Origin of the sequence: Streptomyces rubellus, from assembly GCF_036323805.1 — a bacterium.
Taxonomy (GTDB): Bacteria; Actinomycetota; Actinomycetes; order Streptomycetales; family Streptomycetaceae; genus Streptomyces.
Map to the genome: position 1 here is coordinate 56,795 of NZ_JAZDCX010000003.1, position 56,601 is coordinate 113,395.

General features: G+C 73.4%; 50 protein-coding genes, 1 pseudogene and 1 riboswitch (2 of these 52 only partly in view). Of the genes and pseudogenes, 22 read left to right on the plus strand and 29 right to left on the minus strand.

All coding sequences use genetic code 11. The features are described from left to right. The 6 genes from gatA to V1L54_RS04360 form a co-directional block, all read right to left on the minus strand. Positions 1–1,175 carry the 5' portion of an Asp-tRNA(Asn)/Glu-tRNA(Gln) amidotransferase subunit GatA gene (gene gatA / locus V1L54_RS04335; RefSeq protein WP_330116502.1) on the minus strand. It extends 328 nt beyond the left edge of the window, so the window shows 1,175 of its 1,503 coding nt (coding positions 1–1,175); its start codon is at positions 1,173–1,175; the stop codon falls past the left edge of the window. Between the two features lie 2 nt (positions 1,176–1,177). Then, positions 1,178–1,474: an Asp-tRNA(Asn)/Glu-tRNA(Gln) amidotransferase subunit GatC gene (gene gatC, locus V1L54_RS04340; RefSeq protein WP_330116503.1), complete on the minus strand. Its 297-nt coding sequence runs from the start codon at positions 1,472–1,474 to the stop codon at positions 1,178–1,180. Positions 1,475–2,049: 575 nt separating this feature from the next. Further along, positions 2,050–4,242 (minus strand): putative bifunctional diguanylate cyclase/phosphodiesterase, encoded by a 2,193-nt coding sequence (locus tag V1L54_RS04345; protein ID WP_330116504.1) that lies wholly within the window; start codon positions 4,240–4,242, stop codon positions 2,050–2,052. Positions 4,243–4,401: 159 nt separating this feature from the next. Next, positions 4,402–6,654, minus strand: coding sequence for an NAD-dependent DNA ligase LigA (ligA, locus tag V1L54_RS04350; protein ID WP_330116505.1), 2,253 nt, complete (start codon positions 6,652–6,654; stop codon positions 4,402–4,404). A gap of 15 nt (positions 6,655–6,669) precedes the next feature. Beyond that, positions 6,670–7,662, minus strand: coding sequence for a methionine synthase (locus V1L54_RS04355; protein ID WP_330116729.1), 993 nt, complete (start codon positions 7,660–7,662; stop codon positions 6,670–6,672). A 44-nt stretch (positions 7,663–7,706) separates the two neighbouring features. Next, positions 7,707–8,396, minus strand: a complete 690-nt coding sequence (locus V1L54_RS04360; protein ID WP_330116506.1) for an SDR family oxidoreductase — start codon at positions 8,394–8,396, stop codon at positions 7,707–7,709. A gap of 209 nt (positions 8,397–8,605) precedes the next feature. Here V1L54_RS04360 and V1L54_RS04365 point away from each other — a divergent pair, with 209 nt between their 5' ends. Next, positions 8,606–10,501: an NAD-binding protein gene (locus V1L54_RS04365; RefSeq protein ID WP_330116730.1), complete on the plus strand. Its 1,896-nt coding sequence runs from the start codon at positions 8,606–8,608 to the stop codon at positions 10,499–10,501. Positions 10,502–10,531: 30 nt separating this feature from the next. Here the strand turns inward: V1L54_RS04365 and V1L54_RS04370 are convergent, their stop codons facing one another. Continuing rightward, the gene (locus tag V1L54_RS04370) at positions 10,532–11,002 is read right to left on the minus strand and encodes a nuclear transport factor 2 family protein (RefSeq protein WP_330116507.1); all 471 of its coding nucleotides are present in this window, start codon (positions 11,000–11,002) and stop codon (positions 10,532–10,534) included. Positions 11,003–11,075: 73 nt separating this feature from the next. Further along, positions 11,076–11,906 (minus strand): class I SAM-dependent DNA methyltransferase, encoded by an 831-nt coding sequence (locus tag V1L54_RS04375; protein ID WP_330116508.1) that lies wholly within the window; start codon positions 11,904–11,906, stop codon positions 11,076–11,078. Positions 11,907–12,153: 247 nt separating this feature from the next. On the opposite strand from V1L54_RS04375, the gene V1L54_RS04380 reads away from it, so the two are divergent. Then, positions 12,154–12,954, plus strand: a complete 801-nt coding sequence (locus V1L54_RS04380; protein WP_330116509.1) for an SDR family NAD(P)-dependent oxidoreductase — start codon at positions 12,154–12,156, stop codon at positions 12,952–12,954. Between the two features lie 62 nt (positions 12,955–13,016). Then, positions 13,017–13,280 carry a hypothetical protein gene (locus tag V1L54_RS04385; protein WP_330116510.1) on the plus strand — a complete coding sequence of 88 codons (264 nt, stop codon included), beginning with the start codon at positions 13,017–13,019 and terminating at the stop codon, positions 13,278–13,280. Between the two features lie 48 nt (positions 13,281–13,328). On the opposite strand, the gene V1L54_RS04390 is transcribed toward V1L54_RS04385, so the two are convergent. Then, positions 13,329–14,465: an epoxide hydrolase family protein gene (locus V1L54_RS04390; RefSeq protein ID WP_330116511.1), complete on the minus strand. Its 1,137-nt coding sequence runs from the start codon at positions 14,463–14,465 to the stop codon at positions 13,329–13,331. Between the two features lie 260 nt (positions 14,466–14,725). Here V1L54_RS04390 and V1L54_RS04395 point away from each other — a divergent pair, with 260 nt between their 5' ends. Together V1L54_RS04395 and V1L54_RS04400 are read left to right on the plus strand one after the other, a co-directional pair. Then, complete coding sequence (locus tag V1L54_RS04395) at positions 14,726–15,268, plus strand: MOSC domain-containing protein (protein ID WP_330116512.1); 543 nt, start codon at positions 14,726–14,728, stop codon at positions 15,266–15,268. 174 nt (positions 15,269–15,442) lie between these two features. Further along, positions 15,443–16,312: an SDR family oxidoreductase gene (locus V1L54_RS04400; RefSeq protein WP_330116731.1), complete on the plus strand. Its 870-nt coding sequence runs from the start codon at positions 15,443–15,445 to the stop codon at positions 16,310–16,312. A gap of 114 nt (positions 16,313–16,426) precedes the next feature. Here the strand turns inward: V1L54_RS04400 and V1L54_RS04405 are convergent, their stop codons facing one another. Then, positions 16,427–16,894, minus strand: a complete 468-nt coding sequence (locus V1L54_RS04405) for an ATP-binding protein (protein WP_330116513.1) — start codon at positions 16,892–16,894, stop codon at positions 16,427–16,429. Between the two features lie 339 nt (positions 16,895–17,233). Between V1L54_RS04405 and V1L54_RS04410 the strand changes: the two genes are divergently transcribed. Beyond that, positions 17,234–18,085: a helix-turn-helix domain-containing protein gene (locus V1L54_RS04410; protein ID WP_330116514.1), complete on the plus strand. Its 852-nt coding sequence runs from the start codon at positions 17,234–17,236 to the stop codon at positions 18,083–18,085. Beyond that, complete coding sequence (locus V1L54_RS04415; protein WP_330116515.1) at positions 18,082–18,297, plus strand: DUF397 domain-containing protein; 216 nt, start codon at positions 18,082–18,084, stop codon at positions 18,295–18,297. The genes V1L54_RS04410 and V1L54_RS04415 overlap by 4 nt, the downstream gene beginning before the upstream one ends. Positions 18,298–18,360: 63 nt before the next feature. On the opposite strand, the gene mnmA is transcribed toward V1L54_RS04415, so the two are convergent. Continuing rightward, the gene (mnmA, locus tag V1L54_RS04420) at positions 18,361–19,518 is read right to left on the minus strand and encodes a tRNA 2-thiouridine(34) synthase MnmA (protein WP_330116516.1); all 1,158 of its coding nucleotides are present in this window, start codon (positions 19,516–19,518) and stop codon (positions 18,361–18,363) included. A gap of 124 nt (positions 19,519–19,642) precedes the next feature. On the opposite strand from mnmA, the gene V1L54_RS04425 reads away from it, so the two are divergent. Both V1L54_RS04425 and V1L54_RS04430 read left to right on the plus strand, forming a co-directional pair. Continuing rightward, complete coding sequence (locus tag V1L54_RS04425; RefSeq protein ID WP_443076476.1) at positions 19,643–20,416, plus strand: N-acetylmuramoyl-L-alanine amidase; 774 nt, start codon at positions 19,643–19,645, stop codon at positions 20,414–20,416. Positions 20,417–20,520: 104 nt separating this feature from the next. Further along, positions 20,521–20,967, plus strand: coding sequence for a hypothetical protein (locus tag V1L54_RS04430; RefSeq protein WP_330116517.1), 447 nt, complete (start codon positions 20,521–20,523; stop codon positions 20,965–20,967). A 30-nt stretch (positions 20,968–20,997) separates the two neighbouring features. Here the strand turns inward: V1L54_RS04430 and V1L54_RS04435 are convergent, their stop codons facing one another. The 13 genes and pseudogenes from V1L54_RS04435 to V1L54_RS04495 all read right to left on the minus strand — a co-directional run bounded on the left by V1L54_RS04435 (position 20,998) and on the right by V1L54_RS04495 (position 36,445). Beyond that, positions 20,998–23,298 (minus strand): ATP-binding cassette domain-containing protein, encoded by a 2,301-nt coding sequence (locus V1L54_RS04435; RefSeq protein ID WP_330116518.1) that lies wholly within the window; start codon positions 23,296–23,298, stop codon positions 20,998–21,000. 195 nt (positions 23,299–23,493) lie between these two features. Further along, positions 23,494–24,663: a cysteine desulfurase family protein gene (locus V1L54_RS04440; RefSeq protein WP_330116519.1), complete on the minus strand. Its 1,170-nt coding sequence runs from the start codon at positions 24,661–24,663 to the stop codon at positions 23,494–23,496. A gap of 283 nt (positions 24,664–24,946) precedes the next feature. Next, positions 24,947–25,429: a Dps family protein gene (locus V1L54_RS04445; RefSeq protein ID WP_330116520.1), complete on the minus strand. Its 483-nt coding sequence runs from the start codon at positions 25,427–25,429 to the stop codon at positions 24,947–24,949. Between the two features lie 564 nt (positions 25,430–25,993). After that, positions 25,994–26,827, minus strand: coding sequence for a thioesterase family protein (locus tag V1L54_RS04450; protein ID WP_330116521.1), 834 nt, complete (start codon positions 26,825–26,827; stop codon positions 25,994–25,996). A 57-nt stretch (positions 26,828–26,884) separates the two neighbouring features. Next, on the minus strand, positions 26,885–27,553 hold the full coding sequence (locus tag V1L54_RS04455; RefSeq protein ID WP_330116522.1) for a trimeric intracellular cation channel family protein: 669 nt from the start codon (positions 27,551–27,553) through the stop codon (positions 26,885–26,887). Between the two features lie 89 nt (positions 27,554–27,642). Then, positions 27,643–28,710: an ABC transporter ATP-binding protein gene (locus tag V1L54_RS04460; RefSeq protein ID WP_330116523.1), complete on the minus strand. Its 1,068-nt coding sequence runs from the start codon at positions 28,708–28,710 to the stop codon at positions 27,643–27,645. 206 nt (positions 28,711–28,916) lie between these two features. Continuing rightward, positions 28,917–29,885: pseudogene (locus V1L54_RS04465) on the minus strand (ABC transporter ATP-binding protein); the annotation flags it as partial. A gap of 4 nt (positions 29,886–29,889) precedes the next feature. Next, positions 29,890–30,843, minus strand: coding sequence for an ABC transporter permease (locus tag V1L54_RS04470; protein WP_330116524.1), 954 nt, complete (start codon positions 30,841–30,843; stop codon positions 29,890–29,892). Then, positions 30,843–31,847, minus strand: a complete 1,005-nt coding sequence (locus tag V1L54_RS04475) for an ABC transporter permease (protein ID WP_330116525.1) — start codon at positions 31,845–31,847, stop codon at positions 30,843–30,845. The genes V1L54_RS04470 and V1L54_RS04475 overlap by 1 nt, the downstream gene beginning before the upstream one ends. Positions 31,848–31,986: 139 nt before the next feature. Continuing rightward, positions 31,987–33,651 carry an ABC transporter substrate-binding protein gene (locus V1L54_RS04480; protein ID WP_330116526.1) on the minus strand — a complete coding sequence of 555 codons (1,665 nt, stop codon included), beginning with the start codon at positions 33,649–33,651 and terminating at the stop codon, positions 31,987–31,989. 295 nt (positions 33,652–33,946) lie between these two features. After that, entirely contained in the window at positions 33,947–34,717 is a 771-nt protein-coding gene (locus V1L54_RS04485) for an enhanced serine sensitivity protein SseB C-terminal domain-containing protein (RefSeq protein ID WP_330116527.1), read from the minus strand. A 197-nt stretch (positions 34,718–34,914) separates the two neighbouring features. Next, positions 34,915–35,694 (minus strand): enhanced serine sensitivity protein SseB, encoded by a 780-nt coding sequence (locus V1L54_RS04490; protein WP_330116528.1) that lies wholly within the window; start codon positions 35,692–35,694, stop codon positions 34,915–34,917. 61 nt (positions 35,695–35,755) lie between these two features. Next, positions 35,756–36,445 carry an AAA family ATPase gene (locus V1L54_RS04495; protein ID WP_443076477.1) on the minus strand — a complete coding sequence of 230 codons (690 nt, stop codon included), beginning with the start codon at positions 36,443–36,445 and terminating at the stop codon, positions 35,756–35,758. Between the two features lie 150 nt (positions 36,446–36,595). Next, positions 36,596–36,707: riboswitch (glycine riboswitch) on the plus strand. Between the two features lie 238 nt (positions 36,708–36,945). Between V1L54_RS04495 and gcvT the strand changes: the two genes are divergently transcribed. From gcvT to V1L54_RS04555, 12 genes are all read left to right on the plus strand, one after another. Beyond that, complete coding sequence (gene gcvT, locus V1L54_RS04500; RefSeq protein WP_330116530.1) at positions 36,946–38,091, plus strand: glycine cleavage system aminomethyltransferase GcvT; 1,146 nt, start codon at positions 36,946–36,948, stop codon at positions 38,089–38,091. 91 nt (positions 38,092–38,182) lie between these two features. Next, entirely contained in the window at positions 38,183–38,560 is a 378-nt protein-coding gene (gene gcvH, locus V1L54_RS04505; protein ID WP_100203131.1) for a glycine cleavage system protein GcvH, read from the plus strand. A gap of 43 nt (positions 38,561–38,603) precedes the next feature. Continuing rightward, entirely contained in the window at positions 38,604–39,872 is a 1,269-nt protein-coding gene (glyA, locus tag V1L54_RS04510) for a serine hydroxymethyltransferase (protein ID WP_330116531.1), read from the plus strand. Positions 39,873–40,009: 137 nt separating this feature from the next. Next, positions 40,010–41,431 carry an L-serine ammonia-lyase gene (locus V1L54_RS04515; RefSeq protein WP_330116532.1) on the plus strand — a complete coding sequence of 474 codons (1,422 nt, stop codon included), beginning with the start codon at positions 40,010–40,012 and terminating at the stop codon, positions 41,429–41,431. A 383-nt stretch (positions 41,432–41,814) separates the two neighbouring features. Then, positions 41,815–42,279: a YybH family protein gene (locus V1L54_RS04520; RefSeq protein ID WP_330116533.1), complete on the plus strand. Its 465-nt coding sequence runs from the start codon at positions 41,815–41,817 to the stop codon at positions 42,277–42,279. Continuing rightward, positions 42,276–43,235 carry an alpha/beta hydrolase gene (locus V1L54_RS04525; RefSeq protein WP_330116534.1) on the plus strand — a complete coding sequence of 320 codons (960 nt, stop codon included), beginning with the start codon at positions 42,276–42,278 and terminating at the stop codon, positions 43,233–43,235. The genes V1L54_RS04520 and V1L54_RS04525 overlap by 4 nt, the downstream gene beginning before the upstream one ends. 38 nt (positions 43,236–43,273) lie before the next feature. Then, positions 43,274–44,074: a helix-turn-helix transcriptional regulator gene (locus tag V1L54_RS04530; RefSeq protein ID WP_330116535.1), complete on the plus strand. Its 801-nt coding sequence runs from the start codon at positions 43,274–43,276 to the stop codon at positions 44,072–44,074. A gap of 675 nt (positions 44,075–44,749) precedes the next feature. Next, positions 44,750–45,709 (plus strand): endo-1,4-beta-xylanase XynA, encoded by a 960-nt coding sequence (xynA, locus tag V1L54_RS04535; RefSeq protein WP_443076494.1) that lies wholly within the window; start codon positions 44,750–44,752, stop codon positions 45,707–45,709. A 148-nt stretch (positions 45,710–45,857) separates the two neighbouring features. Further along, positions 45,858–46,805 (plus strand): helix-turn-helix transcriptional regulator, encoded by a 948-nt coding sequence (locus V1L54_RS04540; protein WP_330116536.1) that lies wholly within the window; start codon positions 45,858–45,860, stop codon positions 46,803–46,805. Next, positions 46,802–47,569, plus strand: a complete 768-nt coding sequence (locus tag V1L54_RS04545; RefSeq protein WP_330116537.1) for an SDR family NAD(P)-dependent oxidoreductase — start codon at positions 46,802–46,804, stop codon at positions 47,567–47,569. The genes V1L54_RS04540 and V1L54_RS04545 overlap by 4 nt, the downstream gene beginning before the upstream one ends. A 266-nt stretch (positions 47,570–47,835) precedes the next feature. Continuing rightward, positions 47,836–48,981, plus strand: a complete 1,146-nt coding sequence (locus V1L54_RS04550) for an NsdA family TPR-like regulatory protein (protein WP_330116538.1) — start codon at positions 47,836–47,838, stop codon at positions 48,979–48,981. Between the two features lie 148 nt (positions 48,982–49,129). Beyond that, a complete protein-coding gene (locus V1L54_RS04555) occupies positions 49,130–49,969 on the plus strand; it encodes an SAM-dependent methyltransferase (protein WP_330116734.1) in 840 nt (279 codons plus the stop codon). 18 nt (positions 49,970–49,987) lie between these two features. Here the strand turns inward: V1L54_RS04555 and V1L54_RS04560 are convergent, their stop codons facing one another. From V1L54_RS04560 to V1L54_RS04580, 5 genes are all read right to left on the minus strand, one after another. Beyond that, entirely contained in the window at positions 49,988–52,159 is a 2,172-nt protein-coding gene (locus V1L54_RS04560; protein ID WP_330116539.1) for a S9 family peptidase, read from the minus strand. Beyond that, complete coding sequence (locus V1L54_RS04565; RefSeq protein ID WP_330116540.1) at positions 52,132–53,916, minus strand: N-acetylglutaminylglutamine amidotransferase; 1,785 nt, start codon at positions 53,914–53,916, stop codon at positions 52,132–52,134. Before V1L54_RS04565 ends, V1L54_RS04560 begins: the two co-directional genes overlap by 28 nt. A gap of 347 nt (positions 53,917–54,263) precedes the next feature. Then, complete coding sequence (locus V1L54_RS04570; RefSeq protein WP_330116541.1) at positions 54,264–54,980, minus strand: GntR family transcriptional regulator; 717 nt, start codon at positions 54,978–54,980, stop codon at positions 54,264–54,266. Positions 54,981–55,316: 336 nt separating this feature from the next. Continuing rightward, the gene (locus tag V1L54_RS04575; protein WP_330116542.1) at positions 55,317–55,823 is read right to left on the minus strand and encodes a hypothetical protein; all 507 of its coding nucleotides are present in this window, start codon (positions 55,821–55,823) and stop codon (positions 55,317–55,319) included. A 53-nt stretch (positions 55,824–55,876) separates the two neighbouring features. Beyond that, complete coding sequence (locus V1L54_RS04580; protein WP_330116543.1) at positions 55,877–56,194, minus strand: DUF2795 domain-containing protein; 318 nt, start codon at positions 56,192–56,194, stop codon at positions 55,877–55,879. 168 nt (positions 56,195–56,362) lie between these two features. Between V1L54_RS04580 and V1L54_RS04585 the strand changes: the two genes are divergently transcribed. Continuing rightward, a protein-coding gene (locus V1L54_RS04585) for a vWA domain-containing protein (protein ID WP_330116544.1) crosses the window boundary here: on the plus strand, positions 56,363–56,601 show its 5' end (the start). It continues 529 nt past the right edge of the window; only the first 239 of its 768 coding nucleotides appear in the window; it begins with the start codon at positions 56,363–56,365; its stop codon lies off the right edge, out of view.

Genomic DNA, 56,601 nt, shown 5'->3' on the forward strand with positions numbered 1-56,601 from the left:
ATGAGGGTGCGCACCTTCTGGGCGGAGCCGTAGTAGGCGTCGTAGTAGCCGGAGGACAGCGCGTACGTGCCGAGCATGATGCGGCGCTTGACCTCGGGGCCGAAACCCGCCTCACGGGTGAGGGAGGTGACCTCCTCGGCGGAGCGGGAGCCGTCGTCGCCGACCCGCAGGCCGTAGCGCATGGCGTCGAACCGGGCCAGGTTGGAGGAGCACTCCGACGGCGCGATCAGGTAGTACGCCGCGAGCGCCTTGTCGAAGGAGGGGCAGGAGAGCTCCACGATCTCGGCGCCCAGCTCGCGCAGCAGCTCCACCGACTCGGTGAAGCGCCGCATCACGCCCGCCTGGTAGCCCTCGCCGCCGAACTCCTTCACCACGCCGACGCGCAGGCCCGCCACGTTCCCGTCGCGGGCGGCCTCGACGACCGCCGGGACCGGCGCGTCGATGGAGGTGGAGTCCAGCGGGTCGTGCCCGGCGATCACCTCGTGCAGCAGGGCGGCGTCCAGCACGGTGCGGGCGCAGGGCCCGCCCTGGTCGAGGGAGGAGGAGAAGGCGATCATGCCGTAGCGGGAGACCCCGCCGTAGGTCGGCTTGACGCCGACGGTGCCGGTGACGGCGGCGGGCTGGCGGATGGAGCCGCCGGTGTCGGTGCCGATGGCCAGCGGCGCCTGGTACGAGGCCAGCGCCGCGGAGGAGCCGCCGCCGGAGCCGCCGGGGATGCGGGTGAGGTCCCAGGGGTTGCCGGTCGGGCCGTAGGCGCTGTTCTCCGTGGAGGAGCCCATGGCGAACTCGTCCATGTTGGTCTTGCCCAGCACCACCACGTCCGCCTCCCGCAGCCGCCGGGTGACCGTGGCGTCGTACGGCGGGATCCAGCCCTCCAGGATCTTCGAGCCGCAGGTGGTCGGGACGCCCTCGGTGGTGAAGATGTCCTTCAGCGCGAGCGGGACGCCGGCCAGCGGGCCGAGCCTCTCGCCCCGGGCGCGCTTGGCGTCCACGGCGCGGGCGCGGGCCAGCGCGCCCTCGCGGTCCACGTGGAGGAAGGCGTGCACCTTCTCGTCCACGGCCTCGATCCGGGCGAGGTGGGCCTCGGCCACCTCCACGGCGCTGATCTCGCCGGAGGCGATCCGCGCGGCGGTCTCGGCGGCGGTGAGCCTGGTCGGATCACTCGTCTGGGTCATGGTCACTCCTCCCCCAGGATCTGCGGCACCTTGAAACGCTGCTGCTCCTGGGCCGGGGCGCCGGAGAGCGCCTGGTCGGGGGCCAGCGACGGACGGATCTCGTCCGGGCGCATGACGTTGGTCAGCGGCAGCGGGTGGGAGGTCGGCGGTACGTCCTCGTCGGCGACATCGGAGACGCGGGCGACCGCGCCGATGATCTGGTCGAGCTGTCCGGCGAAGTGGTCGAGCTCTTCGTCCTTCAGCTCCAGACGCGCCAGCCGGGCGAGGTGGGCGACCTCCTCGCGCGTGATGCCAGGCATGCAGCGATTCCTCGGGGTGAGTGGTGGATCCTTCGGGGTTTGGCGGACTCTTCCTTCGGTCCGCCCCAATCCTATGGCCTACGGCGTCCGCGGCGGCGGGCGCACGGCGCCGCGGACGCGCTGCGCGGGGCGGTCCGGGCCGGTCCGCCGAGTCCCGGCCCGGGGCCCGACGGCGACGGCGGGTGCCGGGCCCGCCGGGGACCGGAGCGCCGGCCCGGCCCGGGCGCTTCCGCGGCCGGCACCCGGCGCCCGGCGGGTTCACCTCGCCTGTCCGCCCCGCCTACCGGTCCCCGCGACGGACCTCACCCCGGCTTCGGGGTTCCGTCCCCGTGCCCGCCGCAACGCCCCGGAAGGAGCGGGACGGACTCCCGGCCGGAGGTCCCTCCGGGAGAGGCGCCGCCGTGCCGCGGCTTCGCCGCATGGGCGCGCAGGGGTGGCGCGCGCCGTGCGGTCACCCCGGTGCCGGGCGGCACACGCCCGCGGCGGCGCTCCGGCCGGGCCTCCGGGCCTGTCGGCTGCCTCCTGCCGCCGCCCGGCTCCCGGGACCGGTTCGGCGCGAGGCCGGCGGAACGGGGTCAGCGGGCGGGCTGGCCGTGGGAGCGCCGGGCTCCGGTGGTCTCGGGCCCCGGCAGGGCCGGGGCCGCCCCCTCCACCGGCGGCGGTGCCCCGTTGCGGGCCCGCAGCCAGGAGGTGGCCTCGGCCGGGGGCATCGCGGCGGACACCAGCCAGCCCTGCACCGCGTCGCAGCCCAGGTCGCGCAGCCGCTCCCAGGTCTCGTCGTCCTCCACGCCCTCGGCGACGACGCGCAGGCCGAGGGAGTGCGCGAGATCGACCGTGCAGCGCACGATCTCGGCGTCCTCGGGGTCCACGGCCAGTCTGGCGACGAAGGAGCGGTCGATCTTCAGCTCGCTCACCGGCAGCCGGCGCAGGTGGACCAACGAGGAGTAGCCGGTGCCGAAGTCGTCCAGCGACATCCGCACGCCGTGACCGGTGAGCGCGGCGAGGGTGCTGGCGGCCTGGTGCGGGTCCTCCAGCAGGACGTGCTCGGTGATCTCCAGCTGGAGCGCCCCGGCGGGGACGCCGTGCCGGGCCAGCCGGGCGGCGACCGAGCCGGCGAAGCCGGGGCTGTGGACGTCGCGGGGCGAGACGTTGACGGCGACCGGCACCGTCAGGCCCCGGGCCCGCCAGCGGGCGACCTGGCCGAGGGCGGTCTCCAGCACGTAGTCGGTCAGACGCGGCATCAGCCCGGAGCTCTCGGCGATGGCGATGAACTCGTCCGGGGGGACCTTGCCCCGCTCCGGGTGCACCCAGCGGACCAGGGCCTCCAGGCCGGCGACGGTGCCGTCGAAGTTCACCTTGGGCTGGTAGTGGAGCTCTATGTCGCCGGCTTCCAGGGCGCGGCGCAGATCGCCCAGGAGGCCCAGCCGGTCGGGGGTGTTGCCGTCGCGGGTCGCCTCGTAGACCTCGACGCCGCTGCGGTCGCGCTTGGCCTGGTACATGGCGACGTCGGCGCGGCGCAGCAGGCCCTCGGCCTCTCCGGCGTGGTCCGGGAAGACCGCGACCCCCGCGCTGGCCTCCAGCTCCAGGGTCAGCCCGTCCAGGTCCAGCGGCGAGCCGAGGGCGGAGACGAGGGTGCGGGCGATGCGCTGGGCGCTGGTGGGCGAGTCGGCGAGCGGCAGCAGGACGGCGAACTCGTCGCCGCCGAGCCGGGCCACCTCGGCGCCGCGGGGCAGGGCCGTCCGCAGCCGGTCCGCGATCTGGAGGAGCAGCCGGTCGCCCGCCAGATGCCCGAGCGTGTCGTTGACGGACCGGAAACGGTCGAGGTCTATCAGGACGAGGGCGGAGCGCGCCCCCAGCCGCTCGGCCTCGTCGAGGGCGGACCAGGTGCGTTCCAGCAGCCACTGGCGGTTGGCGAGTCCGGTCAGCGGGTCGCGGAGCTGCTCCTCGGCTCGGGCCCGGGCGATCCACAGGGCGGAGTCGAGCGAGATCAGCGGTACGGCGAAGAGCGGCAGCAGCAGCGGGGCGTGGGACGCGACCACGACGATCAGCGGGGAGATGCCGAGCAGGGCGACGGCCACCATGCCCTGCCGCTGCAGGGCGGTGCGGGCGACCGTCGGCAGGCCGCCCTGCCGCGGGGCCAGGCTGTACCAGAGCAGCACCCTGGTCACCACCAGGTAGGCGCAGGCGGCGAGCAGGACCCCGGGGAGCGCGCGCAGCCCCCACTCCGGCGGTCCCCAGGGACTCTCCACCGACGGATGGACCCCGAGGGCGGCGAGGCAGAGGGCGGCGGAGCCGATGCCGAGGATGTCCACCGCGCCGTGCCGCAGGGCCTGCCGCCAGCGGTGCCGCCGGGCCGCGCCGACCAGCACCACGACGGCGAGGCTGACCAGGGTGGCGGGCATCCACCCGTACAGCAGCAGGATGGCCAGGGTGAGGGCGGCGCCGGACCCGGTGCCGCCCCACCAGCGGTCCCGGCCGAGCGCCACCAGGTGCCCGACGATCAGACCGGTGAGGGTGGCGAAGGACCAGCCCGCCACACCGCCCGGGAAGAGCGCCTGGCCCTCGGACACCACCCGCAGGACGCCGGCGGCCAGCGCCACCCCGGCGACCGCGACGATGCCGCGGTCGAGGCCGGGCACCTCCAGGCCGATGACGCGCTGCAGCCGGGGCAGGCCGTCGGATCCGTCGCCCGGCAGGGCCTGCGGATGGTGCCCGTGGCTCCCGTGGCCGAGCCACTGCTGTCCCCGGTCCCGGGGTGTCTGCTGCATGCGCGTCCCTCTCACAGCCGTCGGTGCCCACGTCACGGCAGGCGCACCCCACCAACAGTAGGGGGCGGACGGCCGCCGGGGGCAGTGATCGATCGGGGTTGCCCGAATGCCGACCGGTCGATCGCGTCCGTCTGATAAGCGCTGCGGGGGCCCGTCTCATCACTCCTCAACGGCACTCTCCGGAAAAGAATTCGGCGGCTGTGACCCACCGTCCTGTTCATCGGCGGACTCGTCGGACCCCTCGGGTTCGGCGGGGACGACCGCGGCCTCCCGGGCGGCGTCCGGGCCCTGGTCGAGCAGGACGGTGAGGCCGTCGTCGTCCAGGATCGGCACCTTCAGCTGCACGGCCTTGTCATATTTAGACCCAGGGCTATCACCCGCCACAACAAAACCGGTCTTCTTGGAAACAGAACCGGTCACTTTTGCTCCGCGACTCTGCAGTGCCTCTTTCGCCGCGTCCCGCGTGTACGACCGGAGGGTGCCGGTGACGACGACGGTGACGCCCTCCAGCGGACGCGGCCCCTGTGCCCCGTCGCCCTCCTCCTCCATCCGGACCCCGGCGGCCCGCCACTTCTCGACGATCTCCCGGTGCCAGTCCTCGGCGAACCAGGCCTTGAGCGAGGCGGCGATGGTCGGGCCGACCCCCTCGGTGGCCGCCAGCTCCTCCTCGGACGCCCCGGCGATCCGGTCCAGGGAACGGAACTCCCGGGCCAGTGCCTCGGCCGCCACCGGACCGACATGACGGATCGACAGCCCGGCGATGATCCTGGCCAGCGGGCGCTCCTTGGCCGCCTGGATGTTCTCCAGCATGGCCAGGGTGTTCTTCCGCGGCTCGCCCTTGAGGTTGGCGAAGAGGGTGACGACCTTCTCCTCGCCCGTCTTCGGGTCCCGCTTGGGCAGGCCGCTGTCCGGATCCAGGACATGGGTCTTGATGGGCAGCAGCTGCTCCAGGGTGAGGTCGAACAGATCGCCCTCGTCCCGCAGCGGCGGGGTGGCCGGCTCCAGCGGCCGGGTCAGCGCCGTGGCCACCACGTACCCGAAGTGCTCGATGTCCAGGCACTTGCGGCCCGCCAGGTAGAACAGCCGCTCGCGCAGCTGTCCCGGGCAGGAGCGGGCGTTGGGGCAGCGCAGGTCGACGTCGCCCTCCTTGGCGGGCCTCAGCCCGGTGCCGCACTCGGGGCACTCGGCGGGCATCACGAACTCCCGCTCACTGCCGTCCCGCAGGTCCACCACCGGGCCCAGGATCTCGGGGATGACGTCGCCCGCCTTGCGCAGCGCCACGGTGTCCCCGATGAGCACGCCCTTGGCCCGCACCACGTCCTGGTTGTGGAGGGTGGCGAACTCCACCTCCGAGCCCGCCACCGTCACCGGCTCCACCACGGCGAACGGCGTGGCCCGCCCGGTGCGGCCGATGCTGACCTTGATGTCCAGGAGCCTGGTGTTGACCTCCTCCGGCGGGTACTTCCAGGCGATCGCCCAGCGCGGCGCCCGCGAGGTGGAGCCCAGCCGCCCCTGGAGGGGGATCTCGTCCAGCTTGACGACGACCCCGTCGATCTCGTGCTCCACCGAGTGCCGGCGCTCCCCGAAGTGCGCGATGAACTCCCGCACGCCCTCGACCGAGTCGACCACCCGGTTGTGCCGGGCCGTCGGCAGCCCCCACTCGCGCAGCAGCTCGTACGCCTGCGACAGCCGGTCGATCTCGAGGCCCTCCCGGGCGCCGATGCCGTGCACCACCATGTGCAGCGGGCGCTCCGCGGTGACCTTCGGGTCCTTCTGCCGCAGCGAACCGGCCGCCGCGTTGCGCGGGTTGGCGAAGGCCGGCTTGCCCGCCGCCACCAGCCGCGCGTTCAGCTCCTCGAAGCGCTCCATGGGGATGAAGACCTCGCCGCGGATCTCCACCAGCTGCGGGATCCGCCCGCCGGCCAGCCGCTCGGGGATCTGGGCGATGGTGCGGACGTTGGGCGTGATGTCCTCGCCGGTACGGCCGTCGCCCCTGGTGGCCGCCCTGGTCAGCCTGCCGTGCTCATAGGTGAGGTTGACCGCGAGCCCGTCCACCTTCAGCTCGCACAGGAAGTGGTACGGCACCCCGCTCAGCTCGCGCGCGACGCGGTCGGCCCAGGCGTCCAGCTCGGCGTCGTCGAAGGCGTTGTCCAGCGACAGCATCCGCTCGCGGTGCTCAACGGCGGTGAACTCCGTCTCGTAGGCCCCCGCGACCTTCTGCGTCGGCGAGTCGGGCGTGGCCAGCTCCGGGTACTCGGCCTCCAGCGCCTGCAACTCCCGCAGCAGGACGTCGAACTCGGCGTCGCTGATGACGGGTGTGGTCACGTAGTACCGGAAGCGGTGCTCCTCGATCTCCTGGGCCAGCTTCGCGTGCCTCTCGCGCGCCGCGCCGTCCGGGCTCTTCGACTCCACGAAACCAGCCTCCTGTTACTCAGGGTCGTCCTCGAGTGAGCGTGCCGCCCGGGCGCAGTGCGCGAGCGCGGCCCGGGCGTACGCCGGCGAGGCGCCCGCCAGACCGCAGGCGGGGGTGACCGCCACCGACTCCGCCAACAGCCCCGGGGACAGCCCCAACCTGCGCCACAGCGTCCTGACCCCCATGACGCTACCGGCCGGGTCTGACAGCCCGCCCGCCGGTGGATCAGTGCCCGGGACGACTCCGGCGAACAGCGCCGTACCGCCCTCGACCGCTTCCCCGACCGCCTCGTCGTCACGTTCCGTCAGCAACGAGAGATCGAAGGAGATCCCGGCGGCGCCCGCGCGCCGCAGCAGCGCGAACGGCACCCCGGGCGCGCAGGAGTGCACGATCACCGGACTGTCACCCGCCGCCCCTCCTGCCGTGGACCGGGCCGCCGCCACCACCTGCCGCAGGGCCTGCTCGACGACGGCCCGGTCCACGGCCCGGTGGGTGCGGTAGCCGCTGGCGGTGGGCACCCGCCCGGTCAGCACCGCGGTCAGCGAGGGCTCGTCGAGCTGGAGGACGACCGTCGCGCCCGGCACCCGCCGCCGTACCTCGGCGAGATGCCCGCGCACCCCTTCGGCCAGCGACTCGGCCAGATAGCGGCAGGCACCGGCGTCGCCGAGCATCGCCTCCCCGTTGCGCCGCTCCAGCGAGGCCGCCAGCGTCCACGGCCCGACGGCGGAGACCTTCAGCGCCCCGGAGTACCCCTGGGTGAACTCCTCCAGTGCGTCCAGGTCCTCGCGCAGCCAGGCGCGGGCCCGCCGGGTGTCGCGGCCGGGCGCGTCGCCGACCCGCCAGCCGCTGGGCTCCAGCCGTACGTACAGCTCCGCCAGCAGAGCGCCCGCCGTCCGCCCGGTCATGTCCGCGCCCGGCCCGCGCGCGGGCAGCTCCGGCAGGAACGGCAGCGCCTCCAGCGTCTGGGTGACGGCCTTCACCGTCTCCCGGACGTCCGTGCCCGGCATCGACCCGACGCCGGTGGCGGCGCCCGGTCCCCACACGTGCCCGCTCACGCCGACGGCCTCACCCTCAGGTCGGTGAGCTCCGCGTCCGCGGGCAGGTCCAGGGCCGTGAGCAGCGCGGTGGCCACCGACTCCGGGTCGATCCAGCGGCCCGGGTCGTACTCCTTCCCCTCCTGCCGGTGCACCTTCTCCTGCATCGGGGTGGCGGTGCGCCCCGGATAGACGGAGGTGACCCGCAGCCCGCTGTCCTTCTCCTCCTGGCGCAGCGAGTCCGCCAGCGCCTTGAGGCCGTGCTTGCTGGCGGCGTACGCGCTCCAGTCGGCGTTCGCGCTCAGGCCCGCGCCGGAGTTGACGAAGACGACCCGGCCGCGCGCCGCGCGGAGCTGGGGCAGCAGCAGCCGGGTCAGCTCGGCCGGGCCGACGAGGTTGACCGCCAGGGTGGCCTGCCAGACCTTCGGGGTCAGCTCCCCCACCGCGCCCAGGTCCACCACCCCGGCGGCGTGCACCAGGGAGTCCACCCGTTCGGGCGGCTCCTGGTGGGACAGCGCCCACGACAGGCGCTCGGGCTCGGCCAGATCGCCGACGAGAGTGCGGGCGCCGGGGAAGCGCTCGGCCAGCTCCCGGGCGCGTCCGGCGTTCCGTGCCAGCAGCCACAGCTCCTCGCCGCGTCCGGCCAGCCGCGCGGCGGTCGCGGCCCCGATGCCGGAGCCCGCCCCGGTGATCACATGCGTTCCCATGGGCCCTATCGTCCCATCCGCCCCGCGTCGCGGCGGACTGGTGTCGTCCGTCTCGCCCGCATGATCCAATGCGGCACATGGCCCCCTCCACGCCGCAGTTCCCGCCGCCCCCCTCCGGCCCCGTGCCGGCCGTGCCGCCGCAGGGCGGGCACCGGGACGGAGCAGGCGGTACCGACGGCCCGGACGGTCCCGGCGGCCGGCCCGGCCACATGATCGTCTGCGGCGACAACTCCCTGGCCCAGCGGCTGGCCCGGGAGCTCGCCACCGTCTACGGCCAGCGGGTCACCGTCGTCCTGCCCTCGCTGCGCGGCGGCGACCAGGGCCCGCAGATCGCCGCCCTGACCGGTGACACGCGGCTGGACGTGACGGCGGTGGAGGCACGGGTACCGGACGAGGCAGCGCTGCGCGAGGCGGGCATCGAGCGGGCCGCCGCGCTGGCGCTGACCTCCGGCGACGACCAGCTCAACATCCACGCCGCGCTGCGCGCCCGCCGGATCAACCCCGGGATCCGGCTGGTCATCCGGATGTTCAACCGCACCCTCGGCCGCTATCTGGAGGACCTGCTCGACCGCACGATCGCCGCCCGCGTCCCCGGGCTGGACCAGAGCGCCGTCGACGCCTCCACCACCGTGCTCTCCGACGCCGACACCGCCGCGCCCTCCCTGGTGGCGGCGGCGGTGGTCGGCAGCGACAAGATCATCCAGGCGGACGGGCTGCTGCTGCGGGCCAAGGACCGCACCATAGGCACCGCGGACCGGCGCAACCCGCTGTGCGTCCTCGCGCTCCAGCCCGACACCCCGGAATCCGACGAGGGCGACGTCTACACCGCCCCCGGCGACCGCGACGGCCCCGTACTGCTGCCCGACCCGCGCGATCTGGACGGGCTGCCGGACGACCGCGGCACCGTGGTGCTGGAGGCCATCACCCGCCGCCCCGACCAGCCGGGCGCCCCCGCCCGGGTGCCCCGGCTGCCGGTGGGCACCTTCTTCTCCGGGCGGCTGCGGGCCGCCCTGCTCTCCCTCACCGCCGTGGTGGTGCTGCTGGCCGCCGCCAACTGGTACGTCACCCGCGAGACCCCGCTGCACGCCGCCTACGTCACCCTGCTCGACGTCATGTCGATCAACGAGCCGGCGCTGGAGGGCACCACCTGGGAGCAGTTGCTGCAACTGCTGGGCGCCCTGGCCGGGACGGCGCTGCTGCCGCTGCTGTTCGCCGTGGTGCTGGAGAGCTACGGCACCTTCCGCCAGGCCGCCACCCTGCCGCCCCCGCCGCGCGGCATCGAGCGGCACGTGGTGCTGCTGGGGCTGGGCAAGGTCGGTACCCGGGTCCTGGACCGGCTGCTGGAGCTGGGCGTCCCGGTCGTCTGCATCGAGCGCGATCCCGAGGGCCGGGGCGTGGCCGTCGCCCGCGCCCGCCGGGTGCCGACCCTGATCGCGGACGTCACCGAGGACGGCGTGCTGGAGGAGGCGGGCATCGCGCGCAGCCGCGCCCTGCTGGCCCTCACCAGCGACAGCGGCACCAACCTGGAGGCCGTGCTCTACGCCCGGCAGGTCAACCCCGGTCTGCGGGTGGTGATGCGGCTGTTCGACGACGAGTTCGCCCTCTCGGTCTACCGCACGCTGCGCGACACCTACCCCGGCGCCCAGACCCGCAGCCGCAGCGTCTCGGCCCTGGCGGCCCCGGCCTTCGCCGGCGCCATGATGGGCCGCCAGGTGCTGGGCGCCATTCCGGTCGGGCGGCGGGTGCTGGTATTCGCCGCGGTGCCGGTGGCGGGCAACCGGCTGCTGGAGGGCCGCACCGTCGGCGAGGCGTTCCGGCCCGGCGCCTGGCGGATCCTGGCCCTGGACACCGCGCCGCCCGACCGCCGCCGCGCCGACCTGGGCGCCTTCCCCGGCGGCCGCGCCGGACAGGCCGGCCACCCCGGCCACGCCGACCAGTTGACGTACACCCTCACCGGCGACCTGTCCTGGCGGCTGCACGACGGCTACCTGATGACGGCCGGCGACCGCGTGGTCGTCGCCGCCACCCGGGAGGGCCTGGGCATCCTGCTGGCGGGCGCCGAGGAGCGGGGCGCGGACGCGGGCGCGGACACGCCCGTGGGATGAGGCGGGCCCGCGCGGTGCGGCCGGCCCGCCTCACGTCCGGCCGAGGCGCTCCGTCTCCCCGCCGAACGCCAGACGCAGCGTGCGGTGGGCGATGCGCCACTCGCCCCCCTCGCCGTGGAGGACGTCCTCGTAGTGCCCGATGTTGACCGGTGGCCGGGCCGGCACCAGGCCACCGGTGTGGCCGTCGACCCGGTAGGTCGCGAAGTACGTGACGGCCGTCGCCCGCGTCGCCGATCCGGCGGTGACCAGGAGATTGGCACACATCCGGCGCGAGAGCCGGCCGGCGGGCCGGGAGCCGAAGTAGGCGCGCAGCGCCTCGCGCCCCTGGACGCGGCGGCCGCCCGCCGGCCACTCCCACACCCCGTCCGGGGCGAACAGTTCCGCCACCGAGCCGGGCTCCCCCAGGTCGAGCCGGTGGACGAAGTCCACGACCACGCGCTCGCAGGCCCGTTCGGCCAGCAGGCGTTCCAGTGGGGCGGGACCGGAGGGAGGGGTGTCCATCCCCGGATCCTGGCAGCCCGGCACCGGGCACCACGAATGGTTTTCCGGCGCCGGGCGCCGGACCGGACCGTCGCTACGCGGCGCTCCCCTCCGTCTCCCGGTCCGGCGACCGGTCCTTTGACGGGTGGGTGACGCGGATCTTGGACTGGCCGTGCGGGCGCTTCTCCCAGTCGTCCATGAAGCGCGCCTCCAGGCCGTGCTTCTCGGCCAGCGCGGTCAGCGTCCCGGTGCGGTAGTAGAAGTCCTCGCGCAGCACATGGTGCTCGCGGCCCTCGGTGCGGTCGAAGGTGAAGTCGAAGAACCCGCCCGGTGCCAGCACCCGCCCCACGTTGGCCAGGCACTGGTCGATGACGTGCAGCGGCGAGTGCGAGAAGACGCTGTGCGCGTGGACGACGGTGAAGTACCGCTCGGGCAGGAAGTCGAAGGTCAGGTCGCCGGTGATCGTCAGGTGCGGCAGCTTGTCCTGGAGGCCGTAGCGCACGACGGTCCGCTTGGCCTCGATGAGGATGTCGGGCGAGATGTCGATGCCGTAGTAGTGGCCCGGCGCCAGGTGGTCGATGAACAGCCGCCCAGCCCGCAGGTTGCCGCAGCCGATCTCCAGCATCCGGTCGTCCGGCCTCAGCCCGTGTTCCAGGAGGTAGTCGAACTGCATCCGCCCGATCGCCTCCCACCGCTGGGGCGACGGCCTGCCGCCGACGGCCGCCTCGGGGCTGCGCGCGGCGTCGGAGGCCATCACGGCCCGGTAGTACGCGATGTGGTCGCGGTGCCGGGCCCGCAGCCAGGCGTCCCGGGCGGCCCGGCGCAGATGGGCGGGGACCTTCCCGGGGTGGTCGAGCGCGTACCGCACCTTGTGGGCCAGGGCCGCGCGGTTGCGGTGGAGCCGGGAGGAGGATGTGGGCGCCATGGGTACCTCCGCGTCATTCGGGTGACTTGTCGGTGGCGCCAGTATTCCGCGCCCCGTCCGCGCCGGTCCCTCCGCAACACGCGAACGGCGCACTTCCCCGCGCCTCGCCCTGTCCGGTTCACGCTCTTGGCGGCCGGGGCCGGTCCGCCGACGATCGGACGCGGCGGTCCGGCCGGGTCGCCGTCGAGGACTCGCGGTGGCGCGGCACGGCGGCGCGCGCCGCGCGATCCGCAGGGGGGAGAGCCGGATGGATCTGCGGCTGGACGGCAGGCGCGCGTTGGTGACCGGGGCGAGCAGCGGGCTCGGTGCGGAGATCGCCCGGGTACTGGCCGCCGAGGGCGCCTCGGTCGTCGTGCACGGGCGGGACGGGGCCAGGACGGCGGCGGTGGCCGCGGACATCGCCGGCCGCGGGGGCGACGCCGCCGTCGCCGTCGGCGACCTGGCCACGGAGGACGGCGCGGACGCCGTACGGGACGCGGTCGCCGCGAGCGGGCCGCCCGTGGACATCCTGGTCAACAACGCCGGCTCCTACGACGTCACCGTGAGCTGGGAGACGGCCTCCCCCGGGCTGTGGGCCGAGGTGTACAACACCAACGTCATCGGCGCCGTCCGCATGATCAGGCGCTTCGTGCCCGGCATGCGGGAGCGCGGCTGGGGACGGGTCGTCCAGATCAGCAGCGTCGTCGGCGCGCACCCCCCGGCGGGCTACCCGCACTACTGCGCCGCCGGCGCCGCCCGGAACAACCTCGCCGTCTCCCTGGCGCACGAGCTGCGGCACTCCGGGGTGACGTCGAACGCGGTGGCACCGGGCGGTTTCAGGACTCCCCCGGTCACGGCCCTGCTGGTCGAGACGGGCAGGCAACTCGGCTGGGGGGAGACCCTGGAGGAGATCGAGCCGAGGGCCGTGGCCGCCTCCGGCCCCAACGACGTCGGCCGGCTGGGACACCCGCGCGAGTGCGCCGACCTCGTCGCCTTCCTGGCCAGTCCGTGCGCGGCCTACGTCACCGGGGCGGTCCTGCCGGTGGACGGCGGGCAGCGCCTGCACTGAGCGCGCGGGCGGAGCGTGACTCCGGCGGCCCGGTGTCAGTGGCGGCTGGGATGCTGCGAGGCATGGACGAGCAGATCATGCGGGGACGGGTGTACGGGGCGGAGCACGACGATCCCGGTCCACGGCCGGGGCACGTGTACCGGGAGCTGGTCGGCGGCCCGCTGGACGGCCTGCTGCTGGACGTGACCGACTGGACGGGCGAGGAGCTGGCCCGGGGGGCGACCCTGCCCACCGAGCTCAACTCCTTCGGGGCCGGCGGCCGGGCGCAGTACGGGCCGCGGGAGGCGGATCCGCAGCGCTGGGACTGGCGCGGCGACATACCCTGAGCGCCCGGTCCTGCCCCTGACCCCGGCCCCGGCTCTGCCCTCCGGCCGTCAGCGGACCGCGGCGAAGAACGCGCGCATGTCGGCCGCCAGGGCGTCCGGCCGGTCCATCGCCGTGAAGTGGTGTCCCTCCGGGTTGTCCGCCGGCCAGTGCACGATCGTGTTGTGCCGCTCGGCGAGCCGGCGGAACGCGGGCATGCCGCTGTAGACCCCGGTCGGCGCCGCCTTCTGCCCCCGGGGCCAGCCGAGTCCGTCCGGGCTGTCGTACATCGGCCAGGACGAGGACGCCCACGTCCCGGTGAACCAGTACAGGCTCAGGTTCGTCAGGAACAGGTCGCGGTCGATCACCTCGTCCAGCGGCTTTCCGGAGGCGTTGAACTCGTGGAACTTCTGCGCCATCCAGGCCAGCGCGGCCACCGGCGAGTCGTGCCAGCCGTACGCGAAGGTCTGCGGCGCCGCGCGCAGCAGCGCGTGGTGGTCCACGCCGTTCATCCAGTCCTGTCCCTGGAGCCACTCGTAGGCCGCCCGCTCCTCCTCGGTCATCTCCGGCACGTCCTCCTCCGTCGGGAAGCCGAGTCCGCCGATGACGTAGACCCCGGCCACGTGCCCCGGGGCGGCCGTCGCCACCTCGGGCGCGATGTACGCACCGAGGTCCCCGCCCTGGACGCCGTAGCGGTCGTAGCCGAGCCGGTCCATCAGCTCGGCCCACATCCGCCCCACCCGGGCGGTGGTCCAGCCGGTCCCGCGCGGCGGCGCGGAGAAGGCGAAGCCGGGCACCGAGGGCACCACGACGTGGCACGCGGCCGACGGGTCGCCGCCGTGCGCGCGGGGGTCGGTGAGCCGGCCGATCAGCTCGGCGAACTCCACGAAGGAGTTCGGCCAGCCGTGCGTGAGCAGGACCGGCAGGGCGCCGTGCTCGGCGGACCGCACGTGCAGGAAGTGGAGCTCCTGCCCGCCGATCTCGGTGGTGAACTGCGGGAAGCCGTTGAGCCGTGCCTCGGCGCGGCGCCAGTCGTAGCCGTCACGCCAGTATCCGGCCAGCTCCCGCAGCCAGTCGACGGGGACGCCCCGGTTCCAGCCCTCGCCCGGCAGTTGCCGGGGCAGGCGGGCACGGGACAGCCGGTCGTGCAGTTCGTCCAGGTCCGACTGGGGGATGTCGATGCGGAAGGGGAGGATTTCGTGGCCCATGGCCGGCTCCTCGTCGTTCTGTCTGTTCTGTCCCCGTCCCTGCCGATGCCAGGAGGCATACCGGCCAGGTTCCGTCCTTGTTCACGGGGCACGGGGTGTCGTGTCACCCGCCCCCCACCGCACCGGAAAGCCCGGTCACCCTCCGAAGGAGCGTTCGCCCGGGCGAGACCGCCCCACCATTTTGTTTACCTGAAACACAAAGCGGGGTACCGTCACGTTCGCGGCAGAACTCCGCCCACGGACGGCGAAGGGGGCGCTCGATGAGCGGGACGGTCACAGCGGTCAGCGGCAACGAGGGCTACTCGTTCACCAAGCCCAACCGGGAGAGCGTCACACTGCTCGCCGGGCTCGGCGTCGAGGGGGACGTCCACGCGGGAGAGACGGTCAAGCACCGCTCGCGCGTCGCCAAGGACCCCACCGTGCCGAACCTGCGACAGGTGCACCTCATCCATGAGGAGCTGTTCGCCGAGGTCGGCGCGGCGGGCTTCACGGTGCGGCCCGGCGAGCTGGGCGAGAACATCACCACCCGCGGCATCGACCTGCTCGGCCTGCCCACCGGCGCGCTGCTGCACCTCGGGGACGAGGCGGTCGTGGAGGTCACCGGACTGCGCAATCCCTGCCACCAGATCGACAACTTCCAGAAGGGCCTGCTGAAGCGGGTCGTCGGCCGCGACGCGGACGGCAACCTCGTCCGCAGGGCCGGGATCATGGGCATCGTCCGCACCGGCGGGGTGGTCCGCCCCGGCGACACGATCAGCGTGCAACTCCCCGCCGAACCGCACCGGCCCCTCGCCCCGGTCTGACCTACCGGGAGGACGGCACCCGCACGGACGGGGTAGCGGTCGGGGGCCGGCCGCACCCACCGTCTCGGGGAAGGGAAATGTTCCCGGGGAGAGACCTGTTGCCAGGGGAGGACATGGCCGGCCGGGCGCCGTGGTACCCGGTCGCCGCAGGCACCCTCCCCGACAAGGAAGCACATCATGATCGTCGTCACCGGAGCCGCCGGACAGCTCGGCCGTCTCACCGTCGAGGCCCTCCTGGCGCGCGGGGTGCCCGCGTCCCAGGTCGTCGCCGCCGTACGCTCCCCCGAGAAGGCCGCCGACCTCGCCGGGCGGGGGGCGCAGGTCCGGGAGGCCGACTACGACCGGCCCGGGACACTGGCCGCCGCGTTCGAGGGGGCGCGACGGGTGCTGCTGGTATCCGGCAGCGAGGTCGGCCGCCGCGTCCCGCAGCACCGGGCCGTCGTCGACGCCGCGAAGGCCGCCGGGGTGGAGTTGCTGACGTACACCAGCGTCCTGCACGCCGACACCACCACCGTCCCGGTCGCGCCCGAGCACCGGGAGACCGAGGATTACCTGCGCGACTCCGGCCTGCCCCACTGCCTGCTGCGCAACGGCTGGTACACCGAGAACTACGAGCAGGCGGCCCGCCAGGGCCTGGAGACCGGAGTGATCGCCGGGGCCGCCGGGGACGGCCGGATCGCGTCGGCCTCCCGCGCCGACTACGCCGAGGCGGCCGCCGCCGTCCTGAGCGCCGAGGACGCCTCCGCCCACGCGGGTGCCGTCCACGAGCTGTCCGGTGACACCGCCTGGACGATGGCCGACTTCGCCGCCGTCCTCACCGACCTCACCGGCACCGAGGTCGTCTACCGCGACCTGTCCGCCGACGGGTACGTCAAGGCGCTCACCGGCGCCGGGCTGCCCGAGGGGACGGCCCGGTTCCTCGCCGACACCGACGCGTCCATCGCCGCCGGGCACCTGGCCGACACCCCCGGCGACCTCTCCCGCCTCATCGGCCGTCCCACCACCCCGCTGCGCGACACCCTCGCCGCGCTCCTCAAGGGCTGAGGCGCCGCCCGGTGCCCGTCAGTTGCGGCTCCGCGCGATCGGTCCGACCGCGCGGAGCCGCCTGTCGCAGCACCCGCGCGGCCGGGCACCTCGTGATCGGCGTGCCCACTTCCCTCATGTGACGGTCACGGGCGCGGGCGGGGGAACGTCCCAGGTCAGCTCGAACCAGACGGCCTTGCCCCGCAGCCCGCAGGTCCCCCGGGGGCCGCCGCCCCACCGGTCGGCGAGCACGTCCAGGATCAGCAGGCCGCGTCCGCCCTCCCCGTCGGGCGGCGGTGGCGGCGAGACGGGCGAGGGGACCTCGGGGTCGGCGTCCCACACGCTGACCCGCAGGACGGGGCAGAGCCACTGGAGCCGTACGGCGGCGGCGCGCCCGGTGTGGCGGACGGAGTTGGTGGCCAGTTCGGAGGTCAGCAGTTCGGCGCGGGGTGTGAGGTCGCGCAGCCCGTGCGCGGCCAGGACGGTGCGCAGGGTGGCTCTGGCGATCCCCGGGCCGCGCGGGTCGCGGGGGAAGCGGAGCTCGTACTCCCAGGGGTGGTCGAACGGGATGGGTGAGGGGGCGGGAATCGGCAGTGCGGTCACGGCTCCTCCGGGTGTGTGGGTACGGGTGTGCGCCCTGTGCGGGCGGTGGTGTGTGACGTGCGACCGCGCATCGAGGGTGGGCGCACGGTTCGGGTGCGGTCCATTGGTGCCTCGCTGTGGGCGGTGGCCTGCCGTTTCGCCCTCCCGGGTGTGGGCGAACGGTGCGCTTCCGCTGCGCGCTCGGCGGCACGGCGCGGCTGCGTGGGCATCACCATAGGACCGTCGACATAACCCGTACTACCAAAGTCACCAGTACGAGTTAATTAATCAGGATTTGCTGGGCCATCGTCTCCGAGCGCCGACAGACTGCGCGAGGCACGAGAAGCAAGGAGACGAGCCATGGCACCGCAGAAGTCACCGACCGTCCGTCAACGCAGGTTCGGCACCGAGTTGAGGCGCATGCGCGAGGCGGTCGGCATGTCCGCGCCGACGGCGGCCGGCCTGCTGGGTACGAACCGGACGGTGATCTCCAATATTGAAGCCGGACGCTTCGGGATCAGCGAGCAGCGTCTGCGCCGTCTGGCCAGCATCTACGAGTGCACCGACAACGCGCTCGTAGACGCCCTGGCCGAGATGACCGGAGGCCGGAAAGTCCACTGGTGGGAGGAGTACCGGGGAAAGATCCCGCCGGACTTCCTCGACGTGTCGGAGATCGAGCATTATGCGGTACGACTGCGCACGGTGCAGACCACTCACCTGCCCGGTCTGTTCCACACGGAGGAGCATGCGAGGGCGATCATCGATCTCTTCGTACCGCCGCTGCCGCGCCTTGAAGTGGAACTGCGTGTGGCGCATCGCCTCGCACGGCAGGCCGTGGTCACCGGCGACAGGGCGATCCCGTACACGGGCGTCATCCACGAGGCCGCGCTGAGGATGCGGTTCGGTGGCAGGAAGGCGGCCCGCGCGCAGCTCAACCGCCTGTTGGAGGACAGCGAACGTGACAACGTCACCTTCCTTGTGATCCCGTTCGACGCCGGCGGGTTCACGATGGCCGGTGACTCCGTCCTCTATGCCGAAGCGCCGAGCTCACGCCTTGATACCGTGCACATGGACTCGCACACCGGCGCGGTGTTCATCGACTCGCCGACTCAACTGGCCAATTTCCGCAAGCGATTGGACATGGTCGAGAAGACGGCGCTGGATCCCGAGGCATCGAGGGACTTCATCAAGTCGATCACCAAAGACCTGTGAGAGAGGCGATCTCCGTGTCAGAGCTCGTATGGATCAAGTCTTCCTTCTCCGAAGCCGGTGGCAACAACTGCGTCGAGATAGCCGTCGACGGCGAGAACATAGCCATCCGGGACAGCACCGCACCGGGGATACACATCACCGTTGGTCGCGCGGCTTTCGGCTCCTTCATGACGACCACGAAAGCAGGAGACTGCGACCGTCTGCCGGGCTGACGGCGTTCCCTGGGAAAAGCGCTCGCCCCCGGCCCCGCTCTCTTGCGAGGGGACGCCGCGGCCTCAGCCGACGGCGGTCGCGCGGCGGCGCTCGGTGGCGGCGATCGTCGCCGAGCCGACCACGCGGGTGCCGTCGTAGAGGACGACCGCCTGGCCCGGGGCCACGCCGCGCACCGGCTCGGTGAAGGCGACGCGCAGCTCGGCGTCGTCCGGACCGTCCACCAGCTCCGCCGTCACCGGTGTCTCGGCGCCGTGGGCGCGGAGCTGGGCGGTGTACGTGCCCGGCCCGGTGGGCGGGGTGCCGCACCAGCGGGGGTTGACCGCCGTCAGGGCAACCACGTCCAGGGCGGCGGCGGGGCCGACGGTGACGGTGTTGTCCACCGGGGAGATGTCCAGCACGTAGCGGGGCTTGCCGTCGGGAGCGGGGTGGCCGATGCGCAGGCCCTTGCGCTGGCCGACGGTGAAGCCGTACGCGCCGGAGTGGGTGCCGAGCCGGTTGCCGTCCTCGTCGACGATGTCGCCCTCGGCGGTGCCCAGGTGCTTCGCGAGGAAGCCCTGGGTGTCGCCGTCGGCGATGAAGCAGATGTCGTGGCTGTCGGGCTTCTTCGCCACCGCCAGGCCGCGACGGGCGGCCTCGGCGCGGATCTCCTCCTTGGTGGTGCGGGTGTCGCCCAGGGGGAACAGGGCGTGGGCGAGCTGCCGCTCGTCCAGCACGCCGAGCACGTAGCTCTGGTCCTTGGCCGCGTCGGCGGCGCGGTGCAGCTCGCGGGTGCCGTCCTCGCGGACGACGACGGTGGCGTAGTGGCCGGTGCACACCGCGTCGAAGCCCAGCGCCAGGGCCTTGTCCAGCAGCGCCGCGAACTTGATCTTCTCGTTGCAGCGCAGGCAGGGGTTGGGGGTGCGGCCGGCCTCGTACTCGGCGACGAAGTCGTCCACCACGTCGCGGCGGAAACGCTCGGCCAGGTCCCAGACGTAGAAGGGGATGCCGATGACGTCGGCGGCGCGGCGGGCGTCGCGGGAGTCCTCGACGGTGCAGCAGCCCCGTGCGCCGGTGCGGAAGGACTGCGGGTTGGCGGACAGGGCGAGGTGGACGCCGGTGACGTCGTGCCCCGCCTCGACCGCGCGGGCGGCGGCGACGGCGGAGTCGACGCCGCCGGACATGGCGGCGAGGACGCGGAGGCGGCGGGGTGCGGGCTGCGGCGCGTGCGGCGTGTCGGTCATAGCGCTCCCCAGGGTACGGCGCCGCCCGCGCCGGGGCGGGGCCGGATACCGGGCGGGGTACGGGCGCCGGGCACGGGCCGGGGCCGGGTGGAACCACGGGGCGGGTCCGGGCGTTGTTCGATCCGTGTACGAGAACGAGGTTCCCGGGCCCCGGGCGGGCGGCGGGGACGGCCGGCGGACGGGCGGGCGGCAGGCGGACGACCGGCAGCCCGGTCAGCAGCCGTCCGGTCACCGCGCCGGCCGGGGGCGCCGTCCCGCCGTCAGCCGCCGCGCGCTGCTGATCGGCGGCGCGGCGGCCGGGCTGGGCGCGGCAGGGCTGGCCGGCCGCGAGCAGCTGGCCCGGATGTGGTGGCAGGTGCCGGGGGTGAACCGGCCGCGCACCGAGGGCGAGGTGGACCACCCGGGCGCGGAGTGGATAGCGGCCTCCGGGGCGAACTGGCGGATGGCCGACCGGCCCTACGACTTCACCGTCGACCGGGTGGTGATCCATCTCATCCAGGGCGACTACGCCACCGCCGTGAAGGTCTTCCGGGATCCGGCGCACCGCGCCGCCACCCACTACGTGGTGCGGACCTCCGACGGACACGTGGCGCAGATGGTGCGGGAGCTGGACGTGGCGTACCACGCGGGCAACCGCTCGTACAACGAGCGCAGCATCGGCATCGAGCACGAGGGCCGGGTGGAGAACCCGGGCTCGGTGACCGACGCCACCTACCGGGCGTCGGCCGCGCTGACCGCCGGGATATGCGACCGGTACGGCTTCCCCCGGGACCGCGAGCACATCGTCGGCCACGTCGAGGTGCCCGGCACCGACCACACCGACCCCGGCCCGCACTGGGACTGGGACCGCTACATGGAGCTGGTCCGGGCCGTGCCGCCGGTGAAGCCGGGGGAATGAGCGGTGCCCACCCGCGCCCGGGCCTGCCCGAAGAGGCAGGACGCCGGGCAGGGACGGCCGCGGTGCGCCCGGCCGGGGAGCGGGCGGTGGCCATACTGGCCCGCATGGCGGATGACGGGTACGACGAGGAGATCGCCGTCCTGAGGGCGGCGCGCGACACCCTGGCCGGCTTCGACGCCGAGGGCGCCGGCGCCATCAGACGCGCCGGGGAGCTCGGCGCCGTCCGGGAGCAGCTGCGGCTGTGCGCCGCACGGCTGTCCGAGGACCCGGAGCTGAAGGACGTCCTGGAGCGGCTGCTCCTGACCGACAAGGCGCTGGCCTCGGCGCAGAAGGCGGGGCGCCGCCACCGGCGCATGCCCCTGACCCGCCCGCTGAGCCATGTCCGCTTCGCGTTTTCGCTCGGCTCCTCCCAGGGAGGGGTGATGTGGGTGCTGTCGAAGCTGACCGGTGAGCCGCTGCCCGAGTCGGGCTGCCCGGTGAAGCCCGCCCCGGCACCGGATGCGAAAGCGGAGGCGGCGCGGGACCGGGCACCGGACCCGTCCCGGGACTGAGCCGCCCGCCCCGCGCCCGCGCTCCGTGTCTCAGCCGCGCCCGGCGTGCCCGACGTACTCGCGCAGATGGCGGGCGGTCAGGGTGTCGCCCCGGTCGACCAGCTCCGCCGGGGTGCCGGTGAAGACGATCCGCCCGCCGTCGTGGCCGGCGCCCGGGCCGAGGTCGATCAGCCAGTCGGCGTGCGCCATCACGGCCTGGTGGTGCTCGATGACGACCACCGTGTTGCCGTCGTCCACCAGCCGGTCCAGCAGGGCCAGCAGCTGGTCCACGTCGGCCAGGTGCAGTCCGGTGGTCGGCTCGTCCAGCACGTAGGTGGTGCCCTTCCCGGCCATGTGCACGGCCAGTTTCAGCCGCTGCCGCTCGCCGCCGGAGAGGGTGTTGAGCGGCTGGCCCAGGCGCAGGTACTCCAGGCCGACGTCGACGAGCCGGCCGAGGACGGTGTGCGCCTGGCCGGTGGGGAAGAACGCGTGGGCCTCGGCCACCGACATCCCCAGCACCTCGCCGATGTTCTTGCCGCGCAGGGTGTAGGAGAGCACCTCGGGGATGAAGCGGCGGCCCTCGCACTGCTCGCACACCGAGGCCACCCCGGCCATCATGGCGAGGTCGGTGTAGACCAGCCCGATGCCGTTGCACCCCGGGCAGGCGCCCTCGGAGTTGGCGCTGAACAGCGCGGCCCGCACCCCGTTGGCCTTGGCGAAGGCGGTGCGGATCGGGTTCAGCAGCCCGGTGTAGGTGGCCGGGTTGCTGCGGCGCGAGCCGCGGATCGGCGACTGGTCGGCGACGACGACGCCCTCCCGGCCGGGCAGTGAGCCGTGGATCAGCGAACTCTTGCCGGAGCCGGCGACGCCGGTGACCACCGTCAGCACGCCCAGCGGGATCTCCACGCTGACGTTCCGCAGGTTGTGCAGGTCGGCGTCCTTGATCGCCAGATGTCCGCGCGGGGCGCGCACGCTCTCGCGCAGGCCCACCCGGTGTTCCAGGTAACGGCCGGTGAGGGTGCCGGAGGCGCGCAGTCCGGGTACGTCGCCGCTGTAGCAGACCTCTCCCCCGGCCTCACCGGCGCCCGGCCCCAGGTCGACGACATGGTCGGCGATCTCGACGACCTCGGGCTTGTGCTCGACGACCAGGACGGTGTTGCCCTTGTCGCGCAGCCGCAGCAGCAGGTCGTTCATCCGGCGGATGTCGTGCGGGTGGAGCCCGGTGGTCGGCTCGTCGAAGACGTAGGTGACGTCGGTCAGGCTGGAGCCCAGGTGCCGGACCATCTTCACCCGCTGGGCCTCGCCGCCCGACAGGCTGGCGGAGGTGCGGTCCAGGCTGAGGTAGCCCAGGCCCGTCTCGACCATGGAGTCCAGCAGCTGCCGCAGGTTCGCCAGCAGGGGCGCCACCGAGGGGTCCCCGATGCCGTGGACGAACTCGGCCAGATCGCTGATCTGCATCGCCGAGCACTCGGCGATGTTGCGTCCGCCGATCGTCGAGGAGAGCGCGGCGGGGTTGAGCCGGGTGCCGCCGCAGGCGCGGCAGTCGGCGAAGACCACGGCCCGGTCCACGAAGGCCCGGATGTGGGACTGCATGGAGTCCCGGTCCTTGGCGAGATAGGTGCGCCGGATCTTGGGGATCAGCCCCTCGTAGGTGAGGGTGCTCTTGTCCACCTTGATCTTGGTGGCGGGCTTGTGGAGGAGGTCCTCCCACTGGGCGGGGGTGAAGTCCCGCAGCGGGATGTCGGGGTCGAAGAGGCCGGAGCCGACGATGACCTGCCAGTACCAGGAGCCCACGCCGTACCCGGGCGCGGTGATCGCCCCGTCGTTCAGGGAGAGGTTCCGGTCCAGGAGCTGGTCGAGGTCCATGTCGGAGACCTGGCCCAGGCCCTCGCACTCGGGGCACATGCCCTCGGCGCTGTTGAAGCTGAAGGCGGTGGAGGGACCGATGTGCGGGGTGCCGAGCCGGCTGAAGACGATCCGCAGCATCGTGTGGGCGTCGGTGGCGGTGCCGACCGTGGAGCGGGAGTTGGTGCCCATCCGCTCCTGGTCGACGACGATGGCGGCGCTCAGGTTGTGCAGGCCGTCGACGTCGGGGCGGGCGGGGCTGGCCATGAACGACTGGATGAAGGCGGTGTACGTCTCGTTGATCAACCGCTGGGACTCCGCGGCGATGGTGCCGAAGACGAGCGAGGACTTGCCCGACCCGGAGACGCCGGTGAAGACCGTCAGACGGCGTTTGGGGACGTCGAGGGAGACGTTCTTGAGGTTGTTCTCCCGGGCGCCGCGGACCTGGATGGTGTCGTGGCGGTCGGCGGCGTGCGCCGGTGCGGGGACGGCGGGTTCGGTGGTCATACGGCTTCCCCCTGCGTTGGGTCACGGCGGCGGTCGGCTCCGCGCCAAAGAACTGCGTACAACGTACTCGCGACAGGGGTGCGGGGGTACCGCTTTTCGGCCACGGAGGTCACAGGGGTACGGCGGGCGCGGACGGGTCGGCCCGTGCGCACGGGCCGGGACTCGCGGTGAGCGCGGCGGCCGGACCGGTCCGGGTCAGCTCAGCCCGGCGCCGCGGGCCCGCTCCACCGCCGGGCCGATGGCCGCCGCCAGCGCGTCCACGTCCGCCTTGGTGGAGGTGTGGCCCAGCGAGAAGCGCAGGGTGCCGCGGGCGAGGTCCGGATCGGTGCCGGTGGCCAGCAGGACATGGCTGGGCTGGGCGACGCCGGCGGTGCAGGCCGAGCCCGTGGAGCACTCGATGCCCCGGGCGTCCAGCAGGAGCAGCAGCGAGTCGCCCTCGCAGCCGGGGAAGGCGAAGTGCGCGTTGGCGGGCAGCCGTCCGGCCGGGTCCGGGTCGCCGCCCAGGACGGCGTCCGGTACGGCCTCGGTCACGGCCGCGACCAGTACGTCCCGCAGGGCGCCGACCTCCCGGGCGAACTCCTCGCGGCGCTCGGCCGCCAGCCGCGCGGCGACCGCGAAGGCGGCGGTGGCGGGGACGTCCAGGGTGCCGGAGCGCACGTCGCGCTCCTGGCCGCCGCCGTGCAGCAGCGGCACGGGCGACCACTCGCGGCCCAGCAGCAGCGCCCCGATGCCGTACGGGCCGCCGATCTTGTGGCCGCTGACCGTCATCGCGGCCAGCCCGGAGGCGGCGAAGTCCACCGGGAGCTGGCCGACGGCCTGGACCGCGTCCGCGTGCAGCGGGACGCCGAACTCGGCCGCCGCGGCGGCGAGGGAGGCGACCGGCTGGACGGTGCCGATCTCGTTGTTGGCCCACATCACGGTGGCCAGCGCCACGTCCCCGGGGTGCCGCGCGATCGCCTCGCGCAGCGCCTCGGGGTGCACCCGCCCGTGTCCGTCGACCGGCAGCCACTCCACGGTGGCGCCCTCGTGGTCGGCGAGCCAGTGGACTGCGTCCAGCACCGCGTGGTGCTCGACGGGGCTGGCCAGTACGCGCGTGCGCGCCGGGTCGGCGGCGCGCCGCGCCCAGTACAGGCCCTTGACGGCGAGGTTGTCGGCCTCGGTGCCGCCGGAGGTGAGGACCACCTCGCTCGGCCGGGCCCCCAGCGCGGCGGCGAGCGTCTCGCGGGCCTCCTCGACGGTGCGCCGGGCCCGCCGCCCCGCCGCGTGGAGTGAGGAGGCGTTCCCGGTGAGGCCGAGCTGGGCGGTCATCGCCTGCACCGCCTCCGGAAGCATGGGAGTGGTGGCGGCGTGGTCGAGGTAGGCCATGGTTCCTTGATTCTACGAGCCGTCCGGGAGCGCACGAGAGCGAGGATCGGCCAGGCGGGCCGGTCCTCGCCCCTGGTCCCGGATCCGGCCGGGAAGAACGGCCCGCCCGGACGGCCGGTGTCCCGGCCGCGGAGGAGGAGGGGGCTCCGGACCGGCCGGTCCGGAGCCCCCTCCTCTTCCGTTCTTCCTGCGGCCGGGGCGCGGATTCCGGGAGGTCCCACGACGGTCCCCACCCGGTGGCGATCCGCCCCCGGCGGTTCCGGCCGGTCGGGCCGGTGCCGGACTACTTCTCGGGGATCTTGTGCTCGGCCTGGAACATCCAGTGGTGCTTCTCGAGCTCGGCGATCATCTCGATGAAGATGTCCTGGGTCACCGGGTCCGGCTCCTCGGTGACCACCATGCGCTCACGCATGCGGTTCACCACCGCGGCCAGGGCGCCGACCATGACCTCCACGGCCTTGTCGTCCTGGTGCCAGCCGCTCTCCACCCCGGTGATGCCGGTACCCGAGGCGACGGTGGCGGCGCGTCCGTCGGGAGCCAGGCCCAGCGCCGCGGCGCGCTCGGCGACGGTGTCGGAGTAGCTGCGCGCGGTCGCCACGACCTCGTCGAGCTGGAGGTGGATGGAGCGGAACCGCGGTCCGATCACCGTCCAGTGCACCTGCTTGGCCACCAGCGACAGGTCCACCAGGTCGACCAGCGCGCCCTGCAGCGCCTCACCGACGATCTTGAGGTCCTGGTCGGGCAGTGTGCTCTTCACGGCATACATCCGTTGACCACCTTCGCTTCCATGCGGGGAGTTCGCGGTGTTTGGTTGTTTTTAGCCCCTTTCCAGGCTACCCATGGGACGCCCCGCCACGCGCGGCCGCGTCCGGGTGGTTCCGGGGCACAGCGCACCCGCGTCCCGGGCGGCCCACACCGACGGATACCGCGGACGCCATCCGAGCCGGGTCCACAGCCGCTCCGTGGAGACGATGCCGTCGCCTGGGGGCGCCTCCCGGACGGAGTCCCGGGGGAGGGTCGGCGTCGGGGGCCGGGCCGCCGCGGCGCCCCGTCATGCCGTCCGGCGGCTCCAGGCCGTACAGCCGGTACCGCTCCACGGCGCTGACGGGGGCGTCGTCGGCGACGTTGTACGTGTGCCCGCCCACACCCGGTGCATGCGACAACGACCTCGGCGTCCGGCCGTCAAGCGGTTCGCGCACCCGGTGGCGGGATCGCCGGAGCCGGACCGTGCCGGAGCCGGACCGCGAGGTGCCGCTCACCCCGGGACGCGGCAGCGGCTGGTGATCCACGCCGCCCCGACCCGGGGCGGGCCGGATCAGGCCGGGGCGGATCAGGCCAGGGCGGCGCGGGCGAGCTGGCGGGACTGGGCGACCAGGCGGTCCCGGCTGTCCCAGACCTCGGCGTCCTCCTCCAGGAAGCCGCCGGACAGGTTGCGGGTGGTGATCGACACCCGCACCGGGCCGGGGGCCGGGCGGTGGCGGACGTGGACGGTCAGCTCCACGGTGGGCACCCAGCCCGACAGGCCCAGCTCAAAGGCGGTGGGCGGCAGGGCGTCCACGGCCAGCAGCAGGGAGAGCGGGTCGTGGTCACGGCCGTCGGCCAGCCCGAACCAGCCGCGCATCTCGCCGCGCCCGCTGGGGGCGCCCACCGCCCAGCCGACGGTGGCCGGGTCCAGCCGCAGGTCCACCTGGTGGGTGATGGGCGGGATCGCCGCCGGGTCCATGCCGTCCCGCGCCCCGAGGCAGCGCTCGTACGGCGGGATCGGCGGCGGCTCGGCGCTGGTGCGCACGTCGCCGGGGAGCGCGGCCAGGTCGCCGTAGCTCGCCAGGACGCGGATGCGCTCGACCTCCCGGCCGTCCTCGCCGGTCTGGACGAGGGAGGCGGTGCCGGTGGACAGGGTGCGGCCGGTGCGCACGGCACAGGTGCGCACGGCGGCCGGGCCGGGCAGGGAGGCGGTGAGGTAGTGCGCGGTGATGGTGAAGGGATCGGGGTGCGGCAGCGCGTCGCCGAGCGCCCGGCCGAGCAGGGCGAGGAGGTAGCCGCCGTTGACGGCGTGCCCGATGGTCCAGTCGGCGGAGAGGTGGGCGTCGTAGACGCCCTCCCCGCGCGGGGAGATGGCCGTGTCGCGGTCGAACGCGCTGACGCCGGTGGTTGCCTCGGTCATGGGAGTACACCGTACAGGCTGTTGTTACCGGCTGGTAGCCAGGGGGTGGCCACCGCCTCACACCCCGGGTACGTCCGGCGCGGCGCCCCGGCCGCGCGGCTGCCACGCCCGGGGGGCGCGCCAGTTGTACCGCAGCGCCAGCAGCCGCAGCACGAAGGCGAGGGCGGCCGACAGCCCGCTGGTCACCGGGGTGAGCTGCCCGGTGTGGATCAGCAGCGCCACCGCCGTCGCGCCGACGAGCGCCGGGACGGCGTAGACCTCGCGGTCCCGGCGCAGCAGCGAGGGCACCTCGTTGGCCAGCGTGTCCCGCAGCACCCCGCCGCCGGCGGCGGTGGCCAGGCCCATGGCCACCGAGGCCGCCGGGCCGAGCCCGTAGGCGTGCGCCTTGACGGTGCCGGTGACGCAGAACAGGCCCAGACCCGCCGCGTCGAAGACCATCACCGCCCGGTTGATCCGCTCCACCTGCGGGTGGAGGAAGAACACCAGCACCGTGGCGGCCAGCGGGGTCAGCAGATAGCCCAGGTCGGTGACGGCCGCCGGGGGCACGGCGCCGATCACCAGGTCCCGGAGCAGTCCGCCGCCCAGTCCGGTGGCCTCGGCGAGCACCGCCATGCCGACGACGTCCAGGTCCCTGCGGACGGCCAGCAGCGCGCCGGAGACCGCGAAGACGAAGATTCCGGCCAGGTCCAGCCAGTGCTGGACGGAGGAGGGGTCGAACAGGTTCACCCCCCGGTTGTAACAGGGGCGGGACGGGAAGCCGCACCGCCCCTCCCCCGTCGGCCGGGGAGGGGCGGTGCGGTGCCGTCCGGTGCCGGTCAGCCCGTCGTCTCGGCCGGGTGCTCCTTGCGCGGCGCCGGGACGAGGTGGGCGGCGTTCGCCGTGGGCCGGATCTTCCCCTCGGCGATCTCCTCGGCCCAGTGGCAGGCCACCTTGTGCCCGCCGCCCACGTCCCGCAGCTCGGGGCGGTCGGTGTCGCAGAGCCGGTCCTGCCTCCACGGGCAGCGGGTGTGGAAGCGGCAGCCCGCGGGCGGGTTCGCCGGGGAGGGCAGGTCACCGGTGAGCAGGATGCGCTCGCGGCCGTCCTCCACCGCGGGGTCGGGCACCGGCACGGCGGACATCAGGGCCCTGGTGTACGGGTGCCGGGGCTCGGCGTAGAGCAGGTCGCTGGGCGCCTCCTCCACCAGCGTCCCCAGGTACATCACCCCGACGACGTCGGAGATGTGGCGGACCACGGCGAGGTCGTGGGCGATGACCACGTAGGTCAGGCCCATGGACTCCTGGAGCTCCTCCAGCAGGTTGATCACCTGGGCCTGGATGGAGACGTCCAGCGCGGAGACCGGTTCGTCGCAGATGATCACGTCCGGTTCGAGCACCAGTGCCCGGGCGATCCCGATGCGCTGCCGCTGCCCGCCGGAGAACTCGTGCGGGTAGCGGGACAGGGCGTTGGCCGGCAGTCCGACCTTGGCCAGGATCTGCCGGATCCGCTCCCGGCGCTCCTCCTGGTTCGCGCCGATGCCGTGCGCGACCATGCCCTCGGTCAGGATCGACTCGATGTTCTGCCGGGGGTTGAGGCTGCCGAGGGGGTCCTGGAAGACCATCTGCAGCCGGCGGCGGTAGCGGCGCATCTCCTCGTCGGGCAGTTTCGCCAGGTCGGTGCCGTCGAAGACGACCTCGCCGCCGGTGATGTCCACCAGCCGCAGGATCGCCCGGCCCAGTGTGGTCTTGCCGCAGCCGGACTCGCCCACCAGGCCGTACGTCCGGCCGGGCTCGACGGACAGCGACACGCCGTCGACCGCGTAGACATGCCCGACGGTGCGGTCGAAGAGGACGCCCTTCTTCACCGGGAAGTGGACCTTCACACCGTTCAGTTCGAGCAGGCTCATGCCCTGGCTCCCTTCCCGGTCTTCCCGGTCTTCTCGGCGGTCTTCTCAGTGGCCTTCCCGGCCCCGTCGGCCGCCTCGTCCGTCCTGTCCTCCGCCGTGTCACCGGCCGGGTCACCGTCCGCCGTCCCGGCCGGGCCGGTCACCTCGGCCTCGTCGGCCGGGGTGCCCGCCACCGCGTGCTCGCGGAGCTCGGCGGCGCCCCGGGAGAGCACCGGGTTGACGCACCGCACCAGGTGTCCGGGCTCGCGCGGCTCACCCAGCGCCGGGGTGCCCGCCAGGCACTCCAGGGTGTAGTGGTCGCACCGGGGCGCGAAGGCGCAGCCGTCCGTCCAGGCGATCATGTCGTTGATGGAGCCGCGGATCGGCCGCAGCGGCTCGCCGCGCGGCGCGTCCAGCCGGGGGATGGAGCCCAGCAGCCCGTTGGTGTACGGGTGGGTGGGCGCCTCGAACAGCTCCCGGCGCGGGGCGGCCTCCACCGTCTTGCCCGCGTACAGCACGTTGACCTGGTCGCACAGTCCGGCGACCACGCCCAGGTCGTGGGTGATCATCAGCAGGGCGGTGCCCTGCTGATGGACCAGTTCCCCCAGCAGTTCCAGGATCTGCGCCTGGATCGTCACGTCCAGGGCGGTGGTCGGCTCGTCGGCGATCAGCAGCCGCGGGGCGCAGGCCACCGCCATCGCGATGAGCGCGCGCTGCCGCATGCCGCCGGAGAGCTGGTGCGGGTACTCCTTCAGCCGCCGGGTGGGGTCGGGGATGCCGACCCGGTCCAGCAGGTCGGCGGCCTCCTTGCGGGCGGCCTCGCCCTTCATGCCCCGGTGCCGGGCCAGGATCTCGGTGACCTGGACACCGATGGGCACCACCGGGTTCAGGGAGGACAGCGGGTCCTGGAAGATCATCGCCAGCTGGGAGCCGCGCAGGTCGCGCAGCCGCGCGCCGCTCAGGGTCAGCAGGTCGGTGCCCTCGAAGTCGGCCCGGCCGCCGATCCTCACCCCCCGCCGGGGCAGCAGGCCCATCAGGGCCAGCGAGGTGACGGACTTGCCGCAGCCCGACTCCCCGACCAGACCCACCACCTGGCCCTGGTCGACGTCGAAGGACACCCCCGACACGGCCCGCACCTCACGCCGGTCGCGGCCGGTGAAGGTGACGGTCAGTTCGTCCACGGAAAGCAGGGCCATGTGATCAACTCCGCAGTTTCGGGTCGAGGGCCTCACGCATCGCCTCGCCCAGCAGGGTGAAGCCGAGGGCGGTGATGATGATGCCCAGCGCCGGGTAGACCGCGAGCATCGGCGCACTGTCGAAGTAGTGCTGCGCCTGGGCGAGCATGACACCCCACTCCGGGATGGCGGCGTCCGGGTTGCCCAGCCCGAGGTAGGACAGCGCCGCGGCCTCGATGATGGCGGTGGCCAGGCTGAGGGTGCCCTGGACGATCACCGGGCTCAGCGAGTTGGGCAGGACTTGGCCGAGGGCGATGCGCCGCTTGCGCACGCCCAGCGCCCGGGCGGCCAGTACGTAGTCCGCGCTGCCCTGGGCGAGCATCGCGCCGCGCAGCAGCCGGGCGAAGACGGGGATCTGCACCACGCCCACCGCGATCATCACGGTGGTCAGGGACTGGCCCAGCATCGCCGCGACGGAGACCGCCAGCAGCAGCGAGGGCAGCGCCAGCATGATGTCGATGACGCGCATCACGACGGTGTCGATCCGGCGCCCCAGCTGGCCGCCGAGCACCAGGGCGGCACCGGAGACGCCGCCGACCAGGGCCCCGACGGTGAAGCCCAGCAGGGTGGCGACGACGCCGACCAGCAGGGTCTGGCGGGCCCCGACCAGCAGCCGGGAGAACTCGTCGCGCGCCAGGTGGTCCAGGCCCAGCCAGTTCTCGCCGCGCGGGCCCACGAAGACGTTCCTGTTGGGGAAGACCTCGCCGCGCCACAGCTGCGCGGTGGGGTCGTACGGGGCGACCCACGGGCCCACGACCGCCACCACCACGAACACGCCGATGATCACCGCGCCGATGACGGCCATCTTGCTGGCCCGCAGCCGGCGCCAGGCCTCGGTCCACAGACCGGCGCCCGTGGAGGTCTCGGTGGCGGCGGTGAGCTCCGCGAGCCGGTCGATCTTTTCGGTCCTGACGCTCATCAGTGCACCCGCACTCTCGGGTCGATGAGGCTGTAGGCGAGGTCGACCAGCAGGTTGATGACCACGTAGGCAGCCGCGATGAACATGATGAAGCCCACCAGCACGGGGTAGTCGCGCTCGTCGATGGCCGTCTTGATGAAGGAGCCGATGCCGCCGAAGGCGAAGACCGACTCGGTGAGCACCGCCCCCGACAGCAGGCCGCCGGTGAGCAGGCCGACGGCGGTGATCACCGGCAGCAGCGCGTTGCGCATCACATGGCGGCCGCGCACCACCGACGGGCGCAGGCCCTTGGACTCGGCGGTGCGGACGTAGTCCTCGCCGAGCACCTCCAGGACGCTGGCCCGGGTCATGCGGGTGATGATGGCCAGCGGGATCGAGGAGAGCGCGAGCGCCGGCAGCACCAGGTGCATGATCGCGTCCCAGGAGGCGTCGAACTCGCCGGTGAGGATGCCGTCCAGCACGTAGAAGCCGGTGACCTCGGTGGCGTCGATCCCGGTGGTCTGCCGTCCGAAGCTGGGGAACCAGCCGAGCTGGACGGCGAAGAGCGCCTTGAGGATGAACGCCAGGAAGAAGACCGGGATGCAGATGCCCAGCAGGGAGCCGGAGACCGCGGTCACGTCCAGCCAGCTGCCGCGCCGGCGGGCGGCGAAGTAACCCAGCGGCACTCCGACGGCGACGGCGATGAGCATGGCGGCGATTCCCAGCTCCACGGTGGCGGGGAACGCCCGGGTGAACTCGTCCCACACCGGCTGCCCGGTCTGGGTCGAGGTGCCCAGGTCCAGCTCGAACAGCCGCTTGAGGAAGCGGCCGTACTGGACCCACACCGGCTGGTCCAGGCCGAGTGCCTCCTCGATGCGCGCCTTGTCGGCCGCGGTGGCCCGTTCGCCGAGCATGGCGGCGGCGGGTCCGCCGGGCAGTTGGTTCAGCCAGACGAACAGCAGAACCGACAGGCCCAGCAGGGTGGGAATGAGTTGCAGCAGTCTTCGTACGACGAGACGCAACACCCCGCGATGCCCCTTTCCACTTCCTTGTTTTCCCGGTGTTCCCGGTGTTTCCGGTGTCCCGGGTGTTCTCGTACTCGCAGTCAGGTCCGCCCGGCCACTTCGGGTGCGGGTGGCCGGGCGGACCTGCGCGATCTTGCGGTTACTTGAAGGAGACCTCGGCGAAGTTCTCCTGCGTCAGCGGGGAGACCTTCGGCGGGTTGACGTTCTTGGCGAACGCGATGGCGGGCGGGGACGAGGAGACCGGGACGCCCGGCAGGTAGTCCATGATGACCTCGTTGGCCTTCTTGTACAGCTCGACCCGCTTGGCCTGGTCCGGCTCGGACTCGGCGGCCTTCATCGCCTTGAAGACCTTGTCGTCGCGGAAGCCCCACTGCTTGTCGTAGCCGCCGAACCAGGTGCCGATGAAGTTGTAGGCGTCGTTGAAGTCACCGGTCCAGCCCAGCATGTGCAGGTCGCAGGAGCCGTTCTCGGTGGCGTCGAGGTAGGTCGGGGCCCACTTCATCGGCTTGGGGGTGACCTTGACGCCGGCCTTCTCCAGGTCGGTCTTCATCAGCTCGAACAGGTCCGCCGGGGCGGGCATGTAGGGGCGGGTGACCTCGGTCGGGTAGCAGAAGTCGACCGCGAGGTTCTCCTCGCCGGCCTTCTCCAGCAGGCCCTTGGCCTTGGCGGTGTCGAACGGGTACGTGGTGACCTTGTCCGAGTAGCCGTCGACGGTGTCCGGCATGAACTGCGTGGCCGTCACGCCGCCCTCGGGCAGCTGGGTCTTGACGATGTTGTCCCGGTCGATCGCGTGCGCGATGGCCTGGCGGACCTCCTTCTTCTGCAGGGACTTGTTCGCCTCCTGCGAGAAGCCCACGTAGAAGATGTTGAACACACCGCGGACCGGGACCTGGTAGCCCTCCTTCTCCAGGGTCGCCACGTCCGAGGGCGCCACCAGGTCGTAGCCGTCGATGTTGCCCGCCTGCAGGGCCTGGCGGCGGGCGGACTCGTCGGCGATGGTGCGGAAGACCAGCTTCTCGACCCCGGCCTTGTCGCCCCAGTAGTCGTCGAAGCGCTCCAGGGTGACTTCCTTGTTGCCCTTGTCCCAGTCGGTGATCCTGAACGGCCCGGTGCCGGCGACGGTGCCGGCCTCCTGGCTGTACTTGGGGTAGCTGATGGCGTCGTCCTCGCCGGTCGCCTGCTGCTTCTTGTAGGCGTCGATGGCCTTCGGCGAGTGGATGGCGAGCGCCTGGAGGGAGAAGCCGCCCGGCAGGTTGGCGGTGGCCTCGTTCACCTCGATGACGGCGGTGAGCTCGTCCTGGGCGGTGCAGCTCTTGTAGTTGGCCTCGGGGGCGTCCTCGGCCTCGTTCTTGGCGAAGCCGCCCATGATGGTCTGCCAGTAGTACGAGACCGCGCTGTTCTGGTACGTACCGGTCCAGTTGAACCAGTGGTCGTAGTTCTTGCACACGACCTCGGCGGTGAGCTTCTCGCCGTCGTGGAACTTCACGTCCTTGCGGAGGTTGAAGGTCCACTTGGTGCCGGTCTCGTCGCTCTCCCACGACTCCGCGAGACCGCCGACCAGCTCGCTGCCGCCCGGCTCGTGCTCGATGAGCGCCTCGAACGCCTGGCGGGTCACCCGGAAGGTCTCACCGTCACTCGCCAGTGCCGGGTCCAGGGAGCTCGGATCGCCGGCGGCGCCGAAGACGAAGGTGTCTCCGCCTCCGCCGTCGTCCTTGCCTCGTTCGCTGGAGCATCCAGTGGCGATCACACCAACCGCGAGGGCGGCCGCGATCGTCTGGACGACCCGGGAACTGGGTATGCGCATGTTCCACCTCGGGGTCGGTGACGGTCAGACTGCAGGTCGGCCCGAACAGTACCCGCGTTAAACCTCCGGTGTGAACTGTCCGCATGTCGGTGATACCGAGCCGAGACCTGCCACCCCGAAAGGGCAACGGCCCAGGCCAGCAAGGGCAACATCGGGGAAACTTCCGGGTCGTTCGCGGTGCCGCCCGGACCTCGCCGGACACATCGCACGGGCCGTCCGGGGACGGCCGGGACGTGCGGGAAGCCGCGGTGCCGTGCCCGCCGGGCCCCGGGGGGCACGGCGGATCCCGGCGGTCTCAGCTGGGCCGCGGGTAGCCGTAACCGTACCCCGGGGCCCCCGCGGGCGCGGTACCCCCGTGTGCGTCACGGTCGAAGAAAGGCCGGGAATTGGCCCGCAGCCACATGGCGACCGGGTCGTACTCGTCCGACATCGCCACCGTGGAGACCGCCAGCCCGTCCGGCACCGCGGCCACCGACTGCTGCATCATCGACCGCACCGACTCCACGGCCTGCGGGCCGCCGTCGTACAGGTCGAGCCCGATCACCAGATACGGTGCGCCCAGCGCGGGCTGCACCCAGGCCCGGCGCAGGGTGCGCACGGCGGGGGTGCGGTGGGCGTTCTGGACGAGCTGGGCGTAGAAGTGCGGGACGTCCACGGTCGGTTCGCTGATGCGCAGCGGCCCGGCGGGCAGCCGGTCCAGGCCGCCCGCGATCCGCCGCAGATCCAGCCAGGGAATGCCGAGGCCGCCGCCGGGCGCGTGCGGATCGAGCCACAGCCCCCAGCGGTCCGGGAAGAGGGCGGCGGCGATCTCGCGCCCGCCGACGACCTCGTGCGCCCTGGTCCAGCCGGAGGCGGCCAGCTCCTGCTCGGAGGTCACACAGGGCGCGTAGCCGTGCCCGGCGACCTCCATGTTCCCGTACTGGGCGTCGGGCGAGCCGGCCCGGCCGTGCCAGAGCAGCATCCACACCCGGCCTTCCGCGAGGGCGTGCAGCAGCGCTTCGTAGGTGTCGTACCGCCCGGGTGTCACCTGCCGCAGCAGTTGCTCAACGCTTCCACCCGCGCTCACGTGGGCCGCCCCTTTTGTCGCATCTTCTCGCACTCCGTGCCGTGCCTTGCGCGCCGGGCCGCGCACGCGTCCCGCCCCGACATCCAACCAGCTTACGGTCCATGCCGGACAGGGGCGGGGCTACTCGGCCGCGCCCGGGTACGGGTACTCAGTGGGCACTCGGGCCGCGGGGGCGGTCCGGGCAGGGCGGGACGGGCTCAGTACACCTGCCCGTCGCGCGAGTAGAAGGGCCGTACGCACTGGCGCAGCCAGTCCACGACCGGGTCCCGGGCGGCGTCCAGCAGCACCATCTGCACCGGCCAGCGCACCGGCTCCCGGCCCAGCGCGCGGCCCAGCGCGTCGTGCGCCGCCGCCCGGGCCTCCCCGTCCGGCGGGTCCAGTTCCACCCCGACGAACAGCGCGGGCGGGTCGCCCTCGACGCTGGCCAGGCCGCGGCGCGCGGTGCGCACCCGCGGCAGCACCGCGAACTCCCCGGCCGCCGCGGCCAGGAAGTCCACCGGCTCCTCCTGCCAGTCGGGCTCGAAGAGCCGCACCCGGGCCCCGCTCACCACGCCCGGCACCCCGGCGGCGCCGCCCTCGCGGCACAGCTCCGCCACGGCCGGCGGCGGCAGGGGCGCGCCGACGGTGCCCTCGGGGTTGATCACGATGCCGACCTGCGGCGGCAGGCCGCGGGCGAACTCCCTCGCCGGCGCGACGGCGAAGGACAGATGGGCACCGGCGCCCTGCAGGAACTGCTGCTCGGAGCTGAAGACGGGGACGTACGGCGCCCCGTCGAACTGGATCGTCGGCAGGTCGAGGTTCGGGCTGTCCGGGCCGCCGCCCTCGGGCAGCGGCACCCACACGCTGCTGCGGCCGAGCACCTCCAGCAGCCGGGCGCCGGCGCCGGGGACGCCGACCGAGGCGGCGAGGGTCTCCTCCAGCTCGTTGCCGGGCCAGCCGCCGCCGTGTCCCGGTCCGTAGTGCTGCGGGATGGTCATGCGAAAACCCTATCGGCAACCCGTCCGGCGCGGACCCCGGATCCGCCTCCCGGGCGCCCGCCTACTCGAAGGCCATGCCGCGCAGCGCCCCCGCCGCACCCCGGTCCAGCAGCACCGACGACACACAGCCCCGCGGCAGCCGTCCCGCCGCCGCGTCCGCCACCAGCCGCCGTACCGCCCGCCGGTGCCGGGCGAAGGCGTACGCCGACACCCCGCGTCCCCGCTGCGCCTGCCCGGCCAGCGCCTCGTCCGGTGAGACGTCCAGCAGCACCAGGTGCAGGGCCCGCCCGCGCCGCCGCGCGTCCGCCGCCAGCCAGTGGCGCACCCAGCCCTGGGTGCCGCAGTCGTGCACCACGACGCTGCCGCCGGAGGCCAGCGCCCGCCACAGCGCCAGGTAGTGCGCGGCCCGGACCAGGGGCCGGTAGGCGCCGTACGGCAGCCGGGCGGGCAGCCGCCGCTCCCAGCGCTCCCGCATGTCCTGGGAGTCGATCCGGACCACCGTCTCGTTGGCGGCCACCACCCGCCGGATCAGGGTGGACTTGCCGCTGCCGGGCAGTCCGGAGACGACCACCCGGTCCCCGGCGGGGAAGCGCAGCACCCGCACCGCCGCCGTCCCCCGCAGGTCCCGCCCGCTCGGCAGCACGGATGCGACGGGGTGCCGGGGCTCCGCCCCGCTGTGTGCCGCACAGGCACTCTCCGGACTGCTCACTCGTGGTACGCCCTCCCCGATCCGGCCACGTGCCCGCGGCATCCCCCCAGAGCGTGTCAAGAAGGATGACGGCGGACAAGGCCGTTACCCACCGTGGACGCGCCCGACACCTTCCGGAGCGGTTCGGGTCCGCGCCGGTGGGGGCACCCGGGGGCGTGCGATGATGAGCGCGCCAACTGCATACCGGCCGTTCGAGCACGCGCGGGAGAGTTCCCGTGGACCCGCTGGTCACAGCGGTCCCACGGGGCGCCGAAGGAGCAAGTCCTCCCTTGAATCTCTCAGGCCCCGATACCGCGCGGGCGAGGCAGATCTGAAAAGCGGGCGCCCCCTTGCCTCCGGTATCGCTTGCCGGTCCCGCTCCCGGGACGCCCCACCCACGGTGCAAGCCGCGGTCCGCCCGTGCGGGCTCGTGGCGAACCTCTCAGGTTCCGATGACAGATGGGGAGGGCATGTCCCCCGCCCGCGCGCGGGACCTGTCCGAAGGAACCCGTACCGGACCCGTGTACGGAGCCGACCCCGCCACCTCGCCCGGGAGCCGAACCATGAGCGATTCCCCCCGTTCCCCCCAGCCGCCCCGCCGCGTCCCCCTCGACGCCGTCCACCGCGCCCTGGGCGCCACCATGACGGACTTCGCGGGCTGGGAGATGCCGCTGCGCTACGGCAGCGAGCGCGACGAGCACACCGCGGTGCGCACCCGCGCCGGACTGTTCGACCTCAGCCACATGGGCGAGATCGCCGTCACCGGCCCGCAGGCCGGCGAGCTGCTGGACGGCGCCCTGGTCGGCCGGCTGTCCGCCGTCCCCGTCGGCCGGGCCCGCTACACCATGATCTGCGACATGGGCGGCGGCATCCTCGACGACCTGATCGTCTACCGCCTGGCGGAGGACGGGTACCTGGTCGTGGCCAACGCAGCCAACGCGCAGACCGTCCTGGACGCCCTGGCCGAGCGGCACGGCGAGCTCGGCCTCCCGGATGCGGCCGTCCGCGACGACCGCGACGCCTACGCCCTCCTCGCCGTGCAGGGTCCCGCCTCCCAGGACATCCTGGCGAAGCTCACCGACGCCGACCTGGCCGGCCTGAAGTACTACGCCGGGCTGCGCGGCACCGTCGCGGGCGCCGGCGCCCTGATCGCCCGTACCGGCTACACCGGCGAGGACGGCTTCGAGCTGTTCGTCTCCCCCGGGGACGCCGAGCCGCTGTGGCGGGCGCTGACCGAGGCCGGGGCGCCGGCGGGCCTGGTGCCGTGCGGGCTGTCCTGCCGCGACACGCTCCGGCTGGAGGCGGGCATGCCGCTGTACGGGCACGAGCTGACCCGGGAGACCACCCCCTTCGACGCGGGCCTGGGCCGGGTGGTGAAGCTCGACAAGCCCGGCGACTTCACCGGCCGCGCCGCCCTGGAGGCCGCCGCGCGCCGCGCCGAACAGGATCCGCCGCGGAGGCTGGTCGGCCTCGTCGCCGCCGGCCGGCGGGTGCCGCGCGCCGGATACCCGGTGGTGGACGCCGCCGGGACGGTGATCGGCGAGGTCACCTCCGGCGCCCCCTCCCCCACCCTGGGCAGGCCGATCGCGATGGCCTACGTGGACGCCGGCCACGCCGCGCCCGGCACGCCGGGTGTGCACGTGGACATCCGCGGTACGCATGAGCCGTACGAGGTCGTCGCGCTGCCCTTCTACCGGCGCGAGCGCTGACCGGCCCCGTTCCCGCACCCCGTCCCGCGCCCGCCGTCCCAGCCGGCGAGACCGTTCCCCGTCCACCATCCCCCATCAGGAGAATCACGCCATGAGCAACCCCCAGCAGCTGCGCTACAGCAAGGAGCACGAGTGGCTGTCGGCCGTCGAGGACGGCGTCGCCACGGTCGGCATCACCGGGCACGCCGCGGAGGCGCTCGGCGACGTCGTCTACGTCCAGCTCCCCGAGGTGGGCGCCACGGTCACCGCGGGCGAACCCTGCGGCGAGCTGGAGTCGACCAAGTCGGTCAGCGACCTGTACGCGCCGGTCACCGGAGAGATCACCGAGGTCAACCAGGACGTGGTGGACGATCCGGCGCTGGTGAACTCCGCCCCCTACGAGGGCGGCTGGCTGTTCCGGGTGAGGATCTCGCAGGAGCCGGAGGACCTGCTCACGGCCGACGAGTACACCGCCTTCACCAGCGAGTGACCCGCACCCACGCCGTCCAGCACACCACGAGCGGAAAGATCCGATGTCGCTTCTGAACAGTTCCCTGCACGAGGTCGATCCCGACGTCGCCGCCGCCGTCGACGCCGAGCTGCGCCGCCAGCAGTCCACCCTGGAGATGATCGCGTCGGAGAACTTCGCTCCGGTCGCCGCCCTCCAGGCCCAGGGCTCGGTCCTCACCAACAAGTACGCCGAGGGCTACCCCGGCCGCCGCTACTACGGCGGCTGCGAGCACGTCGACGTCATCGAGGACATCGCCCGCGACCGGGTGAAGGCCCTCTTCGGCGCCGAGGCGGCGAACGTCCAGCCGCACTCGGGCGCCCAGGCCAACGCCGCGGCGATGTTCGCCCTGCTGGAGCCGGGCGACACCATCATGGGCCTGGACCTGGCCCACGGCGGGCACCTCACCCACGGGATGCGGATCAACTTCTCCGGCAAGCTCTACAACGTCGTCCCCTACCACGTGGACGCCGCCGACGGCCTGGTGGACATGGCGGAGGTGGAGCGGCTGGCGCGCGAGCACCGGCCGAGGCTGATCGTCGCGGGCTGGTCGGCGTACCCCCGGCAGCTCGACTTCGCGGCGTTCCGGCGGATCGCCGACGAGGTGGGCGCGCTGCTGATGGTGGACATGGCGCACTTCGCCGGGCTGGTCGCCGCCGGGCTCCACCCGAACCCGGTGCCGTACGCGGACGTGGTCACCACCACGACCCACAAGACGCTGGGCGGCCCGCGCGGCGGGGTGATCCTGTCGAAGCAGGAGCACGCCAAGAAGATCAACTCGGCGGTCTTCCCCGGTCAGCAGGGCGGCCCGCTGGAGCATGTCATCGCGGCGAAGGCCGTCGCCTTCAAGATCGCGGCCTCGGAGGAGTTCAGGGACCGCCAGCGCCGCACCCTGGAGGGCGCGAGGCTGCTGGCCGAGCGGCTGATGCGGCCGGACGCCGCCGAGGCGGGCGTGTCCGTGCTCTCCGGCGGCACCGACGTGCACCTGGTCCTGGTGGACCTGCGGGACAGCGAGCTGGACGGGCGGCAGGCCGAGGACCGGCTGCACTCCGTCGGGATCACCGTCAACCGCAACGCCATCCCGAACGACCCGCGCCCGCCGATGGTCACCTCCGGCCTGCGGATCGGCACCCCGGCGCTGGCCACCCGCGGTTTCGGGGCGGAGGACTTCCGGGAGGTCGCGGACATCGTCGCCGAGGCGCTCAAGCCGTCGTTCGACGAGGACACCGCCAAGCGGCTGGCCGTCCGGGTCTCGGCCCTGGCCGACAGGCACCCGCTCTACCCGGAGCTGTAAACCCCCTCCGGGCACCCTTCGCGGGTGCGCCGCCCGACCGGCGGCGCACCCGCACCCGCACCCGCGCACCCGCGGGGTCCCCTCGCCCGCCCACCCGGCAGGGCACGCACCACGCGCAGACGAAGGAGTCCGCCACCGTGGCCATTTCCGTCTTCGACCTGTTCTCCGTCGGCATCGGCCCATCCAGCTCCCACACCGTGGGACCGATGCGGGCCGCCCGGATGTTCGTACGGCGGCTGGCCCGGGAGGGCGTCCTGCCCCGTACCGCCGCGCTCCGCGCCGAGCTGTACGGCTCGCTGGGCGCCACCGGCCACGGCCACGGCACCCCGAAGGCGGTGGTGCTGGGGCTGGAGGGCCACTCGCCGCGCACGGTGGACGTGGACACGGCGGACGAGCGGGTGGCGGCCGTACGCGACGCGGGCCGGCTGCGCCTGCTCGCCGCCTCCGGCGGGGACGGCGGGGACGGCGGGGACGGCGGGGACACCCCGGAAACCGCCCACGAGATCCCCTTCGACCTCTCCCGCGACCTGGTGCTGCACCGCCGCCGCTCCCTGCCGTACCACGCCAACGGCATGACGCTGGCCGCGTACGACGCCTCCGGTGCGGCGCTGCTGGAGAAGACGTACTACTCGGTGGGCGGCGGCTTCGTGGTGGACGAGGACGCGGCCGGCGCCGGCCGGATCAAGCCGGACGACACCGCGCTGCCGTACCCCTTCCGCACCGGCGACGAGCTGCTGCGCACCGCCCGTGAGACGGGCCTGTCGATCCCGGCGCTGATGCTGGAGAACGAGAGGACCTGGCGGAGCGAGGCGGAGATCCGCGCGGAGCTGCTGGAGATCTGGCGGGTGATGCGCGAGTGCGTCGCCCGCGGCCTGTCCCGGGAGGGCGTCCTGCCCGGCGGTCTGAAGGTCCGCCGCCGGGCCGCCGCCTCGGCCCGCAAGCTGCGCGCGGAGGGCGGCGCGGCGGCGCTGGCGATGGAGTGGGTGACGCTCTACGCGATGGCCGTCAACGAGGAGAACGCGGCGGGCGGCCGGGTCGTCACCGCCCCCACCAACGGCGCGGCGGGCATCATCCCGGCCGTGCTGCACTACGCGATGGAGTTCGTGCCCGGCTGGTCCGAGGACACGGCGGTCCGCTTCCTGCTCACGGCGGGCGCGATCGGGCTGCTGTTCAAGGAGAACGCCTCCATCTCCGGCGCCGAGGTCGGCTGTCAGGGCGAGGTCGGCTCGGCCTGCTCCATGGCCGCCGGCGGCCTGGCCGAGATCCTGGGAGGCTCCCCGGAGCAGGTGGAGAACGCCGCCGAGATCGGCATCGAGCACAATCTGGGCCTGACCTGCGACCCGGTGGGCGGCCTGGTCCAGATTCCCTGCATCGAGCGGAACGGCATGGCGGCGGTCAAGGCGATCACCGCCGCCCGGATGTCCCTGCGCGGCGACGGCCGCCACCACGTCTCGCTGGACAAGGCCATCAAGACGATGAAGGAGACGGGCGCCGACATGAAGGTCAAGTACAAGGAGACCGCCCGCGGCGGACTGGCGGTCAACGTGGTGGAGTGCTGAGAAGGTCACTCCGGCCTGCGGTTCCCACTCCCCCAGGACTGCCGGTTCCTTTCTCGGCCACGCGCCGGGAAGTCCCCGGGAAGTACCTGGAGAACCCCGGGGAGAGGCCGACCGGGAACGCCCGCAAGGGCCTGGCCGGCTCCGATCCCTCAGGGGCGGCCGCGCGACGTGCCCCCGGCGTACCGTGATCGGCCCGCACGCGCCCGCCGAGTGCTCGGCGTGCACGGTCGGCGCCCCCTGATGCCTCCCATCGGCCGACGAAGCCGCGTGACAGCGCTGCGAGCGTAGTACTTCTTATGCCCCCATAATCCGGGGCTGGCTCCGCGGAGTTCGCGATCGGAGCATGGTCTGCGGGTTCACCGCGAACCCGGAGAGGAAGGGAAATGCCCGAGATGACCATGGCGGCTCAGTCGCCTGACGAGCAGGTACGCGCGCGATTCCTTGCCTGGCGCGACGCGTTCGTGTCGAAAGATGTCGACGCGATCATGTCCTTCTACGCGCCCGAAGGGTTCACGGCCTTCGATCTCATGCCGCCGTTCGAGTTCAGCGGCGGCGAGATGTGGCGGCGCAACTGGGAGACTTTCTACGCCGCATTCGACGGGCCGCCCGGCCTCGAGATCGCGGATCTGCTGGTCTACGCCCACGGAGAGCTTGCCGTCGCCCGCTGCGCTGCGCGCCTGACCGGCACGATGTACGGCCGGCCGATGGACTCCTGGGTGCGCACGACCAACTGCTTCCGGCTGGTCGACGGAGAGTGGCTCATGATCCACGACCATGTCTCGTGGCCGGTCGACTTCGCCACGGGCAAGGCGCTGACGGACCTGACCCCGACGGGAGCGCAGGGGTGACGGAGAAGCGCGTCCCAGCCGGACGCGAACCGGTGTCCGGCCCCGTGGCCGAGGAGATTCTCGACGGCATCGCCGCGTCATTCGTCGCTCCCCTTCGCTCACCGGTCCTGTGGACACCTGCCGATGTCGGCCTCGAGTACGAGGACGTCACGTTCCCGTCTGCCGACGGGGTACCGCTCGAAGGGTGGTTCGTCCCCGCGAACAGCGACCGGCTCGTCGTTCTGAACCACCCCATGGGGTTCAGCCGCGCGGGCCAGCCCACCCGTCTGGAGCCGTGGCAGTCCATATGGGGGCCGAGCGGGAACACGATGGACGTCAACTTCATCCCCGACTACGCCGTCCTCCACGAAGCCGGCTACAACGTGCTGACCTATGATCTGCGCAACTTCGGATTGAGTGGAGCGGCCAACGGCGGAGCCGTCACCAGCGGCCTCCTCGAGGCACGGGACGTCCTGGGGTCTCTGCGCTACGTCCGGGAGCGACGCGACACCGCGACCATGAGCACCGCGCTGTTCAGCCGCTGCCTCGGAGCGAACTCGACGTTCGCGGCGATGCGCTCTCACCCGGCAGCGTTCCGGGCGATCACGTGCCTCGTCGCCTGCCAGCCGGTCTCGGACGTGGTCATCATGAGCCGCCTGCTGGACATCGTCGGTGTCGGTCGTGAACGCCTGCCCGATCTCGACCGCCGTGTCGCGATCGGGACATCCCTGCCGTTCGCAATGCGCCCGGACGCCTCATGGGCAAAGTACGTGGACATTCCCACGTATCTCTATGCCGTACGGAACGACTCGCTGACCGAACCCCAGGACATCGAGTCGATGTTCTCCGCCCTCAACACCGAGGACAAGGTCTTGCACTGGGTCGAGGGCACCACGAGACGCTGGGACGGCTATCTCGAGTTCCAAAGGCGCCCCGAGGCCATCCTCGACTGGCTCGAGGGGCACATGAAGGGATGAGCGGCGGCGGAAGCCGGCATGACACCCTGGGTTGCACCATGGACGACTTCCGCACCAACGAGCTGGGTGCCTTCCTGAGGGCGCGCCGAGAGCAACTCTCGCCGGCGGACCTCCCTGGGGGTGCACGTCCTTCGCGGCGTCGCACCCCGGGGGTTCGTCGCTCAGAGATCGCGGCACTCGCCGACATCAGTGTCGAGTGGCTCACCCGTCTCGAACAAGGAAGAGGCGGCCGGCCCTCGATGCGAGTTCTGGATGCCGTCTGCGATGCGCTTCAGGTCCGTCCCGAGGAGAGGGAGCACGCCTTTCTCCTGGCCTATGGAAGCGCCGCCACCGCCCTCGAAGAGCCTGACGCAGCCACGCGTGCCCGGCTGCAGCAGCTCGTCGACCAGCTGGCCCCGTGGCCGGCATACGTAAAGTCGTCGTGCTGGGACGTTGTCGTCTGGAATGCGGACGCCGCCCGCGCGCTGAGCGACTACTCGGTTCTCGCTCCCCAGGACCGGAATGTGCTGCGCATCCTCTTCCTCGCCCCCGAATCACGCGACCGGATCGATGACTGGGGCACCGAGGCACAACTTGCCGTCGCCACCTTCCGGGCGGAACTGGCGCGCTGGGGCGGCCACTCACCGCGTGCGATGGCCCTGGTCAAGGAACTTGCCGACGCCTCCCCGGAGTTCCGCCGTTTCTGGCAACTCAACACCGTCGGCTACCTGGGTGACAGGGAGAAGACGTTCCTGCTTCGCGACGGCACCTCGGCAACGATGCGTTATGAGTCCCTCGGCCTCGATGCCAACCGCGGCCTCAGCCTCGTGGTCTACACCCCTGTCCCCGCCGAAGACTGACTCGGCAGCGTCCGCCTGCCCTGCCCTGCCCAGCCGGACGCCGGGGACGAGGAGGACCGAGGCCCTGCGCCGGGTGCGGGACACCACCTCCGCCGAGGACGCCTCGCGGCTCCGGAACGGCAACGCATGCCGCATCGGGCCCACACAGAGATATCCGGAAACCGTCCGGAAGTTTCGACAACGTTGACATGGATCTTGCTCTCCGAACCACGGTGCTGAGCAACCCACTTCATAACCGACCACTCGGGACACAGCTCTGAACAGGATCAACGTCTCCCGTGTGAACCTCCGCTGCACGGCCAGATTTCCGCAATGTTTCCGGAACCGTTGACAGCTTGACGGAGGCAGGTCAAAACTGTCGGCGTCGGCAGGCCCGCAACCCCCTGCCGACGCCCAGGTCACGGGACATGACCTGGCCTTCCGGTCGTCGGCCGTGGCGACCGTTTCACCCCCACCGTCGTCGTACGGCATCGGTGTGCGGCGGCCTTCCCCACTCAGGCCGCCGAGAGCCCCACCGGGCCGTACACGTTGCCCGGCAGCACTGCCGGCCCTCAGGAAAGAGGAGGCACGCACGTGAACGACGCACACCCCCACCAGGAGAGACAGGCACCGGGCCGTACCGGACTGCTCTCCAGGAGCCGCCGGTTCGGCCGCATCAAGCTGCTGGTCAGCAGCATCTGCGCCGTACTGGCCGCGGCCCTGGCGTTCTCCCCCGGCACCGCCCACGCCCAGACCATCACCTCGAACCAGACCGGCAACCACGGCGGGTACTTCTACTCGTTCTGGACCGACGCCCCCGGAACGGTCTCCGCGACCATGGGCAACGGCGGCAACTACTCCACCACGTGGAGCAACACCGGGAACTTCGTCATCGGCAAGGGCTGGAGCACCGGTGGACGCCGCACCGTCACCTACTCGGGGAGCTTCAACCCGTCCGGCAACGCGTACCTGACGCTCTACGGCTGGTCCAGGAACCCGCTCGTCGAGTACTACATCGTCGACAACTGGGGCACCTACCGGCCCACCGGGACCTTCAAGGGCACGGTCACCACTGACGGCGGTACGTACGACATCTACGAGACCACCCGTACCAACGCCCCCTCCATCGAGGGCGACGGCAGGACCTTCAAGCAGTTCTGGAGCGTGCGGCAGCAGAAGCGGACCGGCGGCACCATCACCACCGGCAACCACTTCGACGCCTGGGCCCGGGCCGGAATGCAGCTGGGCAGCCACGACTACATGATCATGGCGACCGAGGGCTACCAGAGCAGCGGCAGCTCCAACATCACGCTGGGCTCCTCCGGCGGTGGCGGCGGCACCGGCGGCGGCGGCAACACCGGCGGCGGTGGCACCGGCGGCGGCGGTGGCGGCGGCTGCTCCGCGACCCTGTCCGCGGGCGACAAGTGGAACGACCGGTACAACCTCAACGTCTCGGTCTCCGGCTCCAGCAACTGGACCGTGACGATGAACGTCCCCTCCCCCGCCACGATCATCTCCACCTGGAACGTCACCGCCACCTGGCCGAGCAGCCAGGTGATGACCGCCAGGCCCAACGGCAACGGCAACAACTTCGGCGTCACCATTCAGCACAACGGCAACTGGACCTGGCCGACGGTCTCCTGTAGCGCCGGCTAGCTCACGCGACACCTGACGCACCGCATCGCACCCGTGGCGCGGCGGCCCTCCGGCCGCCGCGCCACAGCGCTGTCGGCCGGCGGGTACCGGGCAGGTCCGCCGTGCCGGGACCGGACCGGTCCCGGCACGTGCTCACTAGCATGGCCGGGTGGGCACATCGAGGCTTCCCGCCGAGGCGCGGCAGCGGCGCAGATCCGAGTTGCGCGAGTTCCTGCGGTCGCGGCGGGCCCGGCTGACTCCTGCGGACGTGGGCATGCCCGACAGCGGGAACCGCCGTACACCGGGGCTGCGCCGGGAGGAGGTGGCGGTGCTCGCCGGGGTCGGGGTGTCCTGGTACACCTGGCTCGAGCAGGGACGGGACATCAACGTGTCCGCCGACGTCCTGGACGCCGTCGCGCGCGTGCTGCGGCTCGGCCCCGCCGAGCGCGAGCACCTGTACCTCCTCGCCGGTCTCAACCCCCCGCCACCGGCGCCGTCCCGGCAGCACGTCCCGGACGAGCTGCGGCGGCTGATCGACGGCTGGCTGCCGAGGCCCGCGTACGTCATGGACCGGCACTGGAACACCGTGGTGCTCAACCGTGCCGCACGGCTGGCGTTCCAGTGCACCGAGCACGACCACAACTGCCTGGTCAGTTTCTTCACCAACGCCCGCTACCGCGCCGTGCTCAAGCACTGGCGGAACGCGGCGCGAGAGGTCGTCGGCCAGTTCCGGGCGGACGCCGCCCGTTACCCGGAGGACCCCGAGTTCGGCCGGCTGGCCTCCGACCTGTGCGCCGTCAGCCCCGACTTCGCCGGGATATGGGCGGAGCTCCCCGTGGGCGGTTCCACCCACGGCACCAAGGCACTGGAGCTCCCCGGGCTGGGGACACTGACCTTCGAGTACACGGCGCTGCCCCTGCCCGAACTGCCCGGCCACCGCCTGCTGCTGCACACCCCCGCTCCCGGGACGGGGACGGAGGCCCGGCTGGCGGAGCTGCTGGCGGCGCCGGAACCTTCGGCCCTCCGGACCCCCGAGGGCCCGAAGGTGGTGGTGCCGGACCCAGGTTCGGCCGACACTGCCGGACCCGCCCCCGCCGCCCGACGATCGTCGGCATGAAGCGATTCACCGACAAGACGGTTCTGATCACCGGCGGCACCAGCGGCATCGGGTTCTCGACCGCGCGCAGGTTCCTCGACGAAGGCGCGTACGCCGTCATCACCGGCCGCGACCAGGCCCGCCTGGACTCGGCCGTCACCCGTCTGGGCGCCGACCCGGAGCGGGTCCTCGCCGTCCGCGCCGACGCCGGCGTCCAGGCCGACCTCGACCTGCTCATGCGGCGGACCGAGGACTGGCGCGGCACCCTGGACGTGGTCTTCGCCAACGCGGGCGTGGCGGTCTTCAAGCCGGGCGACGAGCTGACCGAGGCGGACTTCGACCACACCGTCGGCACCAACTTCAAGGGGGTGTTCTTCACCGTCACCAGAGCCCTGCCGCTGATGCGGGAAGGCGGCGCCATCGTCGTCAACGCCTCCTGGACCCTCCACCGCGGCCTCTCCGCGGCCTCGGTCTACGCCGCCGGCAAGGCCGCCGTGCACAACCTCGCCCGTACGCTCGGAACCGACCTCGCGGCGCGCGGCATCCGCGTCAACTCCGTCAGTCCCGGCTACATCGACACCGAGATGTACCGGAGCGTCATCACCGACCCCGGTGCGGAGGCCCGCATCACGGCCGAGGTGCCGCTCGGCTCGCTCGGCCACCCGGACGACGTCGCCGCGGCCGTCGCCTTCCTGGCCTCGGACGACGCGTCGTACATCACCGGGCAGGACCTCGTCGTCGACGGAGGGCTCGTGGCGTCGGCGCCCGCCAGGCTGCAGGGCTGACACACCGGCTGGGCGGGGGCCGCTCCCCGCCCACCCGGCGTCCGCGGCGCTCGGGAAAGCGTGCTGCGGCGTACGCCGCCCAGCACCAGCGCGAGGTCGCACACGTCATCGGCTCCCACGCAGTTGGTGGCCACGCCCCGGACCGGTCGCGCCGGTCGCGGTGGGTCTCCGCCTGCCCGGCCGTTCTCCGCGCCGCAGGGAAGCACGGAAGCCGACAGGCACTGACGGTTACCCTGTGTCCGGCAGTCAGCACACCGGGGGGTTCCATGGCCGACGACTTCGGCGGCAGGCTCCGCACGCTCCTCGCCGAGCGGGAACTGAGCCTGCGGGCCGCCGCCCGTTCTCTCGGCTACGACGTCACCCGCCTGTCCCGCGTCGCCGACGGCAGGCGGCAGCCGTCGCTGCGGCTGGCATCGGCCCTGGACGAACTCCTGGGCGCCGAAGGGAGTCTGGTCTCCTCGGCAGGACCGAGGCGGCTTCCTCCCCCCGCCGGGGATTCCTCCGGGGCCGGGGCCGGGGCCGCGTCGGTGCGGGCCGGTTTCCTGCCTCTCCTCGACCACGCCGACCGCCACGGCGGGGACACCGTGGCGACGGCGGCCGTCCAGGTCTGGCGCGGCGCGCGACGCGGGCTCGACGCCGGAGCGGTCCCCGGGAAGGAGCGGCGCCCTTGTCTGGCAACGGTGGCCGAGGCCGCCGAGAGCGCGGGGTGGCTGCTCTTCGACGCCGGCAGGTGGGAGGAGGCGCGCGGGGCCTTCCTGGAGTCCCACCTGCTGGCCCGGCTGGCGGGGGACCGGCCGATGCAGTGGTTCGCCCTGGACATGCTCGCCATGCTGGCCGTGGACTCGGCCCGGCCGGACGAGGCACTGCGCATCGCGGACGAGTTGCTGTCCCGGTCCCGCGTACCGCCGCGCGTCGCGCTGCTGGCCCGGATGCGGCGCGGCCGTGCCCTGGCCGCGATGGGGGACAAGCGGCGGGCCCTGGCCAGTCTCGGCGCCGCGCGGAGCGGTCTCCAGGAGTCGGTCGGCCGCCGTGACCCGGCATGGACGTGGTGGGCCGACGAACGCGAGGTGACCGGCCACCTGGGGCAGGCCCTCATCGACCTGGGCGACCCCGGGAAGGCGATCCCCCACCTCCGGCACGCCCACGCCAGGGCGCTGGACCAGCAGTCCGGCGAGGAGGGCCGGAGCGCCATGCACTACCGCGTGGAGCTGCTGCGCGGGTGTGCGGCCGCCCGCGCCTGGGCCGAGGTCGAGGAGGAACTCCAGGCGCTCTCCCCGCTGCTGGGCACCATCGGCTCGGGGCGGAACCGCCGTATGCTGCGGGGCGCGCTGCACTCCCTCGCCCGGACCTCCGGCGTCCCCTCCCGGATCTCCGCCCTCGCGGCGGAGACGGCCCGCGCCGCGGCGGGGTAGCGGCCGCTCCCGCAGATCGTCCGGTACACGACCTTCGGTGGCGCCGGCTCCCGCCCTACCCTGCTGCCGGGGACCGCTCCCCGCGACCAGGGAGCGGGCTGCCCGTGACCAGCGACCGAACGGGAGGGGAGCCGTTGTGACGGACGCCATGGACACCACGAGCGCCAAGGCCGCCGGGGCCGCCGGGGCCGCCGGGGCCGCCGGGGATGACGCGCTGTCCCGCGTCGACGCGACCGTGCCGCACTCGGCCCGGATCTGGAACTACTGGCTGGGCGGCAAGGACAACTACGAGGTCGACCGGATCGAGGGCGACCGCTACCGGGAGACCTTCCCCGGCATCGTGGACATGGCCCGCTCCTCGCGCGGCTTCCTCGTCCGGGCCGTGACGCACCTGGCCGGCGAGGTGGGCGTCCGGCAGTTCCTGGACATCGGCACCGGGCTGCCGACCTCGGACAACACCCACGAGGTCGCCCAGCGCGCCGCGCCCGGCGCCCGGATCGTCTACGTCGACAACGACCCCCTCGTCCTGGCCCACGCCCGCGCCCTGCTCACCTCCACCCCCGAGGGCGCCACCGACTACGTGGACGCCGACCTGCGGGACACCGGCCGCATCCTGGCCGAGGCCGCCCGCACCCTGGACCTCGGCCGGCCCGTCGCGCTGATGCTGATGGGCGTTCTCGGCCACCTCGCCGACTACGGTGAGGCCCGGTCGGTCGTGCGGCGGCTGCTGGACGCCCTGCCGCCGGGCAGCCACCTGGTGCTCTACGACGGCACCGACACCGACGAGGCGCTGGCCGCCGCCCAGCGGCACTACGACGAGGGCGGCTCGCTGCCGTACCGGCTGCGCAGCCCGGAGCAGATCGCCGGCTTCTTCGACGGTCTGGAGCTGCTGGCGCCCGGTGTGGTGTCCACTTCCCGCTGGCGGCCGGGGACCGGTGGGGTGCCGGACGAGGTGAAGACCTTCGGCGGGGTGGGGCGCAAGCCGTAGCGGCGGGGAGGCGGCCGGTCAGCCGGGTGACAGGTGGCGTTCCAGCCAGTCGGCCGTCACCCGCCGGAACAGGCGGCGGTTCTCGGCGCGCAGGAACTCGTGGCCCTCGTCCCGCAGCGTCAGCAGTTCGGCGGGCACGCCGTGCTCCCGGGCCGCCCGGACGAACCGCTCGGACTCGCCGGGCGGCACATTGGTGTCGTGCTCGCCGTGGACGGCGAGCACCGGCGCCCGCAGCGCGTCGATCCGGCTCATCGGCGACAGGGCGCGCAGCAGTGCGCGGTCCCGCTCGGGATGGCCGTACTTGTGGACGGCGGACTGGGCGATCCACGGCTCGGTGCCCGCGAAGAAGGCCGCGAAGTCGGACATGCCGCACACCGCGACGCCGGTGCGGAACAGGTCCGGGTGCCACACCAGGGCGGCCATCGTCAGATAGCCGCCGTAGGAGCGGCCCATGACGGCCAGCCGGGACGGGTCGGCGGGACCCTCCGCCACGGCGTGCGCGGCGCAGTCGGCGACGTCGTCGATGGCGGCGAACCGCCCCGCGCCCAGGTCGGCGTCGGTGAAGGTGCGGCCGTGCCCGGCGGAGCCGCGCACGTCGGGGGCGAAGACGTCCAGGCCGCGGCCGAGTATCTCGTGGTAGAGCGGGTTGAGAACCGGCCGCTCCTGCTCCTCCGGACCGCCGTGCAGATGGATCACACAGGGCGCCGGCTCGGTGGGAGCGCGGCCCGGCGCCCGGTAGTACCAGCCGTGCAGCGGCAGGCCGTCACGGGCCGCCGGCCGCAGCGGTACGGGTTTCACGGGCGAGCGGGGCGGCGGTACGGCGTCCTCGTCGCGGGAGGACCAGGCGGTGCGCAGCGGGGAGCCGTCCCGCGGCAGCCACCACACGCCCGGGCGGCGCCGCGATCCGGACAGGGCCAGCAGCCAGCCGCCGGGACCGGCCGGGGCGATCCGGGTGACCACCTCGTGCGGCAGCGGTACGGGGCGGGGCGGCCCGGCGGCGGGCCCGGTTCCGGGCGCGGGTGCGGGCGCGGGGACGGCGGCGGAGGCGGGTACGGTCCCGGGCAGCGGCACGGTCTCCAGCTCGCTCGCGCCGCGCACGTTCCAGGCGAGCTGGGCGGTGCGCCGGTCGCGGCCGAGGGCGAGGTGCTCCAGTTCGCACCCCGCGCGCTCGGCCGCGACGGCCGTGCCCACCGGTGCCCCGTCCGCGTCCAGGGCGACGGCGAGCAGGGCGGCGTACTCGCGGGCGTTGTCGCTGCGCAGCCACACCGTGCGGCCGCCCGGGCCGAAGCCGCCGATCCACGGATCGCCGTCGGCGACCGGGAGGACGCAGGCGGTGCGCAGGTCGGCCGGCCGCACCACCAGGGCCTCGCGCCGACCGCGCGGGCCGCGCCGCAGCAGCGCCAGCCGTCCGTCGTCGTCGAGGTCGCACACCCGCAGGGTGGCGGCGCCGTGCTCGACGGCCAGCAGGGCGGGGGCCGAGCCGCCCTCGGGGTCGACGAGGTAGGCGGCCAGTTCGCCGTCGGGGCCGGAGGAGCGGGCAGGACCGCCGGAGCCGACCGGGCCGCTCGCCGGTGCGGGACCGCCCAGCAGCACGGCGCGTCCGCCGCGGCCGGCCCAGCCGGGCGGGCGGGAGGCGGCGGGGCCGGTCCCGTCGGGCGGGTGGGCCGGGGAGTCCGGCGGGGCGGCGACGGTGACGGCCAGCGCGGAGCCGTCGGGCCGCCAGCGGCCCAGGTACGCGGAGCTGCCGGGCTCGGCGCCCGCGAGGACCCGGCGTCCGCTGCCGTCGGGGCGCACGCACAGCACCCGGGTGTGCTCGCCGCCGCCGGGCGCGGTGGTGTACGCGATCCAGCGGCCGTCGGGCGACCAGGAGACCTCCTTGACGGGGTCGGGGTCGGAGTCGAGCAGACGCGCCTCCCCGTCTCCGGCGGGGGCGCCGGCCGGGCCGGTCCACAGCTGCGGTACGCCGCCGCGGTCGCAGACGAAGGCGGCCCGGTCGCCGCCGGGGTCCGCCGAGGGGTACCAGCAGCCGTGCGCGGTCAGCCGGTCCGGGACGCCGCGCGGCCCGGCGGCGTCGGGCAGCGGTACGGGTTCCGGGGCGGGGACCGCGGTGCGGCGCGCGTCCGCGTACGGGTCGTACGGGCCGCGCGCGCCCGGGAGGCCGGTCAGCGTATTCCGTGTGTCTGCAGCCATATCTCCAGCAAAGCGATCTGCCACAGGGCGTTCGCCCCGCGCCGGGTGCGGTGTTCGTCGGGCGCCGCGAGCAGTTCGGCGACGTACTCCTCCCGGAACACGCCGCGCTCCCTGGCCTCGGGGGCCGACAGTGCCTCGCGTACCCGTTCCAGCACCGGCCCCGCCATGCGGGTGATCGCGGGGACCGGGAAGTAGCCCTTGGGCCGGTCGACGACCTCGGCGGGCAGGACCTTGCGGCCGGCGGCCTTCAGGACGCCCTTGCCGCCGTCGGCCAGCTTCGGTCCGGGCGGGCAGGCGGCGGCCAGCTCGACCAGCTCGTGGTCGAGGAAGGGCACCCGGGCCTCCAGACCCCAGTCCATCGTCATGTTGTCCACCCGTTTGACCGGGTCGTCGGGCATCAGGACGTGGGTGTCCAGGCGCAGCGTCGCGTCCAGCGCGGTCTCGGCGCCGGGGGCGGCCATGTGGTCGCGGACGAACCCGCCGGAGACGTCGTGGCCGGGGAGCAGGGCGGGCCGCAGGATCCGGGCGAGAACGGTGTGCGGACGGTCCGCGTAGGCCTCGTTGTACGCCTCGGCCGCGCGCTCGCGCGGTGCCGCGGCGATGTCCGGGTACCAGTGGTAGCCGGCGAACACCTCGTCGGCGCCCTGGCCGCTCTGGACGACCCGGACCTCCTTGGCCACCTGCTCCGACAGCAGGTGGAAGGCGACCACGTCATGGCTGGTCATCGGCTCGCTCATGGCCGCGATCGCATCGTCCAGGGCAGTGGAGACCCGGTCGGAGGGGACCATGAGCTGGTGGTGGTCGGTGGCGAAGTGCCGGGCCACCAGGTCCGAGTAGGCGAACTCGTCGCCCTCCTGGCCGCCCTCGGCCTCGAAGCCCACGCTGAACGTGGCCAGGTCCCGCTGCCCCTCCTCGGCCAGCAGCGCGACGATGAGGCTGGAGTCCAGTCCGCCGGAGAGCAGCACGCCGACGGGTACGTCCGCCACCATCCGCCGCCGCACCGCCGTGCGCAGCGCGCCCAGCACGGCGTCGCGCCAGTCGTCGGCGGTCAGGTCCGCGTGCTCGGGGCGGCGGGTGTAGGAGGGCTGCCAGTAGCAGTGGTCGCGGTGGGTGCCGTCCGGCTCGATCACGCGCACGGTGGCCGGGGGCAGCTTGCGCACGCCCGTCAGGACGGTGCGGGGCGCGGGCACCGTCGCGTGCCAGCTCAGGTAGTGGTGCAGGGCGACGGGGTCGAGGGAGGTGTCCACGTCGCCGGCCGCCAGCAGCGCGGGCAGGGAGGAGGCGAAGCGCAGCCGGCCGGGCGCGGGCGCCAGGTACAGCGGCTTGATGCCCAGCCGGTCGCGGCCGAGCACCACCCGGCCGGTGGTCTGCTCCACGACGGCGAAGGCGAACATGCCGTGCAGGCGGTCGACGAAGCCGGTGCCCCACTGCCGGTACGCCTTGAGGAGCACCTCGGTGTCGGAGGTGGAGAAGAAGCGGTGGCCCTTGTCCCGCAGCTCGTCGCGGAGCTCCCGGTAGTTGTAGATGCAGCCGTTGAAGACCCCGGTGAGCCGTTCCCCGGGGTCGGTCATCGGCTGCGCGCCGGTGTCCGAGAGGTCGATGATGCTGAGCCTGCGGTGCCCCAGCGCCACGGGGCCCTGGGACCACAGGCCCCGGCCGTCGGGGCCGCGGGGCGCGAGCCGGTCGGTCATGCGCTCGACGGCCGCGACGTCGGGCCGTGAGCCGTCGAAGCGGATCTCCCCGCTGAGTCCGCACATCAGGCGGCACCTCCCCGCGGCACACCGCCGGCGGTGCCCGGCGGCGGTGCCGGGGAGGGGCACTGGCGGATCCTGGTCGGGGCGGCGCTGCTGGACATGGCGGAACTGCTCTCCCGGTTCGTCGTACACCTCTGGGGCGCGGGGCCGCGGGGGCGGCCCCGCGGCCCCGGCCGGTACGCCGGGCCACCACCCGGGAGCGGGTGACGGACCGGCGGCACGCTGTGCCATCCGGATGCCCGGCATGTACCCGTTCATTCCGTATGGCGCTTCGTGTCACCGGCGCCTCACGGAGCGTCGGCACCGGGGAATACCCACGGGGCGGCGCGTGAACGGCCCCCGCCCGCGCGTCAGGCCGTGGTGCCGCCACCGGGCACGGGTCCGGCGGGGACCCGCTGTCCCGCCGCCCACAGCTCGCCCAGCCGGGTGAGGTGGCCGCGCATGTACTCCTCGGCGGCGGGGGCGTCGCCGTCGAGCATCAGGTCGAGCAGGGTCAGGTGCTCCTGGGCGGACTCCTCCAGCGGGCCGGGACCGGTGAGGGCGGCCAGGCCGTGCAGGCGGGAGCGTCTGCGCAGGTCACCGACCGTCTCGGCGAGGCGGGGATTGCCCGACAGGGCGAGCAGGCCGAGATGGAAGCGGTGGTCGGCCTCCAGATAGGCGACCGGGTCACCGGCCCGGGCGGCGGCCACGGTCTCCTCGGCCGCCGGCCGCAGCGCCTCCAGCCGCCCGGGGGTGGCCGCGGCCGTCACCCGGCCGACGGTCGGCACTTCCAGCAGGACGCGGATCTCCGTGAAGTCCGCCAGATCGCGCCCGGTGGTCTCGGCGACCCGGAAGCCCTTGTTGCGCACCGTCTCCACCAGCCCCTCGCGCACCAGGTCCAGCATGGCCTCGCGCACCGGGGTGGCGGAGACGCCGTACTCGGCGGCGAGGGCGGGGGCGGAGTAGACGGTGCCGGGCCGCAGCCGCCCCTCGGTCAGCGCGGCGCGGAGGGCGGCGGCCACCTGGTCGCGCAGGGGCTCGTGGACGGTGACGGGTCTGCGGGGTCTGGGGAGTCCGGAGTCGCTCATGCGGGGGCCTTTCCTGCCTGCTGCCGACAGCGTAGGCCGTCCGGTCAGCGGCGGGTCCGCCCGAGGAGGGCCACCCGGTACTCGCCGGGTGTGACGCCGGACTCCGCGCGGAAGGCCGGGGGACCGCTCTCGGCGCTCCGGCACTCGGGCGGAGCGGTGGTCGGGGGCGGCCACCGGGTGACGTGCGCGCCCGGCCGGACGCCGGGCAGCCGGGCGCGCGGAGACGCCGCCGCGGCCGGCCGCCCCCGCGCTCGTCCCCGCGGCACTTGGCCGAACCGTCGGGGACTGCTCCTGGGAGGGCCCGGCGAGCGGGCCCGTGCGGATCCCGTACGGGACTCAGCGACGCGGCTTGGTCTCGTAGCGGGGGCCGAGGTCGGGGCTGTCACCGGCCTGGACCTCGCTGGCCAGCTTGTGGACGGCCACCAGGTCGTGCAGCAGTTCCCTGGTCTCCTCCTGCGGCAGGCCGGTGACCCGGGAGACGTCCTGGAGGTGGACGGGCTCGCCGGGGTGCTTCTGCTCCTCGCCGGCCAGGGCGCGGAAGACCTTCTCGTGCTCCTCGCCGTACTCCGGCGTGCCGCGACCGGTGAAGTCGCGCCCCGTGACGGGCTCCGCGGCCTGGTCACGGCTCCTGGCCTCGCGCGCGGTGCGTGAGTGGTGCTTGCCGCGGTCCCGGGTCTCCAGCCGCTCCTCGTGGGTGATGGTGGAACGGCCGGGGAGGTGGGTGCGCTGCTTGGACGCGCCGCTGGTGGTGCCCCGCTCACTGGGCTGCTCACCGGCCCGCTCGGCCTCCCGGGCCGCCGCGCGCTTCTGTTCCTCGTTGCCCTCGACCTTCTTGCTCACCATGGAAGTCCTCCTTACGTCCGCTGTTCGTCCGCCCGGCCTGGGAGAAGGGCGGTTCAGCGGTCCAGTTCGTCCTGCACGGGGGGCTTGTCCGCGTCCCGCAGGTGCTGCGAGAGGCCGGGTTTGCCGCCCTTGCGGGCCTGCTGGGCGCGCTGCGCGGCGCTGTGCCCGAGGTCGGAGTCCGGGTCGACGCGGACCGAGCGCGCCACCTCGTCACGGTTGGCGTACCGGTCGGGCGGGATGCCGCGCAGCGCCTTCAGCGCCTCCTCGGAGGCACCCCCGGTCCGGGCGGCCCGCAGCAGGTCGTCCTTGCCCGCCGGGAAGTCGACGTCCTTCAGCGTGCCGAGGATCTCTTGTACGTCCGTGTGAGCCATGTTGGGCGGGTGCCCTGCCACCGGAGAACGAAAACCGCAAATCGGATGGGTGTGGAGGAAAGGCCGGACCGTCCGGCCGGGTGTCCACAGGACCGCTTCCGCCCCGCTCCTCCTGCACTACTCTCGGCGTCCGCGCTACGGGCACCATCGAGCACAGGGGGTTCCACCATGGCCGTCGACCATGTCAAGAGGCCGGATTCCGGCGGCGGTTCCGGCGGTGGCCCCGGCCCGGCCATCGGCCTGGAGCGGGTGCGGACGACCGCGCCGGGTCTGGTGAACCTCTACAAGCAGGCCGCCGTCAGCCTGGAGAAGCACCGGCTGACGGGCGAGCGCGCCGCGGTCCACCTGGTGCTGGACCGGTCCGGTTCGATGCGTCCGTACTACCGCGACGGCAGCGTGCAGCACCT

Coding starts and splice junctions, on each gene's coding strand:
- gatC (WP_330116503.1), bottom strand. CDS start 1,474: ATGCCTGGCATCACGCGCGAGGAGGTCGCCCACCTCGCCCGGCTGGCG.
- V1L54_RS04410 (WP_330116514.1), top strand. CDS start 17,234: ATGGCACCGCAGAAGTCACCGACCGTCCGTCAACGCAGGTTCGGCACC.
- V1L54_RS04435 (WP_330116518.1), bottom strand. CDS start 23,298: ATGACCACCGAACCCGCCGTCCCCGCACCGGCGCACGCCGCCGACCGC.
- V1L54_RS04395 (WP_330116512.1), top strand. CDS start 14,726: ATGAGCGGGACGGTCACAGCGGTCAGCGGCAACGAGGGCTACTCGTTC.
- V1L54_RS04520 (WP_330116533.1), top strand. CDS start 41,815: ATGCCCGAGATGACCATGGCGGCTCAGTCGCCTGACGAGCAGGTACGC.
- V1L54_RS04580 (WP_330116543.1), bottom strand. CDS start 56,194: ATGGCTCACACGGACGTACAAGAGATCCTCGGCACGCTGAAGGACGTC.
- V1L54_RS04440 (WP_330116519.1), bottom strand. CDS start 24,663: ATGGCCTACCTCGACCACGCCGCCACCACTCCCATGCTTCCGGAGGCG.
- V1L54_RS04370 (WP_330116507.1), bottom strand. CDS start 11,002: ATGGACACCCCTCCCTCCGGTCCCGCCCCACTGGAACGCCTGCTGGCC.
- V1L54_RS04375 (WP_330116508.1), bottom strand. CDS start 11,906: ATGGCGCCCACATCCTCCTCCCGGCTCCACCGCAACCGCGCGGCCCTG.
- V1L54_RS04360 (WP_330116506.1), bottom strand. CDS start 8,396: ATGGGAACGCATGTGATCACCGGGGCGGGCTCCGGCATCGGGGCCGCG.
- V1L54_RS04545 (WP_330116537.1), top strand. CDS start 46,802: ATGAAGCGATTCACCGACAAGACGGTTCTGATCACCGGCGGCACCAGC.
- V1L54_RS04560 (WP_330116539.1), bottom strand. CDS start 52,159: ATGGCTGCAGACACACGGAATACGCTGACCGGCCTCCCGGGCGCGCGC.
- V1L54_RS04490 (WP_330116528.1), bottom strand. CDS start 35,694: ATGACCATCCCGCAGCACTACGGACCGGGACACGGCGGCGGCTGGCCC.
- V1L54_RS04460 (WP_330116523.1), bottom strand. CDS start 28,710: ATGAGCCTGCTCGAACTGAACGGTGTGAAGGTCCACTTCCCGGTGAAG.
- V1L54_RS04380 (WP_330116509.1), top strand. CDS start 12,154: ATGGATCTGCGGCTGGACGGCAGGCGCGCGTTGGTGACCGGGGCGAGC.
- V1L54_RS04345 (WP_330116504.1), bottom strand. CDS start 4,242: ATGCAGCAGACACCCCGGGACCGGGGACAGCAGTGGCTCGGCCACGGG.
- V1L54_RS04530 (WP_330116535.1), top strand. CDS start 43,274: ATGGACGACTTCCGCACCAACGAGCTGGGTGCCTTCCTGAGGGCGCGC.
- V1L54_RS04570 (WP_330116541.1), bottom strand. CDS start 54,980: ATGAGCGACTCCGGACTCCCCAGACCCCGCAGACCCGTCACCGTCCAC.
- V1L54_RS04430 (WP_330116517.1), top strand. CDS start 20,521: ATGGCGGATGACGGGTACGACGAGGAGATCGCCGTCCTGAGGGCGGCG.
- V1L54_RS04450 (WP_330116521.1), bottom strand. CDS start 26,827: ATGACCGAGGCAACCACCGGCGTCAGCGCGTTCGACCGCGACACGGCC.
- V1L54_RS04365 (WP_330116730.1), top strand. CDS start 8,606: ATGATCGTCTGCGGCGACAACTCCCTGGCCCAGCGGCTGGCCCGGGAG.
- V1L54_RS04355 (WP_330116729.1), bottom strand. CDS start 7,662: ATGCCGGGCACGGACGTCCGGGAGACGGTGAAGGCCGTCACCCAGACG.
- gcvT (WP_330116530.1), top strand. CDS start 36,946: ATGAGCGATTCCCCCCGTTCCCCCCAGCCGCCCCGCCGCGTCCCCCTC.
- V1L54_RS04495 (WP_443076477.1), bottom strand. CDS start 36,445: ATGCCGCGGGCACGTGGCCGGATCGGGGAGGGCGTACCACGAGTGAGC.
- V1L54_RS04480 (WP_330116526.1), bottom strand. CDS start 33,651: ATGCGCATACCCAGTTCCCGGGTCGTCCAGACGATCGCGGCCGCCCTC.
- V1L54_RS04390 (WP_330116511.1), bottom strand. CDS start 14,465: ATGGGCCACGAAATCCTCCCCTTCCGCATCGACATCCCCCAGTCGGAC.
- mnmA (WP_330116516.1), bottom strand. CDS start 19,518: ATGACCGACACGCCGCACGCGCCGCAGCCCGCACCCCGCCGCCTCCGC.
- V1L54_RS04565 (WP_330116540.1), bottom strand. CDS start 53,916: ATGTGCGGACTCAGCGGGGAGATCCGCTTCGACGGCTCACGGCCCGAC.
- V1L54_RS04555 (WP_330116734.1), top strand. CDS start 49,130: ATGGACACCACGAGCGCCAAGGCCGCCGGGGCCGCCGGGGCCGCCGGG.
- gcvH (WP_100203131.1), top strand. CDS start 38,183: ATGAGCAACCCCCAGCAGCTGCGCTACAGCAAGGAGCACGAGTGGCTG.
- glyA (WP_330116531.1), top strand. CDS start 38,604: ATGTCGCTTCTGAACAGTTCCCTGCACGAGGTCGATCCCGACGTCGCC.
- V1L54_RS04575 (WP_330116542.1), bottom strand. CDS start 55,823: ATGGTGAGCAAGAAGGTCGAGGGCAACGAGGAACAGAAGCGCGCGGCG.
- V1L54_RS04470 (WP_330116524.1), bottom strand. CDS start 30,843: ATGAGCGTCAGGACCGAAAAGATCGACCGGCTCGCGGAGCTCACCGCC.
- V1L54_RS04445 (WP_330116520.1), bottom strand. CDS start 25,429: ATGTATGCCGTGAAGAGCACACTGCCCGACCAGGACCTCAAGATCGTC.
- V1L54_RS04385 (WP_330116510.1), top strand. CDS start 13,017: ATGGACGAGCAGATCATGCGGGGACGGGTGTACGGGGCGGAGCACGAC.
- V1L54_RS04550 (WP_330116538.1), top strand. CDS start 47,836: ATGGCCGACGACTTCGGCGGCAGGCTCCGCACGCTCCTCGCCGAGCGG.